A 48,666-nucleotide genomic window follows, 5' to 3' on the forward strand; every position below is an offset into this window, starting at 1 on the left:
CGAGAAACCGGCAGCCGAGAGCGCGCCCGCGCCCGCCGCTGAAAAGCCGGCGGCGCCCGCCAAGAAGGAAGCGCCCCGGGAAGCCCGTGAACCGCGCGATACGCAGAAGGGCGGCGGCAAGTCGCGCTCAGGCGTCGTCCTGCGCACGCTCACCGCCGAAGAACAGCAGGCCCGCGAACGTGCGCTGGGCCAGGCGCGCATCCGCGAAGTCGAAGAGCGCAAGCAGGCCGAGATCGACGCCAAACGGCGTGCCGAGGAAGAAGCCGCGCGCGAAGTCGAGCGCAAGGAAGCCGAGGCCCGCGCGGCGGAAGAAGCCCTGCGCGCTGAAAAGGACCAGACGACGCGCAACAAGCGCGCCGCCGAAGAGGCAGCGCCCGCCGAGCCCGACGTGGCCAAGGCCGAAGCCGAAGCGGCCCGGCCTGCGACCAAAGTCAAGGCGAAGGAAAAGCCCGAGCAGGACGAGGAGACCGTCTCCAAGCGTCCCGGTGCGCCCGCGCCGACCAAGCGGCCGGCCGCGACGCGCACCGAGCCGCGCCGGCGTACCGGCAAGCTCTCCATCAACAAGGCGCTCAACGACGACGGCGAGCGGCAGAGGTCGATGGCCTCCATGCGCCGCCGCGCCGAGCGCGAGCGCAAGAAGGCCCAGGGCGGACCGCGCGAGGCACCGCAGAAGGTTCTCCGCGAAGTCACCGTGCCTGAAACCATCACCATTCAGGAACTGGCGAACCGCATGGCCGAACGGGCCGTGGACGTCATCAAGATCCTGATGAAGCAGGGCATGATGGTGAAGATCAACGATGTGGTGGACGCCGATACCGCCCAGCTCATCGTGGAAGAAATGGGGCATACCGTTCGCCGCGTGGCCGAATCCGACGTCGAGGAAGGTCTTGTCACCGACGACGATCCCGAAGAGATGAAGAGGCCGCGTGCGCCGGTCGTGACCGTCATGGGTCACGTCGACCACGGCAAAACCTCGCTTCTGGATGCGCTGCGCAAGGAAGCTGTGGCGGCCGGCGAGGCCGGCGGCATCACGCAGCATATCGGCGCCTATCAGGTCGAGATGGAATCGGGCAAGAAGATCACCTTCCTCGATACGCCCGGCCATGCCGCCTTTACCTCCATGCGCGCCCGTGGCGCCAAGGCGACGGATATCGTCGTGCTGGTGGTGGCGGCCGATGACGGTGTCATGCCGCAGACCATCGAAGCGATCGACCATGCCAAGGCGGCCAACGTGCCGATGATCGTCGCCATCAACAAGATGGACAAGCCGGAAGCCGATCCGAGCCGCGTGAAGAACGAGCTGCTGCAGCATGAAGTCATCACCGAGGATTTTGGCGGTGATGTGCTGGCGGTCGAAATTTCCGCAAAGAGCGGCCTCGGCCTCGACACGCTGGAAGAGACGATCCTTCTTCAGGCTGAACTGCTCGACCTCAAGGCCAATCCCGACCGCGTCGCGGAAGGCGTGATCGTGGAAGCCAAGCTCGACAAGGGCCGCGGCCCCGTGGGCACCGTGCTCATCCAGCGCGGTACGCTGCGTGTCGGCGATGTGATCGTGGCGGGCCGTGAATGGGGCCGCGTCCGCGCCCTCATCAACGACCGTGGCGAGAATGTCGATGAAGCCGGTCCCTCAGAGCCCGTCGAGGTGCTGGGGCTTGGCGGCGCGCCGGAAGCGGGCGACGTGCTTTCCGTCGTCGAAAACGAAGGCCGCGCACGCGAGATCACCGATTACCGCCAGCGCGTCGAGAAGGACAAGCGGGTCGCCGGTGCGCGCACCTCGCTCGACCAGATGCTTTCCCAGCTCAAGGAGCAGGATCTCAAGGAGGTTCCGATCCTTGTGAAGGCCGACGTGCAGGGCTCTGCCGAAGCCATCGTTCAGGCGGTGGAGAAGCTCGGCAATGACGAAGTGCGTTGCCGCGTGATCCATGTGGGCGTCGGCGGCGTGACTGAATCCGACGTGACGCTGGCGACCGCCTCGCGTGCGCCGATCATCGGCTTCAATGTCCGCGCCAATGCGCAGGCCCGCGAAGCCGCCCGTCAGGCAGACGTGGAAATCCGCTACTACTCGGTGATCTACGACCTGGTGGACGACATCAAGGCCGCCATGACCGGCATGCTGACGCCGGAACTGCGCGAAACCTTCCTCGGCAATGCCGAGATCCTGGAAGTGTTCCACATCTCCAAGGTTGGCAAGGTCGCCGGTTGCCGTGTCACGGAAGGCGTGGTGCGCCGCGGCTCCCATGTCCGCCTCATCCGCGACGATGTGGTGGTTCACGAAGGCAAGCTGTCCACCCTCAAGCGCTTCAAGGACGAAGTGAAGGAAGTGCAGAGCGGTCAGGAATGCGGCATGGCCTTCGAGAACTATCAGGACATGCGCTCCGGCGATGTCATCGAGTGCTTCGATGTCGAGGAGATCAAGCGCACGCTTGATTGAGCTCGAACAGCGGGGGTCGTCCTCCGCATTTTTCCAGAACATCCTGGCCCTCGCCGCGTGAAGCGGCGGGGGCTCAGCTTTACGCTCCCGGCAGGCTTCGAAAAGCGATGCGCAGACACCAAACCAACAAAGGCGGGGCGAAAGGCCCCAGCCAGCGCCAGTTGAGAGCGGGCGAACTCGTGCGCCGCGCGCTGGCCGATATTGTCTTGCGCGGCAATATCCAGGATCCGGACCTTGCCGGCGTTAGCTTCACCATCACCGAGGTGCGCGTGAGCCCCGACCTGCGTCAGGCTACCTGCTATGTGGCGCCGTTGGGCGCGCAGGATCCGGCACCGCTGGTAAAGGCGCTGACCCGTGTGCGGGGTTATCTGCGCGGCCAGCTTTCGAAGGAAGTCACCTTCAAGTTCACGCCCGATCTGACCTTTCAGCCCGATACCTCTTTCGATCAGGCCGACGCCGTCGACAAGCTGCTTCATTCGCCGGAAGTCGCGCGCGACCTGTCGCATGACGATGAAGCGCAGGGCGGCGGGGAGTAGAACCCGATGGGCAGGCGCAAGAAGGGCGATCCCGTCACCGGCTGGGTCATCGTGGACAAGCCGTCAGGCCCCACATCGACCGATGTGGTGAACCGGGTCCGCCGTCATTTCAATGCGCGCAAGGCAGGCCATGCCGGCACGCTCGACCCCTTGGCAACCGGGTTGCTGCCTGTCGCGATGGGCGAGGCGACCAAAACCATCCCCTTCATCATGGATGCCGACAAGGGCTACCTCATCACTATCCGTTTCGGTATCGAAACGAACAGCGCCGATGCGGAAGGCGATGTGGTGGCGCAAAGCGATGAGCGGCCCTCCGACGAGGAAATTCGCGACGCGCTCGAGGCCTTCCGGGGCGAAATCGAGCAGGTGCCGCCGATTTTTTCGGCCATCAAGGTGAACGGCGAGCGCGCCTATGACCTGGCCCGCGCGGGCGAGGAGGTCGAGCTTAAATCGCGCCGGGTGACGATCCATGAAATCCGCCTTGTCTCGCGCCCCGATCCCGACCATGCGGTGGTCGAAATCCTTTGCAGCAAGGGCACTTATGCCCGATCGCTGGCCCGCGACCTGGCCCGTCATCTGGGCACGGTGGGGCATGTGGCGGCGCTCCGGCGGACCCGTCACGGGCCCTTTTCGGAGGAAGACGGAATTCCTCTGGATAAATTGCTGGCTTTGAGCCATTATCCCGCCGCTTCCGAAGCCTTGCGGACGCATCTGCTCCCGCTTGAGACCGCGCTGGACGACATCCCGGCGGTGGCCCTGAGCGACGACGATGCAAGCCGCCTGAGACACGGGCAGGAAGTTTTGTTGCGCGGACGCGACGCACCCATCCTATCGGGTTCGGTTCTGGCAACCCATCGGGGCAACCCGGTGGCGCTGACCGAATTTGACAGGGGAAGTCTTCGCCCCGTGCGCGTTTTCAATTTTGAATGAGGTACCCCGATGTCGATTACGCAAGAGCGCAAGGCTCAGCTGATCAAGGAATTTGGCTCCAAGGACGGCGACACCGGTTCGCCCGAAGTCCAGGTGGCCATTCTCACCGAACGGATCGTCAATCTCACCGACCACTTCAAGACCCATGCGAAGGACAACCATTCGCGCCGCGGTCTTCTGAAGATGGTGAGCCAGCGCCGCTCGCTTCTCGACTACGTCAAGAAGCACGACCAGAAGCGCTATGAAGATCTGATCGCCCGTTTGGGTATCCGCCGTTAAGGCGGTCCCGCAAGGTCCGCGAAGATGCATTGCCGCCCGCCGCTTCCTCGCGAAGCGCCGGGCGGTGGCGTGTCGGCAAGGCCATTGACAGAAGAGACATTCGTCCGATTACGGATGGTATGTTTGCGGAAGGACCTCATTCACCCCCGTCTCTGGGTCTGAGGTTCCTCGAAAAGTGAAGGCGCGGAAAAGGCCGCGCGTTCCGCAGATGGACCCATCCAATTTTGTCCGGCCGCCTGAGAGCGGCAAATATGCGTTCGCCCGGTCATTGGGATGTCTGGTGGTAGGTACGAAAGACGGGACCGGCGACGCGGAACAGGAAACCGAAATGTTTAATATTACCCGCGAAGAAATCGAATGGGGCGGGCGTACGCTCACCCTGGAAACCGGCAAGATTGCCCGTCAGGCCGACGGCGCCGTGCTTGCGACTTACGGCGAGACCTCGGTGCTGGCCACCGTTGTCGGCGAACGCTCTCCGAAGCCGGGACTGGATTTCTTCCCGCTGACCGTGAACTACCAGGAAAAGACCTACGCCGCCGGCAAGATCCCCGGTGGCTTCTTCAAGCGCGAAGGCCGCCCTTCCGAAAAGGAAACGCTGGTTTGCCGCCTGATCGACCGTCCGATCCGTCCGCTCTTCGCCCCCGGCTTCAAGAACGAGACGCAGGTTATCGCGACCGTTCTTTCCCATGACATGGAAAACGATCCCGATATCGTGGCCATGATCGCCGTCTCCGCGGCGCTGACCATTTCCGGTCTGCCCTTCCTCGGCCCGATCGGTGGCGCGCGCGTCGGTTACATCGACGGCGAATACAAGCTGAACCCGCTGATCGACGAAATGCCGGAAAGCCAGCTTGATCTCGTCGTGGCCGGCACGGGCGATGCCGTGCTGATGGTGGAATCGGAAGCCAAGGAACTTTCCGAAGACGTCATGCTCGGCGCCGTCATGTTCGGCCATCGTGAGTTCCAGCCGGTGATCGATGGGATCATCCGCATGGCCGAGAAATGCGCGAAAGAGCCGCGCCCGGTCGAGAAGGCCGATACCTCCGACATCGAAGCGAAGGTTCGCGCCCTGGTCGAAGCCGATCTGCGCGCCGCCTATCAGATCAAGGAAAAGGCCGCCCGTCAGGAAGCCGTCGCCCAGGCCAAGGACAAGGCCAAGGCCGAGTTCTGCAATCCTGAAAAAGAAGACGCCATTGCGGACACTGTGCTGAGCGGCGTCTTCAAGACCATCGAGAAGGACATCGTCCGCAACTCGATCCTCGACACCAAGAACCGCATCGACGGCCGCGACCTTGAAACGGTCCGTCCCATCGTGTCGGAAGCGGGCATCCTGCCGCGCACCCATGGCTCGGCGCTCTTCACCCGTGGTGAGACGCAGGCTCTTGTGGTGGCCACGCTGGGTACCGGCGAAGACGAGCAGTTCGTCGATGCGCTGGAAGGGACCTACAAGGAAAACTTCCTGCTTCATTACAACTTCCCGCCCTTCTCCGTGGGCGAGACCGGCCGCGTCGGTTTCACCGGCCGTCGTGAAGTTGGTCACGGCAAGCTTGCCTGGCGTGCGCTGCGCGCCGTGCTGCCGCCCAAGGATCAGTTCCCCTACACGCTGCGCCTTGTCTCGGAAATCACCGAGTCGAACGGCTCGTCCTCCATGGCGACCGTTTGCGGGTCCTCGCTGGCCATGATGGATGCGGGCGTGCCGCTGACGCGCGCCGTTGCGGGTATCGCCATGGGCCTCATCAAGGAAGGCGACCGCTTCGCGGTGCTCTCCGACATTCTCGGCGATGAGGATCACCTCGGCGATATGGACTTCAAGGTGGCCGGCACGGAGCAGGGTGTGACCTCGCTCCAGATGGACATCAAGATCACCGGCATCACCGAGGAAATCATGCAGATCGCGCTTGGCCAGGCCAAGGGCGGGCGTCTGCACATCCTCGATGAAATGGGCAAGGCTCTCGACACGGCGCGCCCCGAAATGGGCGAATATGCGCCGCGCATCGAGATGATCACGGTGCCGACCGACAAGATCCGCGACGTGATCGGCACGGGCGGCAAGGTCGTCCGCGAGATCGTGGAAAAGACCGGCGCCAAGGTCGACATCTCCGACGACGGCACCATCAAGGTCGCGTCCTCCGACGCCGCCTCGATCAAGGCCGCGCTGGACTGGATCAAGGGCATTGTGGCCGAACCGGAAGTCGGCGAGATCTATGAGGGTACGGTTGTGAAGGTCGTCGATTTCGGCGCCTTCGTGAACTTCTTCGGCCCCCGCGACGGTCTCGTGCACATTTCGCAGCTCGCGCCGAACCGCGTCGAATCCGTTGCCGACATCGTCAAGGAAGGCGACAAGGTGAAGGTGAAGCTTCTGGGTTTCGACGATCGCGGCAAGGTCCGTCTTTCCATGAAGGCGGTGGACCAGGAGACCGGCGAGCCGGTCGAAGGCTTCGAGGACGAGCAGCCCCGCGACAAGGGCCCGCGCAAGCGCCGCAACCGGGACGACTAAGTCTCGTTTCGCTGGTTCACGCCAGCGTCACCTTGCAGCATGATAAGGGGCTCCGCGCCGACCGCGCGGGGCCCCTTTTCCTGTCCGGAGCTTCCCATGCTGCGCATCCTCGGTCTTGGTATCCTGTTTCTGGCCGTCGCCTTTCCGGCCGCTGCCGAAAAACTCGCAAAAACCAAGGACGGTCCGCCACCGCCCTTCGCGGTGGAGGAGCTGCAGGCCCGCGAGGCGCAGCGCCAACCGGCGGATTTCGACCTCTGGAAGAAACATGTCACCGCCTTCGACAAGGACCGGCTGTCGCGTATGGCCGAAGCCATCGGCCAGGGGCTCGACGAGGCGAAGGCCAATGCCGATCCGAAGGACCTCGCTCATGTGAAGGCGATCCTCGGCGCGGACACGCTGACCCTGACGCCCGATACGCTGGTCAAGGCATATCGCTGCCGCACCATCAAGGTCGGCGGTCCCATCGGCTCGGCGATTATCTATGGCTGGTTCAAATGCAACATCGCGAAGATGCCCGATGGGCGGCTCTTCTTCGAAAAGACCACCGGGTCGCAGCGCATGACCGGCTATCTCTATCCGATGAGCGATACGAAATGGGTGCTGCTCGCCGCCCCGAACAAGGATCATTCGGGCCCTGCCCGGGATTATTCCGGTCCCAAGGGCGGCATTACCGATCCGCAGATGCAGGACCGGGTCGGCGTGGTGGAATGGCTGCAGAACGGGCGCTACCGGATTGTCTTTCCTTACCCGGTTCTGGAATCCACCTTCGACATCGTCGAGATGGAATGCGCCTGTTCGATGGGCGAGTAGGGCGCGCGGCCGGGGCTCACTTGCTGGTGAGCTTGGCCGCGTCCTTTTCACCCTTGGTCGGCGCGCCGCCGTTTTCCTGCTCGGCGGCCTCGCGCAGATCGTCGGTGCGCGGCATGCCGATCACATTGTAGCCGGCATCCACATAGTGGATTTCGCCCGTAACGCGGGCGGCAAGGTCGCTCAGCAGGTAAAGACCGGCGCCGCCCACATGATCGAGCTCGATGGACTCCTTGAGCGCAGCATGCTGCTTGTTCCACTTGAACACGAAGCGCGCATCGCCGACCGCGGAGCCAGCCAGCGTGCGCATGGGGCCTGCGGAAATCGCATTGATGCGGATGCCGTCGCGGCCGAGATCGGCGGCGAGATAGCGCACGCTCGCTTCAAGCGCGGCCTTGGCGACGCCCATGACGTTGTAATTGGGCATGACACGCTGTGCGCCGTCATAGGTGAGCGTGACCATCGCACCGCCATCCGTCATCAGCTCGCTTGCGCGATGTGCGACGGCGGTGAAGGAGTAGCAGGAAATGTCCATCGTCCGCAGGAAGTTCTCCCGCGTCGTGTTCACGTAACGGCCCTTGAGTTCGTTCTTGTCGGAATGGGCGACGGCATGGACGACGAAGTCGAGCGAGCCCCATTCCTTCTTCAGCGTGGCGAATACCTCGTCCATCGACGCATCGTCCGTCACGTCGCAGGACAGCACGATATTGGAGCCCACGGACTCCGCCAGCGGCTTCACACGCCGGCCGAAACTGTCGCCCTGATAGGTGAAGGCCAGTTCCGCCCCATGCATGGCAAGCGTGCGGGCTATGCCCCAGGCGATCGAATGATCGTTTGCGACGCCCATGATGAGGCCGCGACGGCCCTTCATGAGTTCGCCGGAGAGCTGCAACGTCTCGTCCGTCTTGTGTCCCTTGTTTGGCATGGTTCCCCGACCCGATGATTACTGGCCCGACCGAAAGGCGCGGTCCATCCCCCTACTCAAACTTTCTACTGCCGCGTCTCAAGTGTCATAGCGCTGGAAGACGAGCACGGCATTGGTGCCGCCGAAGCCGAAGCTGTTCGACATGGCGACATTGATGTCTGCGTTGTCGATCCGGGAGCGGACGATGTTCGCATCCGCCAGCTCGGGATCGATTTCCTCGATATTCGCGCTCTCCGCGATGAAACCGTTCTTCATCATGAGCAGCGTGTAGATCGCCTCATGCACACCCGCCGCACCCTGTGCGTGACCGGTTAGAGACTTGGTGGCACTGATGGGCGGCATGTCATTGCCGAAGACTTCCTGGATCGCTTTCACTTCCGGAATATCGCCCACCGGCGTCGAGGTCGCGTGCGGATTGATGTAGTCGACCTTCTCGTTGACGTTCTGGAGCGCGAGATTCATGCAGCGCACGGCTCCTTCGCCCGAGGGTGCCACCATGTCGGCGCCATCGGCTGTTGCGCCATAGCCGACGATTTCGGCGTAAATCTTGGCGCCGCGCGCCTTGGCATGTTCCAGCTCTTCCAGAACCAGAATGCCGCCGCCGCCGGTAATGACGAAACCGTCCCGGTTCTTGTCATAGGCGCGGCTCGCCTTTTCCGGTGTCGCATTATATTTCGACGACATGGCGCCCATCGCGTCGAACAGCACCGACAGCGTCCAGTCGAGTTCTTCGCCGCCGCCGGCGAACATCACGTCCTGCTTGCCCCACTGGATCATTTCCGCCGCATTGCCGATGCAATTGGCGCTGGTGGAGCAGGCGGAGCTGATCGAATAGTTCACGCCCTTGGTCTTGTACCAGGTGGAAAGATTGGCCGAGCAGGTGGAGGACATCGCCTTGGGAACGGCAAACGGGCCGACGCGCTTGGGCCCCTTGCCTTCCGCGCGGGTCGTATCGGCGGCCTGCACGATGGCCCTGGTCGATGGGCCGCCCGACCCGACGATGAGGCCGGTGCGGGGATTGCTGACATCGCTCTCTTCGAGGCCGGCATCCTGGATCGCCTGCTCCATGGCCGCGCAGGCATAGGCCGCGCCGTCGCCCATGAAGCGGCGCGCGCGCCGGTCCACGATCTCGTCGGGGTTCACCTTCAGGCTGCCATGCACCTGGCTTTTGAAGCCGAGGCGCTCATAGTCCTCCGCTTTCACGATGCCGGAGCGCGCATCCCTGAGGCTCGACAGGACTTCCTGCGAGTTGTTCCCGATACTGCTGATGATACCCATGCCCGTGACGACGACCCGTCTCATGGCAGCCTCTCTTTCTTGAGGATCACATTCTGTTCAGCAATCGCCGCCCGTCAGGCAGGCTGCTCGTCCGCGCCGAACAATCCCACTTTCATGTCGCTGATCGTGAAGGCGACCTCGCCATCGGCCTTGATGATGCCGTCGGCCACGCCAAGCACCAGCTTGCGGTTGATGACGCGCTTCAGGTTGATCGTGTATTCGATCTTTTTGATGGCAGGCGTCACCATGGCGGAGAACTTCACCTCGCCCACGCCCAGCGCACGGCCCTTGCCCTTGCCGCCGACCCAGCCGAGAAAGAAGCCGAGGAGCTGCCACATGCCGTCGAGTCCGAGGCAGCCCGGCATCACCGGGTCGCCTTCGAAATGGCAATCGAAGAACCAGAGATCCGGCTTGATGTCGAACTCGGCAACGATCTGCCCTTTGCCGTGTTCACCGCCTTCATCGCTGATGTGAGAGATGCGGTCGACCATCAGCATGGGCGGCAGCGGCAATTGCGGATTGCCCGGGCCGAACATGCGGCCGTGACTGCATTCCAGGAGGTCTTCGTAACTGTAAGCCGACTTCTGCTCCGCCATTCCCATCTGCTCGAAACTGGCCGCTTGCCTGATCGTGACGTGCCTGCCGCATGGGCTGGAGTACCGTCAGGCCGGACCGGATTGCTGACTGGGCACCGCTTGCTAAACGGCCCCGCTCCCTGTCTTTTTTGCTTCGTAACATACCCCGCCACCAGCGCAAAGACATGCTTGCACCGGGGGCGCCGCGATTCGGCGCCGCACTTGACAAAAGCATGACGCGACCACATTTTCTTGTAACGATTACAAACTGCATGTGAGTGCGAGAGAGAATATGGCGCATTTGACCCCTGACACCCAGGAGAGGCCCTACGCGCAGACCCTGTCGAGGCTGCGGGCGTCCGGATTGCGCCCCACGCGCCAGCGGCTCGCTCTCGGCCGCCTGCTCTTCGATGGCGGCGATCGTCACGTCACGGCCGAAGCACTCCATGAGGAGTCCCAGAAAGCCGGTGTGAGCGTCTCCCTGGCCACGGTCTACAACACATTGCACCAGTTCACCGAAGCCGGCCTGCTGCGAGAGGTTGTGGTCGACTCCTCGCGTACCTATTTCGATACCAATGTCGACGACCATCATCACTTCTTCTTCGAGGATGATGGTCGCCTGATGGACATCTCCGGCGAGGAGATCGGGATCGAGCGCCTGCCGTCCGCGCCGGAAGGCACCGATATCTCCCGGGTCGATGTGATCGTGCGCCTTCAGGGCTCTTCGCAAGGCTCATCCGGCGATCGCTAAGCGATCTTGTCAATTAAGAACTAATCGCAAAAACAGCCGCTTATAACGCTCTTTAGATACTGTCTAAATTATTGACGGGGTCTCGGGAGCGTTCTAGATTCGCCTGCGCATCCCCCCGAACGCCGCAAGCCTGGCCCGCCGCCGGGCCGCGAGACAATCGGCAACCGAAGGGGATGGGGCCGTTATTCGGCACAACTGGTTCAGGGCGCCGGAGCCTGCTTCTTTGCCCCTCCGGCCGTCAAACAGGTGAGGAAAGACCATGGCATCGCTTGCTGGTTCCAAGACAATGGACAATCTGAAAGAGGCTTTCTCGGGTGAAAGCCAGGCCAACCGCCGCTATCTCTATTTCGCCCAGAAGGCCGACGTCGAAGGTTACAACGATGTGGCCGCTGTGTTCCGCTCCACGGCGGAAGGCGAGACGGGCCACGCGCATGGCCATCTCGAATTCCTCGAGGAAGTCGGCGACCCGGCCACGGGCGAGCCGATCGGCAACACCGACGCTAACCTCAAGGCCGCCATCGCCGGCGAAACCCACGAATACACCGACATGTATCCGGGTATGGCCCGCACGGCCCGCGACGAGGGCTTCGACGAGATCGCCGACTGGTTCGAAACGTTGGCCAAGGCCGAAAAGAGCCATGCCGGCCGTTTCCAGAAGGCGCTTGACGGTCTGGACGACTGACAGGATGCAGGGGGTGAGGCGGCGGCAATGCCGCCTCCCCTCTTTTTGTCTGTCCGCCGCACAGGAGACGAGTAGCGGCGGCGATCGCATGTCGCAAAAATAGGGGCAGGACATGACCGAAGGCAGCACCGCCGCGCCGACCCGCCATCCGCTGGATTGGCACAATCCCGATTTCTACGATCTCGACAAACTTGACGAAGAGCTGCGCCGGGTTTTCGACATCTGTCACGGCTGCCGGCGCTGCTTCAATCTCTGCGACAGTTTCCCCCGTCTTTTCGACCTGATCGATGAATCGCCCACCGGCGAACTCGACGAGGTGAAGTCGGAGGATTTCGGTCCCGTGGTCGAAGCCTGCACGCTTTGCGACATGTGTTTCATGACGAAGTGCCCTTATGTGCCTCCGCATGAATTCAATCTCGATTTCCCCCATCTGATGCTGCGGTACCGCGCGGCGGAGGCGAAGCGCGAAGGCTTTCCCTTCACGCAGAAACAGCTCGCCCAGACCGACCGCAACGGCAAGCTGGCCGCGCCCGTATCCGGGCTCGCCAATTGGGGCTCCTCGACATCGAACAAGCTGACGCGCCCGGCGCTTGAAGCGGTCGCCGGTATCGACCGCCGCGCCGAGCTGCCGAAATTCTACGGCAAGACCTTCACGATGCGCGCGAAGGCGCAGGACGCATCGGGCGAGGCCATGCCGAAGGATGCGCCCGCCAAGGGCCGTAAGGCCGCGATCTTCGCGACCTGTTTCGTGAACTACAACAACCCGCAAGTCGGCGAGGCCGCCCGCAAGGTGCTCGCGCATAACGGCGTGGAAACCGAAGTGGCCTACCCCGGCTGCTGCGGCATGCCCTTCCTTGAGCAGGGCGATATCGCCAAGGTCGCCGAGCAGGCCCGCAAGGTCGCAAAGGACATGGGCGAGTGGATCGACAAGGGCTATGACATCATCACGCTGACCGCCTCATGCGGCCTGATGTTCAAGCTGGAATGGCCGCTTATCCTGCCCGACGACCCGGATGTGAAGAGGCTCGCCGCCGCCACCCGCGACATCGACGAATATGTTGTCGACATCGCGAAAAACGAAGGGCTCGCATCGGGGCTCAACCCTGTCGATGGCGGTGTCAGCGCGCATCTTGCCTGTCATGCGCGCGCCCAGAACATGGGCGCGAAATCGGTTGAAATGCTGAAGCTCATTCCTGACATCAAGGTGGATGTGGTGGAGCGTTGCTCCGGCCACGGAGGGACCTTCGGCGTCATGAAGGAAACCTTCGAAACCGCGATGAAGGTCGGCAAGACGGCGGCGCGCAACGTCAACAAGACCGGCAACAAATATGTGACCTCGGACTGCCCGCTGGCGGGCAAGCATCTCGTTCAGGAAATCGGCGAGATGGACGATGCGACGCCGCCCTCCGCGCAGCATCCGATCGAGATCATGGCGCGGGCCTGGGGACTTCTCTGAAGTCCGGGTGGCCGCGCGCAAGGCAAAAGAGCAGGACAGGAAAATGACCGCACAGAAACGGGAAATCACGCGCGACGATATTCTGCCGCTGGAGACATATGCCGCCCAGCGCAAGGAGCGCCGCGCCAAAAGTGCCGAGATGAAGCGGACGCGTCGTCTGGGTGTCGGCCCCTTCTGCACTTTCTATTTCGAAAATTACGACACGATGTTTCAGCAGATCCACGAGATGCTTTACATCGAAAAGGGCGGCGAGGAGCAGATCGCCGACGAGCTGGCGGCCTATAATCCGCTGATCCCCAATGGCCGCGAATTCGTCGCGACGATCATGTTCGAGATCAACGATGCCGTGCAGCGCGACAAGGAATTGCGGCGTCTGGCCCATGTCGAGGATTTCATTTTCATCGATATTGGCGGCGAGCGCGCCAAGGCCGTACCGGAGCAGGATGTCGAACGCACAACGGCGGACGGCAAGACCTCCTCGGTGCATTTCGTGCACTTCCCGCTTACCGACGAGCAGGCCGAAAAATTCAAGGATCCGTCCGTGGACGTCTCGCTCGTGATCTCGCACGAGAATTACGGTCACATAGCGATGATGCCGAAGGATGTGCGTGAGGCGCTGGTCGACGATCTCGCCTGACGGGACCTTCCCGAAAGGGCCTCAGTCGAAATCCTCGTCGGGATAGACACCCCACAGGCGTGTCCTCGGCACATAGCCCTCATAGCCCTGGGTCTCGACGCGGCACCATGCGCCGGCGCAGCTTTTGAGGCTCGCCAGCACATCTGTGTCGGCATAGGCCACAATGGCGGCACCCGGGATCGGCTCGTCAAGGATCGGCACCGGCGCGCCGTCCTTTTCTGCGAGGAAAAGCGCGGTTCGCCGCCCGTCCAGCATGGAATGCCAGATCCAGCCGACATCGCCGTCCACATCGCGGACTTTGCGCCAGCGGCTGGTCTCGGCGATGATTTCCAGCGGCATGCGCCGGCGCACGAACACCCAGTCCACCGGATAGTCGGTTCCCGGGCCGCGCCGCAGATTGGCGCGATCCGATTTCAGGCTGACGAAACGCGGCACAGGCAGTCCCGTGGCCGAGCCGGGCTCATGCGTCACCGGCACCGGCTCCTGCGCCGGGATAAACGTCTCCTTTGCGCCGCCCTCATTCGCTGAGGCGGCGGTCATGGCGGCGAAGAGCATCGCAAGGCTGATGGCGCCCGCCGCGGCAAGGCGCGAGGCGGGCAGGCGAGAAAGGGGTCCGGTAATTTTACTGTTCCGCATCTGGTTTCGGAGGCCCGAACCGGTATTTGGCAAGCTGGCCTGCCTCAGGTCAAGCGGCGTCGGCCCGGATGACGTTGAGTTAAGGGGAGAACGCGCTTGGTACGGGACCGGCCCCTCTGGTAAACAGAAATTCCCGCTTCCCTTGTGATCGCAGGCACCGCGTCATGGTGCCTTCCGCCGGAGCACCGCTCGAATGACCGTCAAGAAACCCCTCGTCATCGTTACCCGCAAACTGCCCGACCAGATCGAGCAGCGCATGTCGGAATTGTTCGATGTCAGGTTGAATGAAGACGATCACCCCATGTCCCAGCAGGAACTGGCCGACGCAATCGCCGAAGCGGAGGTTCTGGTGCCCACCGTGACGGACCGGATCGACGGACGCCTGCTCGCGCATGCGGGCGAAAAGCTCCGCCTCATCGCGCAGTTCGGGACAGGCGTCGACAATGTCGATGTGGAAAGCGCCCGCCGTCGCGGGATTACGGTAACGAACACACCCGGCGTATTGACCGACGACACGGCCGACATGGCTATGGCGCTCATTCTCGCCGTGCCGCGCCGCCTGTCGGAGGGCGCGCGCTATCTGAGGGACAATGACGGCAAATGGCCGGGCTGGTCGCCGTCATGGATGCTGGGCCGGCGTATCACCGGCAAGCGGCTGGGTATTATCGGCATGGGCCGGATCGGACAGGCGGTTGCGCAGCGGGCCAAGGCTTTCGGCCTTGAAATCCACTATCACAATCGCAAGCCTGCCAATCAGGTCATCGAGAAGGAACTCGGCGCCACCTATTGGGAAGACCTCGACGCGATGCTCGCCAAGGTCGACATCGTGACGCTGCATTGCCCGCATACGCCGCAGACCTTCCACATGATCGACACGCGCCGCTTCAAACTGATGAAGCCCGAGGCCTATATCGTGAATACGGCGCGCGGCGAGATCATCGACGAAAACGCGCTGGTGCGCGCGCTGGAAGGCGGCGAGATCGCGGGCGCGGGGCTGGATGTCTTCGAACATGAGCCCGCCGTGAACCCGCGCCTTCTCGGCCTCGGCAATGTGGTGCTGCTGCCGCATATGAGTTCGTCCACCATCGAGGGCCGGATGGAGATGGGTGGCAAGGTCATCGTCAACATCAAGACCTTCATGGACGGTCACAGGCCGCCCGACCGGGTCATTCCCGCCATTATGTAGAATGGCGGCGGATGAACCGGTCCAGACGCAAAAGAGATCGCGTGATCCCGGCGATTATGTGATCGTCGGATTCTCGCCCGTCAGCGGGTTTGCCGGGTCCCATTTCAGCTTCACCGTGCGGAAGCGCGTATCCAGCGCATCATAGATGAGCAGCTTGCCGGCAAGGCTTGTCCCCGCGCCCGTAATCTCCTTGATGACTTCAAGCGCCTGGAGCGACCCCATGACGCCGGTGAGCGCGCCCATCACGCCCGCCTCCTCGCAGGTCGGGACCGAGCCGGGCTCGGGCGTCTCGCCGATAAAGTCGCGGTAGTTGGGCATCGGTTTGCCGTCGGCGTCGTTCTCATACGCCTTGAAGGTCGCGATTTGTCCTTCGAACTGGCCGACCGCGGCGGAAACGAGCGGCACCTTCGCGAAGTAGCAGGCATCGTTCACGACGAAGCGCGTTTCGAAATTGTCGCAGCCATCGGCGACGATGTCGTATTGCGAAACGATGTCGCGCGCATTTTCTGCCGTCAGCCGCTCCGTATGCTGATGGACCGTCACATCGGGGTTGAGGCGGGCGATGGCCGCCGCCGCGCTATCGGTTTTGGGACGGTTCACATCTTCCGTGCCATGGATGATCTGGCGCTGGAGGTTGGACAGCGACACCTCGTCATTGTCGATCACGCCCAGCGTGCCGACACCCGCCGCGGCGAGATACATCAGGCAGGGTGAGCCGAGGCCGCCCGCGCCGATCACCAGCACTTTCGCGTTCAGAAGTTTTTGCTGTCCCGGCCCGCCGATTTCCTTCAGCACGATGTGTCGTGCATAGCGGTCCAGTTGTTCGTCCGTCAGTGCCATTCATGCGCCTCCACCCCTTAAGGGCCATGCTCCGGGGTTTCTGTCAAATGGAGGCGGCTGTCTATTCAGGCAAGGGCAACAGCACGGCGCTTTGGCAGGACCGCCCGATCCGCCCATAAACATCGAAGATTTCCGACTCTGTGAAACCGCGCCCGTCGCCCCACCAGTCGCCGCGCTGGGCGACGCCGATCCATTCGCCTTGCGGCGCGCGCGACAGATGGAAGGAGAGGTCGGCATTGGGCCATCCGGCAGCATTGGGCCGCGTGCCGCTATCGGTCACGGTGAAGAGCGTGGAAACATCCGCCACAGCCATGGCGTTGGAAAAGGGCGTGGGCGAGGCATGGAAGGGCCGGTGGAGGCGGAACCACTTCGCCCGCGTCCCGTCTTCATGGCGCGTGTCGCGAATGTCCACCAGGTCGAGGAAACCCTGCTGCGTGTTCTTGGCGAAGAATTCCGGCATTTCCCAGGCGGGATAGCTCTCCGGCTCGAATGCCGTTTTATCGGGCGCGCCGGGCAGGCCGTCGATCTCTACGGGCTGCTGGAAACAGGCGACAGCCTTGGTTTGCAGCTTGCCGTTGGCGTGGAGTTCATTCTCGAAAACGGCAACCCGGCCGCCTTCGCGCACCGGCGTCATGCGGCTTTCGATTTCGGTGAGCGGCAAGGGACGCAGCAGATAGACATGCGCGGAGACGAGCGCACCCAGACCGCGTTCCCCCGCCATGACCTCCATTTCGCCGACGGCAAGGGCGCTTGCCGCGCCGCCATGCATACCGCCGAACGGCCCCTGCGCCTCCTGGCGGGGGTGCCAGTGATTGCCGTCATGGGAAAAGACCGGCGCGAAATCCGTCACGGGAGCATTCATGAAACAGCGTCCTTTTTACTGGCCGGTGATGGCCTCTTCCACGTCGCGAAGCCTGTCCTTGCCGAAATAGATATCGCCATCGACGAAGAAGGTAGGAATACCGAAAGCGCCGCGCGCCACGCTATCCTCCGTATTCGCAACGAGCTTTGCCTTTACCGCCGGGTCCTGAATGCGCTCTAGGATATGTGCGCCGTCGATCCCGGCGTCGTTCAGCACCGCGCAGATGATGTCCGGGTCGTCCATCTTCTTCGATTGCTCCCACATCGCGCTCATCACCGTATCGACATAGCGCGGAAGGTCGCCATCCATCTCCGCGGCAATGGCGCCGCGCATGATCTGCAGCGTGTTGACGGGGAAATGTTCGTTCATGCGGAACCTGTCGATCCCGTGCTTCTCGATGAAGCGGCGCATTTCCAGCGCCTGATACTCGCCTTTGTTCCGGATGCCCTGATTGGCGATCATCGGCGACACATTGTTGGTGGCCTTGAAGATGCCGCCCAGCAGCACCGGTACATAGCTGAATGCGACACCGGTGCGCGCTTCGATTTCCGGCACGATCTTGTGTGCGAGATAGGCGTTCGGGCTGCCGAAGTCGAAATGAAACTCGACATTCTTCGTCATGATGTGTCCTTCGGAGGTCAGAATTTTTCCATCCAGGGCCTGAGATCGAGCTCATGCGTCCAGGCATCGCGCGGCTGGTTGTGGAGATACCAATAGGCCTCGGCGATATGATCGGGGTTGAGGATGCCGTCTTCCTCCTTCAGCGCGTAGCGCGCTGGAAAGTTCTCGGCGATCCATTGCGTGTCGATGGCGCCGTCGATGATCGAATGCGCTACGTGAATGCCTTTCGGTCCCAGTTCGCGCGCCATGCTCTGGGCGAGCGCGCGCAGCGCGAACTTGGCGCCCGAAAAGGCGGAGAAGCCCGCGCCGCCGCGAAGGCTCGCTGTTGCGCCGGTAAAGATGATCGTGCCGTGTCCGTGCGGGATCATTGCCTTTGCCGCCTCGCGGCCTGCGAGGAAGCCGGCGAAACTCGCCATCTCCCATACCTTGCGATAGACCCGCGCCGTCGTTTCGGTGATCGGGAAAAAAACATTGGCGCCGATATTGAAGATCACGACCTCAAGGGGCGCGACCTCGCGCTCGACATGGGCGAAGAGGTCGATTGTTTCTTCCTCCGAACGCGCATCGCAGGCGTAAGGGTGTACCTCGCCGCCCGCCTGTTCGATCTCCTGCACCAGCGGCTGCAGCTTGTCGATGGAGCGGCGCGTGATGCAGGTGGCATAGCCTTCGCGCGCAAACCGTTTGGCAATGGCCCCGCCCGTGTCATCGCCCGCGCCGATGACCAGCGCGGCCTTTCTTTCGCTCATCGCCGTCTCCCTTCCGAGGTATCAGTTCTCTTTTCGAACTAATAGTTAGATTGAGTTCCGAAAAGGAACCTGTCAAGCTGCAATCCATGAGATGGGAAGAACTCGACCGGCAGCCCTGTTCGCTTGCCCGCACCCTGTCGGTGCTGGGCGACCGCTGGACACTGCTCGTGATCCGCGACTGCTTCATGGGCGTGCGCCGCTTCGAACAATTCGAGGCGCGGCTGGGCATTGCGCGCCATGTGTTGGCCGACCGGCTGAAAAAGCTGACGGAAGCAGGCGTGCTCGCAAAGGTGCCTTATCAGGACCGGCCCCGGCGCGAGGAGTACCGCCTGACGGAGAAGGGCCTCGCCCTCCATCCGGCGCTGATCGCGCTTCTGGATTGGGGCGACCGTTACATGGCCGGTCCGGAAGGCCCGCCCGTGCAGCGCCGCCACCGTACATGCGGCCACGTTACCCATGGCGTCTCGGTCTGTTCGGAATGCGGCGAACCGCTCGACCCGCGCGAGATGAGCGTCGAGCCCGGCCCCGGCGCGCCGGACGACCTGCCCCTGCCGGAACGGTCGGGGAAAACCCGCTGATACGAACCCGCTGACACGAAAAAGCCCCCGGCGAGTGCCGGGGGCTTTCGACTTTCAAGGAATGCCGGCTCAGAGCCCGTCGAACAGCGGCGTGGAGAGATAGCGTTCCGCGAAGGAAGGGATGATGACCACGATGGTCTTGCCCTTCATCTCCGGGCGCATGGCCACTTCCAGCGCCGCGGCAATGGCCGCGCCCGAGGAAATCCCGCAGGGAATGCCCTCTTCCTTCGCCACGCGCCGTGCATGGTCGAAGGCGTTCTCATTGCCGATGGTGATGACTTCGTCGATCAGGGCGCTGTCCAGATTGCCCGGCGCGAAGCCCGCGCCGATGCCCTGGATCTTGTGCGGGCCGGGCTGGCCGCCGGACAGCACGGGGCTGTCTTCCGGCTCTACGGCGATCATTTTCAGCTCGGGCTTGCGTGCCTTCAGCACCGACCCGACGCCGGTGAAGGTGCCGCCCGTGCCGACGCCTGAGATCACCGCATCCACCTTGCCGTCGGTGTCGTTCCAGATTTCCTCCGCCGTCGTCTTGCGATGGATTTCCGGATTGGCCGGATTGTCGAACTGCTGCGGCATTACCGAATTGGGGTTCTGCGCCATCAGCTCCTCGGCGCGCGCAATGGCGCCCTTCATGCCTTTTTCCGGGGGCGTCAGCTCAAGCTGCGCGCCCAGCAGCGCCAGCATCTTGCGCCGTTCGATCGACATGCTTTCCGGCATGCAGAGAATGAGCTGATAGCCTTTCGCGGCGCAGACAAAGGCAAGCGCGATGCCCGTATTGCCGGAGGTCGGCTCGATGATGACGGTCTTGTCGTTGATCTTGCCCGCCTTCTCCAGCGCCTCGATCATGGCGACGCCGATACGGTCCTTCACGCTGGCCAGCGGATTGAAGAACTCCAGCTTCAGCAGGATGTCGGCCTGCGCGCCGGCCTCCTTCGCCATCTTGTTCAGGCGCACCAGCGGCGTATTGCCGATCGTTTCGGTGATGTCGTTATAGATGCGTCCGCGTCCTGGCTTGTTTTCTGCGCTCATTGGAGCCTCCCGGGCTACAGCAATTCCAGGAAAAGTGGGAACCGGTTTTCCGTCCGGAATTGCGCTGAATAGATTTTCTAACCGGTTAGATGGTGAAATCGGCGCTGGGCGTCTCGGCGCCCACGCCGGTGGCCTCCGCCTTGCGGCACAGATCCTCGATGGTAACGGCGTCGAGCTTTTCCATGACTTCCGCCTGCACTTCCTCCCAAAGCGGCGCGATCACGCGCTGGCTGAGGGCAGACGGGCTTTCCGTCGCCGGTTCGTCGGACGCTTCCATCGCGCCGACGACGCGAACGACTTCGCCCGCCGTGATGCGCCGCCTCTCCCGCGCCAGCGTATATCCGCCGCGCGGCCCCCGCACGCCTTTCAGGATATTGGCATGCACGAGCTGCTGCATGACCTGCTCCAGATAGCGCTGGGGAATACCCTGTCTCTGGGTGATTTCCTTCGACTGAACGGGGTCGGGCCGCGCATTGATGGCGACATCCACCACGGCTTCCAGCGCCAGCCATGTCTTTTTCGACAGTCTCAGCATAGTCACTCGCCCTCCCTCATTTCATGATCCCTCACGTCGTGCCCCGCTCACTTCGTGCCGGTGGAGCCGAAGCCTCCGGCGCCGCGCTCCGTTTCGTCCAGCGTCTCGACCGGGCGGAGCCGCGCGCGCGTCACGGGCGCAATCACCATCTGGGCGATACGCATGCCGCGGTCGATCGTCACCGGCTCTTCCCCGAGATTGACGAGGATGACCTTCACTTCGCCCCGATAGTCGCAATCGACCGTGCCCGGCGTGTTGAGAACGGTGACGCCCTGCTTGGCGGCAAGGCCGGAGCGCGGGCGTATCTGCGCCTCGAACCCTTCGGGCAGCGCAATGGCAAGGCCTGTCGGCACCATCATCCGCTTGCCGGGCTCCAGCACCGCATGACCTGCTTCGGGCAGGGCGGCGAGAAGATCCATGCCGGCCGCGCCTGTCGTTTCATAGCGCGGCAGAGGCAGGCCTTCGGCATGGTCGAGCTGGCATACCTTCACGTCGATCTCGGGATTCATGTGGCGGACTTCCCTTTTTTGAAATGATCGGCGATACGGTGCGCGAGGCGTCCTGCGACTTCGCGCTTGCTGGCACGGGGCCAGTCTTCCGCGCCCTGTGCGCTGATGATGTGAACCAGATTGTCGTCTCCGCCCATGATGCCGGTGGCGGGCGACACGTCGTTTGCAACGATCCAGTCGCAGCCCTTGCGCTTGAGCTTGTCGGTTGCGTGCGCGATGACCTTTTCGGTCTCCGCCGCAAAGCCGACGACGAGGCGCGGCCGCTTCTTGCCCTTGAGCGAGGAGAGCGTCGCCAGAATGTCCGGGTTCTGTTTCAGCTTCAGATGCAGCCCGTCTTCACCGTTCTTCTTCATCTTCTGGTCGGCGCTGGCTTCGACGCGCCAGTCGGCGACGGCGGCGGCACAGATGGCGATGTCGGCGGGCAGCGCCGCTTCGCAGGCGGCCAGCATCTCATTGGCCGTTTCCACATGGTGCACGCTCACCCCGGCCGGATCGGGTGTTGTCGACGGACCGGCAACAAGAACCGTTTCCGCGCCCAGCGCCGCGAGCGCGGCGGCAATGGCGTGCCCCTGCTTGCCGGAGGAGCGATTGGCGATATAGCGCACCGGGTCGATGGGTTCATGCGTCGGACCGGACGTGACAAGCGCCTTGAGACCCTTGAGCGGCTGGCCGGCGGCAAATGCGGCTTCGCCGAAATGCGCTTCCACGGCCGCGACGATTTCCATTGGCTCCGCCATGCGGCCCGGGCCGAACTCGCCGCAGGCCATGTCGCCCTCATTGGGCCCCACGAAGGAAATGCCGTCGCGCTTCAGCGTGGTGATATTGCGCTGGGTGGCGGCATGCTCCCACATGCGCACATTCATGGCAGGGGCGATCAGCACCGGCTTGTCGGTCGCCAGAAGCGCCGTGGTGGCAAGATCGTTCGCCAGGCCCCCGGCCATGCGCGCCATGAGGTCGGCGGTGGCGGGCGCGACGACCAGCAGGTCGGCGTCGCGGGAAAGCTCGATATGCCCCATCTCCGCCTCGTCGGTGAGGTCGAAGAGATCGGTAAATACCTTTTCGCCCGTCAGGCTGGAGACGGAAAGCGGCGTGACGAATTCACGCGCCGCGCCGGTCATGATGGCGCGCACACCCGCCCCGCGCTCGCGCAGGCGGCGGATCAGCTCCAGGCATTTATAGGCCGCGATGCCTCCGCCGATGATCAGCAGAATGCGTTTGGCCTCGAGAGAACTCTTGTCCACGGTGAAACCCCGTATGGCCTGAGGGTGCTTTCGTCCCGAGAGAGGGACATATCACACTTCCATTGATGGTAATATAGGGTTCCACTGCCGCTATTTGTAGATCGAAATTATTGTTGGAAAGCGGCGTGTTTTTTCAGCCGCTAGAAAATCGCGACCGCCAGAAGGGCGATCAGCGCCCCGGCGATGAGCCAGAGGGCGGGATGGATACGGGACTCGCTCTTGAGGGAGCCGGGGTGAACCTTCACGCCCTGATCGTCCACATTGTCGGCCAGCAGCCTCGTGGCCCGCTCCGCGCGTTCCAGTATGTCCGGCAGATTGGCGAGGACGCGGCCCATCTGCACCGCGCCGGCGGCGGCTTCCTCCAGCCGGTGTTCGGGCGTCGCCTGATCGGTGATCCATTCCTTCACCACAGGCTCGGCGCTCTCCCAGATATTGTGATCGGGGTCGAAATGCCGGGCGACGCCTTCCACCACCACCATGGTCTTTTGCAGCAGGATGAGTTCCGGCCGCGTCCGCATGTCGAATTGTTCGGTGACCTGGAAGAGCTGGGAGAGCAGGCGGCTCATCGAGAGTTCGCCGAGAGACTTGCCCCAGATCGGCTCGCCGATGGAGCGCAGCGCCTGCGCAAAGGCGTGGCGGCTCTTCGTGCGCGGCACATAGCCCGCCTCGAAATGCACGTCTGCGATACGCGGATAATCGCGCAGCAGGAAGCCCATCAGGATGTCGGCGAGGTAACGCCGTTCATGCGGTCCGATCCGGCCCATGATCCCGAAATCGACCGCCACCAATACGCCGTCCGCATCGACGAACAGGTTTCCCTGATGCATGTCGGCATGGAAGAAGCCGTCGCGCAGCGCATGGGTCAGGAAGGATTGGATGACCTGGCGCCCCAGCGCCTTCATGTCATGGCCCGCGTCCACCAGCGCGTCGCGGTCCGATGCCGGAATGCCGTCCACCCATTCGATGGTGAGCACGCGCCGGGCGGTGCGTTCCCAGTCGACGTCGGGGACGCGGAAGCCGACATCATTTGCCGTGTTCTGCGCCATCTCCGAAATCGCCGCCGCTTCGAGCCGGAAATCCATTTCCAGCCGCACGCTGTCGGCCAGCGTCTGCACCACCTCGACGGGGCGGAGCCGCCGCGCGGGCTTGTAGAAACGTTCGATTGTTTCGGCGGCCCAGAAGAAGCTGTCGAGATCGTCGGCAAAGCGCGCTTCCACATTGGGACGCAGCACTTTCACCGCCACGTCGAGCCCCCGATCGGGCGCCGTTTCCTCGGCGGATACGTCCAACGCCTCGACGACCTCCTCCGCCCCGGCCTCATGTGCGGCTTCGATGGGTTCGGCGATGTCTGCCGGGGTCTCCTCCGCGCCGCCTTGCTGGGTTTCGGGCTCGGGCATGGTGCGCGCGTGATGCACCTGCGCGATGGAGGCGGCGGCGATGGCCTCGGAGAAGCTCTCGTAAAGTTCGTCAACCGGCTTGCCGAGATCTTCCGCGATGATCCGGCGCGCCTCTTCGGCGGGGAAGGGCGGAAGCTTGTCCTGCAGGCTGGTGAGGTCGGCGGCGAGATCCGCGCCGATCACATCGGGCCGCGTGGCAAGGAACTGCCCGAGCTTGATATAGGAGGGACCGAGATTGGCGAGCGCCACGGCGAGCCGCTCGCCCACGCTGCCTTCGATATGTTCGGGTTCTTCTTCCCAGGGCAGGCGGATTTTCGCCAGAGGCAGCAGCATCAGCAAAAGCTTCGGCATTTCGCGGCGAAGCTCGAGCGGAAACAGCGCGTCATGGCGCCCGAGTTCGCGCGCGGCCCTGGCGAGCCTGATGCTGTTGCTTATGGCGCGAAACATGGCGCGCGCCTTTCTCTAGAGCCGCCAGCCGGAATGGATCGCGGCGATCCCGCCGGTCAGGGTCCGGTAGCTGGCGCGCGCGAGACCGGCTTCTTCGATCATGCGCTTGAAGGTCTCCTGATCGGGAAAGCGGCGGATGCTTTCGACGAGATACTGATAAGGGTCGCCGTCGCCGGTCACCCATTTGCCGATCCTCGGAATCGCCGCGAAGGAGTAGCTGTCATAGACCTTGTCGAGCAGCGGCACCGGTACCTGCGAAAACTCGAGGCAGAGAAAGCGTCCGCCCGGCTTCAGCACACGGCGCGCATCGGCCAGCGCCTTGTCGATATGGGTGACGTTGCGAATGCCGAAAGCGATCGTATAGGCATCGAAGCTGTTGTCGGGAAATGGCAGTTTCTCGGCGTCGCCGCAGGCGAATTCGCATTTGTCGGCAAACGCCTTCGCCTCCGCGCGGTCCTGCCCCACCATCAGCATGTGTTCGTTGATGTCGCAAACCGTGACCGCGCATCCCTCGCCGCCGCGTTCCAGGAAGCGGAAGGCGATGTCGCCGGTGCCACCCGCCACGTCGATGAGGTGGAAGGGCCGGGCGGTCCGCGGCGGGTTCAGCATGTCGATCATGACCTGCTTCCAGGCGCGATGAAGCCCGCCCGACATGAGGTCGTTCATCAGGTCGTAGCGGCTCGCCACCTGCTCGAACACATTGTGAACGAGCCCGGCCTTGTCGTCCTCGGCGACGGTCTTGAATCCGAAATGTGTGGTCTTGCTGTCGGTCATACTCGCATCTGCACTTGCCCGCCTGGGCGATGGGTTGCGCGCACCATGGCTATGGCCGCGGACCATAGCGGAGCCGGGCGGAAACCGCTACTTTCCTGCGCTTCACGTTAACGGAACGCGTATGCCGGAACTGCCTGAAGTCGAAACCGTCCGCCGGGGCCTTGCCCCTGCCATGGAAGGCCGCGTCATCGCCCGTCTCACCCAGAGGCGCCCCGATCTGCGCTTTGCCTTGCCCGAGGGGTTCGCCGCGCGGCTGACGGGACGCCATGTCTCGCATCTGACGCGCCGGGCGAAATACATTCTCGTTCATCTCGCGCCCCGCAAAGACGATCCCGCCGAAGTGCTGCTCATGCATCTGGGCATGTCGGGACGTTTCACCATTCTCCCGCCCGGTTCGGATGCCGCTTCGCCGGGCGTCTTTCACCACCCTGCGCCCGCCGAGCGAACGGAAGGGGCGAGCTTCGGCCCGCATGACCACATCGTTTTCGATATGGAAGACGGTACCCGCATTGTCTATTCCGACCATCGCCGTTTCGGCTACATGGATCTGATCGCGGAAGACGCACTGGAGGAAAGCCCGCATCTTGCCGCATTGGGGCCGGAGCCGCTGGGCAACGAATTTTCCGCAAAAACCCTGTCGGAAAAACTGAAAGGCAAGCGCACGCCCATCAAATCTGCGCTGCTCGATCAGCGCGTCGTGGCGGGTCTGGGCAATATATATGTCTGCGAGGCGCTCTTCCGTGCCGGTATCTCGCCGCGTCGCCTCGCCATGAATGTGGCCGGCCCCCAACGTAGCGAGAAGCTGGTGCGCACCATTCGCGATGTCCTCACCGAGGCGATTGCCGCAGGGGGATCCACGCTTCGCGACTATGCCCATACCGATGGCGAACTCGGTTATTTCCAGCACAGTTTTTCGGTCTATGACCGGGAAGGTGAAGTCTGTTCAAATCCGGGTTGCGGGGCTACGGTGAAGCGCATCGTCCAGTCCGGGCGATCCACTTTTTTCTGTCCGCGTTGCCAGAAATGACACGCAAGATAATGACACTTCGCCGGATGACCCGCCGCCTCACACATATCCTTGCTGCCCTGCTCGTCTCGATGCTTCTGGCTGCGCCCGGGAGTGCGTGGGCGGATGACGACGGCTTTCTGAGTGCAGTGGACGATATGCCGCTTATGCCGGGCCTGGCGGAAACGGGCGATGGCGGCATCGCCTTCGACAAGCCCACGGGCCGCATCGTGCGCGCCGTGGCAACGGGGGATGTGTCGGAGAAGGATGTGCGCAGCTTCTACATCGGAACGCTGCCGCAGCTTGGCTGGGTGCGTGAAAAGAAGCTCGAACTGATCGGCGATCTCTTGGTCTTCCGCCGCGAACGGGAGCGGCTGGAAATCCAGATCGTGCCCGAAAGCGCCGCACACACCGAAGTCCGGTTCTCCATCGAACCCGATTGATCTTTGCAATACCCCATACGCTGAGGAGAAACTCACATGGCCTATCAGACCATTCTGGTCGAAAAGAAAGGTGCTGTCGGCGTCGTCACGCTGAACCGCCCCGAAGCGCTCAACGCGCTCAACCGGCAGCTGATGGACGAGATGACGGCCGCGCTCGACGCCTATGAGGCCGACGAGCATATCCATTGCATCGTGATCACCGGATCCGAAAAGGCCTTCGCCGCAGGTGCCGACATCAAGGAGATGCAGCCCAAATCCTACATGGATGTCTTCAAGGAAGATTTCATCACCGCCAACTGGGAACGCCCCACGCGCTGCCGCAAGCCGGTCATCGCGGCGGTGGCGGGCTATGCGCTGGGCGGCGGCTGCGAACTCGCCATGATGTGCGACTTCATCATCTGCGCCGACAATGCGAAATTCGGGCAGCCCGAGATCAAGCTCGGCGTGATGCCCGGCGCCGGCGGTACGCAGCGCCTCACCCGTTTCGTGGGAAAGTCCAAGGCGATGGAAATGTGCCTCACCGGCCGCCTGATGGATGCCGAGGAGGCGGAACGCTCAGGGCTCGTAAGCCGCGTCGTGCCGCTCGACAAGCTGCTGGACGAGGCGATGAAAGTGGCCGATACGGTGGCCTCCATGTCGCTCCCCATTGCGATGATGACCAAGGAATCCGTCAATCGCTCCTATGAGACGACGCTTTCTGAGGGTGTGCGTTTCGAGCGCCGCCTCTTCCACTCCATGTTCGCCACCGACGACCAGACCGAAGGCATGGCGGCCTTTGTGGAAAAACGCGAGCCGCATTTCCGCAACAGCTGAGCGGGCGGTGCGACTTTTCGGCGGAAAATGGGCTTTTTTGCCCCATTTTCCCCGGTTGACGAGGGCCGGGCAGGCGCGTATAACCCCGGCTTCCTGAGACGGGTTCCGCTTTTTCGGGCGGCGTCCGCTTGATCGTATAAATGCGCCGGGTTGCGCGCCGGAAACGGCTGATCCCCGGCATGTCCGAAGGTTCTGGAAACATGGCGAATACCGCTTCCGCCAAAAAGGCGATCCGCGTGATCGAGGCGCGTACGGCCGTTAACAAGGCCCGTCGCAGCCGTGTGCGCGGCTTCATCCGCAAGGTTGAAGAAGCGATTGCGAGTGGCGACCGGCAGGCGGCGCAGAGCGCGCTGCAGGCGGCTCAGCCCGAGATCATGCGCGCTGCGCAGAAGGGCGTGATCCACAAGAACACGGCCTCCCGCAAGGTGTCGCGGTTCGCGCATCGGGTGAAGGCGCTCGGCTGAGACCGGTCGTCGCGCCCTGCCGGTTGAGCATCCGGCAGCGCATGCGCGCAAATACTGAATAAGCACTTCCGGTACGCCGGACCGCGGCCTGCGAGACATCGTTTCGCAGGCCGTTTTGTGTCATGGACTCGTGTGCGTATTGTCACACTCTTCGTGTCGCAGATGCGGCAACGCGAAAACGACCGAAATGGTCCCGATTCAAGAAATGCTTGTGCCACAGGGGTTTGTCGCAACGGTATGTGTTTGTTGCGCTCCGCAACCACTGCATGTTGGTGTCAAGAAGCGGTCGTGGCAGACGAAAGTTTTTTGACGAATCGGATTCTTTGGCTTGCCTCTCCGGGGGCCTCTCGGTATGTTTAATGACCTCGGAGGGCCCACATGAATACTGAATTTCGAGCGGGTTTTATAATAAAAAATCCTGGTTTTCAGTATTCGCGGACTCGGTCACGAGATAAATTATAGTATCCAGGCAGATAGCAGATCCCTGCGGGGCGCGGTTTTCAGGACAGCGCCGTCGGGAAGCTTGTATCCGGAACGTCTCCTTGAACCTCCGGCGGGGACCGGCGGTTGAGGAATACGCAGAAGGGTGAGGCGCGGGCTTTCCGGTTTCCGGGATCCTGTCGGCTCTGGAGCGGGGTGATGGCGCGACGTGCCTGAAGGGGATTCGATGTCGGAAGCGGGCGGCGGGAAAGAGGCGGTCCAGCCTGAGATTTTGCCTGATACAGATGCGGGATATGCCGGCGATGTGACGCCGGCGGAAGCCTGGCGGGTATTGACGGAAAATCCGAAGGCACTGCTGATCGATGTGCGGACCAGGGCCGAATGGGCCTTTGTAGGCCTGACCGATCTTGCGCATCTCGGCAAACAGCCGGTTCTGATCGAATGGGTCTCCCAGCCGGATATGACGCGCAACCCGGAATTCGAGAGCCATGCCGCCGAAGCCATTTCGGAGGCGGGCGGCGATGTGCCGGTTTTCTTCCTGTGCCGCTCGGGCGCGCGCAGCAAGGCGGCGGCCATCGCGATGACGGAGCGGGGCTTTGGCCTTTGCTACAACGTCGACAGCGGTTTTGAGGGCGATCTCGATGACGATCGCCACCGGGGACGGCGGAACGGCTGGAAGGTCGCCGGTCTGCCCTGGATGCAGAGTTAGCACACCGCGGAAGGGGGTCGGTGCCGCCCGGCATCGGATCTGCGGAGTGTTTGGGGGCCGGGCCTTTTCGGACCGGTTTTAAAAAGATGGGGCGCCCGGTCGGGGGCTCCGGCGGTTGAGGCAGACATCGTGGCGAATGAAGCGGAAAACAGCCGGCAGTTCAAAGAAGCCGGTGGGCCTCGTGGGGACGGTGGCAAGGCGGAAGGCGGTGAAAAGGGGATGCGGCCAATGGATACGAATATGGGAACGATGGAGTCCGGTCCGGTTGTCCGCAATGTGACGGAGGCAAGCGAGCCCGCCGCGGCGGCGAATATGGACAGCGCCGCGCTTGCCCAGCAATGGCATCGCATTCGCGCGCGTCTGAAAGCCGAAGTCGGATCCGCGACATTCGATAGCTGGTTCAAACAGCTCGAACTGGTCGGCGTGAATAATGGTCGGGTGCTGCTGTCGGTGCCGAGCCGTTTTCAGCGCGACTGGATCGTTTCCAATCATGCCGACCGTCTGGCGAAGCTCTGGACGCAGGAAAATGTCGCACTCGGCCGTGTCGAAATTCTGACGGCGGGCAGCGTCGTTCCGGAAGCGGTGGCGCGCGCGCCCGAACCCGAAGCCGGCAATCATGCAGAAACAGTGCGCAACGAAGAAGTGCCTGCCGTGCAGGCATCCCCGGCGCCGGCTGCTCCCGCGGCGCCCACCGCCTCGCCCGGAAAACTGCAATTCGAGGTACCTGCGGGCTTTGAAGATGCAGGCGTCGGCGCGCCGCTCGATCCGCGTTTCACCTTTGACGCCTTTGTTGTCGGCAAGTCGAACGAGCTGGCGCATGCCGCCGCGCGCCGCGTGGCCGAGGCGAGCGATGTGAGCTTCAACCCGCTCTTCCTTTATGGCGGCGTGGGACTGGGCAAAACGCATCTGATGCATGCGATCGCCTGGGAAATCCGCAACAAGCAGCCCGAGCGCAAGGTGCTGTATCTCTCCGCCGAAAAATTCATGTACCAGTTTGTGCGGGCGCTGCGTTTCAAGGACACCATGGCCTTCAAGCAGCAGTTCCGTTCGGTGGACGTGCTGATGATCGACGACGTGCAGTTCATCTCCGGCAAGGATTCCACGCAGGAAGAGTTCTTCCATACCTTCAATGCGCTGATCGACCACAACCGCCAGGTGATCATTTCCGCCGACCGCTCTCCTTCCGATCTGGAGGGGATCGAGGAGCGCATCCGCTCGCGGCTTGGCTGGGGGCTGGCGGCGGACATCCATCCGACCGATTACGAGCTGCGCCTCGGCATCCTGCAGGCCAAGGCCGAGGAGATGATCCAGCGCAACGGCCCGATCGAGATCCCGCAAAACGTGCTGGAGTTTCTCGCCAACCGGATCGTGTCCAATGTGCGCGAGCTGGAAGGTGCGCTGAAGCGCGTGGTCGCCTATGCCTCGCTGGTGGGTCGCCCCATCACGCTGGATATGGCGCAGGACGTGCTGCGCGACCTGTTGCGCTCCAACGACCGCAAGGTGACCATCGAGGAGATCCAGCGCCGCGTGGCGGAGTATTTTAATGTCCGCCTGTCGGACCTTCTCTCTGCCCGCAGGGCCCGCGCCGTCGCCCGGCCGCGCCAGATCGCCATGTATCTCTCCAAGCAGCTCACCACCCGCTCCCTGCCTGAAATCGGGCGTAAATTCGGGGGCCGCGACCACACCACCGTCATTCACGCAGTGCGCAAGGTGGAGGAACTCCGGCAGGTCGATTCCGGTCTTGAGGAGGATGTGGACCTGCTTCGGCGCATGCTGGAGGGCGGTCACAGCCCGAACTGATCGCAGGCCTCGAAAAGGCCAGCGCTTTCAGGCAGTTATAAAGCGCCTTCGGAGCCTCCGAAGGCGCTGAAATGCGTGCATCCCGTCAATCATCTGATATAATTGCGTTGCGAATTTCCGCGGAGTTCCGGCCATGGTCGGAAATGCCGGTTTCGGGGCGCGACAGGGGGCATTTCCACGCCTTCCAGCCTTGCCCGGCAGGGTCCTCCGGTTTCCCGTTCGCATGAGTTTCGGCAGGGGCCGCGGCGCAGCTGTGCCAGCGGCCCTTGGAGTCGATGAACGGCCCGGGCTGGGGGCGGCGAACCCGTCCCGCAACGGGCCGAATGAAAACGGAGCGTCCGGCGCGACCGCATTTAGCGCGCCAGGCCATGGCCCGGGCAAGGGGCCGACAGAGGGGTCCGAAGAGACAGAATGAAAATCACAATTGAACGCGGCGCACTCCTCAAATCTCTCAATCACGTGCAGTCGGTGGTGGAGAGGCGCAACACCATTCCGATCCTTTCCAACGTCCTCATCAAGGCGGAAGACGGCCAGCTTTCCCTGACCGCGACCGATCTCGATATCGAGGTGGTGGAGGCGACCGACACCGATGTCGCACAGGCCGGCGCAACGACCGCGCCCGCTCATACACTTTACGACATCGTGCGCAAATTGCCCGAAGGCGCGCAGGTCGAACTCGCCACCCAGGACGAAGGCCGGTTGCAGCTCACCGCGGGCCGCTCGCGCTTTGCACTTCAGGCGCTGCCGCAGGAAGATTTCCCGACCATGACGGCGGGCTCCCTGCCGCATCGTTTCGAGCTGCCTGCCGAGCATATGCGCCGTCTGATCGACAAGACGCGCTTTGCGATCTCGACCGAAGAGACGCGCTATTATCTGAACGGCATCTATCTGCATGCGGTCGAGGACGGCAAGGCGCCCTCGCTGCGCGCCGTCGCAACCGATGGTCACCGTCTCGCCCAGGTCGACCACGACCTGCCGGATGGCGCCTCGGGCATGCCGGGTGTCATCGTGCCGCGCAAGACGGTGCTGGAACTGCAGAAGCTTCTGGAAGGCGATACGGGTAACGTCTCCATCGGCGTGTCGGAAACCAAGATCCGCTTCGAGTTCGGTGGCGTGGTGCTGACCTCCAAGCTTATCGACGGCACCTTCCCCGATTACGGCCGCGTGATCCCGGCCGACAACGACAAGATGATGGAAGTGGACGGCAAGAGTTTCGCCGAAGCGGTAGACCGCGTCTCCACCATCTCCACGGAAAAGTCGCGTGCGGTGAAGCTCAATCTGGAAGAGGGTCGTCTCACCCTTTCCGTCACCAATCCCGACAGCGGCAGCGCCACGGAAGAGATTTCCGTTTCCTACAGCGCCTCCCCGATCGAGATCGGTTTCAATGCGCGTTACCTGCTGGACATTACCGGCCAGCTCGACGGCGAACAGGCGGTCTTCGCCTTCGCCGATTCCGGATCGCCCACCCTGGTGAAGGACACCGAGGATGCGATGGCGATCTATGTGCTCATGCCCATGCGCGTGTAAGGCCATTTGCGCGCAGGGCCTGGCGCTGTCCAGGGGCAGATTGCGGGAGTAGTGATTGCACCGATCAGGCAGGATGCTTGCCATGTCTTCGACGGACCCGGCCCCGGCCGGGCCTGACGGGACGGTGCGTCCTGCGCCGGAAAGGCTGAGCCTGGCGCGTCTGATCGTGACCGACTTTCGCTCCTATGCGCGCGCCGAACTCGATCTCGATGCGAGCCCTGTCGCGCTCACCGGCGAAAACGGAGCGGGCAAGACGAACCTGCTGGAAGCCGTGTCGCTGCTGTCGCCCGGACGGGGATTGCGCGGTGCGGCCTATGCCGATCTCGCCCGCGCCGACGGCGCAGGCGGCTGGGCGGTCTCCGCGACGCTGCGTTTGCCCGATGGCGACGAGTTGCGCATCGGTACCGGTCAGGAGGCAGGTGCGGAAAAGTCCAACCGCTCGCGCATCGTGCGCATCGGCGGGGTGAATGCCGGGCCATCCGCGCTGGCCGAATATGTGCGCATGGTCTGGCTGACGCCTGCCATGGACAGGCTCTTCGTCGAGGGCGCGAGCGAACGGCGAAAGTTTTTCGACCGGCTGGTCATGGGCTTCGACCCCTCCCACGGCACGCGCGCCAACGCCTATGAGCGCGCGCTGCGCGAACGGAACAGGCTGCTGGCCGACGAGATGTTCGACGATGCCTGGCTGACCGGCCTGGAAGAACAGATGGCCGAACACGGCGTTGCCATTGCCGCGGCCCGCGCCGAGATGCTGGCGCGCCTGCGCGGCGCGCTCGACGCGGCCAGCGAAGACGCTTTCCCCCGCGCGGAAATCGCGCTGGAGGGGGCGCTGGAAGATCAGGTGACGCGCGATCCGGCGGTCGATGTCGAAGACCGTTTCCGGGCGCTGCTGAAAGAGATGCGGAGCCGAGACGCCGGCGCGGGCCGCGCGCTGGACGGACCGCATCGCACCGATCTTCTGGTGCGTCACGCGGCCAAGGATCGCGAGGCGCGGCTTTGCTCCACAGGCGAGCAGAAGGCGCTGCTTATCGGCATGGTGCTCGCCAATGCGCGCCTTCTGGCGGCGCGGGGGCACCAGCCGCTGCTGTTACTTGACGAGGTTGCCGCCCATCTCGACGAGGTGCGACGCGCAGCCCTTTTTGATGAAATTGTTGGCCTGGGTCTCCAGGCTTTCATGACGGGCACCGACCCGTCCCTGTTCGAAGCGTTTGGATCGCGCGCGCAGCATATGCGTGTCGCGGGCGGGCGTATCCACGCTTGAAAGCGCAACGGACCGAAAGACAGAAAGACGAAATCATGAGCGACGTCGAACCGACAAGGCCCGAACGTAACGAAGAAGAATATGGCGCCGATGCCATCAAGGTCCTGAAGGGGCTCGATGCGGTGCGCAAGCGCCCGGGCATGTATATCGGCGACACGGATGACGGCTCGGGCCTGCATCACATGGTCTACGAGGTCGTGGACAACTCGATTGACGAAGCGCTGGCGGGCTGGTGCGACGCGGTGAAGGTGAAGCTCAACGCCGACGGATCCGTCTCGGTTTCGGATAATGGCCGCGGCATTCCCGTGGAGATGCACAAGGGCGAAGGCGTGTCCGCCGCCGAGGTCATCATGACCCAGCTCCATGCGGGCGGTAAGTTCGATCAGAATTCCTACAAGGTGTCCGGCGGTCTGCATGGCGTGGGTGTGTCGGTGGTGAACGCGCTTTCCGACTGGCTGCGTCTGCGTGTCTGGCGCAACGGCAAAGAACATCTCATCACCTTCAAGGACGGCGTGGCCGATGCGCCGCTCGCCGTCACGGGCGATGCCCCGAAGGGAGCGGATGGCGAACCGGTCACGGGCACCGAGATCACCTTCCATCCCTCTTCGGAAACCTTCACGAAAACCGAATTCGATTTCCCGACGCTGGAACATCGTCTGCGCGAACTCGCCTTCCTCAATTCCGGCGTGCGCATCGAGCTGACCGACAACCGCCATGTCGAGGAAAAGAAGATCGACCTCTATTACGAAGGCGGTCTCAAGGCATTCGTGGAATTTCTGGACCGTACCAAATCGCCGCTCGTGCCGGCGCCGATCACCGTGCTGACCGAACGCGAAGGCATCACCGTGGAAGCCGCGCTCTGGTGGAACGACAGCTATCACGAGAATGTTCTGTGTTTCACGAACAACATTCCGCAGCGCGACGGCGGCACGCATCTGGCGGGCTTCCGTGGCGCGCTCACACGCGTGGTGAATGCCTATGCGAGCGAAAGCGGTATCGCCAAGCGCGAAAAGGTCACGATCAGCGGCGACGATGCGCGTGAAGGCCTGACCTGCGTCCTCTCGGTGAAGGTGCCCGATCCGAAATTCTCGTCCCAGACGAAAGACAAGCTCGTCTCCTCGGAAGTGCGCCCAGTGGTGGAAAGCGCGCTGAATGAAGCGCTGTCGACCTGGTTCGAAGAACATCCGAACGAAGCCAAGCAGATTGTCTCCAAGGTTGCCGAAGCCGCAGCGGCGCGCGAGGCCGCCCGCAAGGCCCGCGAACTGACGCGGCGCAAGGGCGCGCTGGATGTGTCGAGCCTGCCCGGCAAGCTCGCCGATTGTCAGGAGCGCGATCCGTCCAAGGCCGAACTCTTCATCGTCGAGGGTGACTCGGCCGGCGGCTCCGCCAAGCAGGCGCGCGACCGCGCCAACCAGGCTGTGCTTCCCTTGCGCGGCAAGATCCTGAATGTGGAGCGGGCCCGCTTCGACAAGATGTTGTCCTCCAATGAAATCGGCACGCTCATCACCGCGCTAGGCACGGGCATCGGGCGCGACGACTTCAATATCGAGAAGCTGCGCTACCACAAGATCATCATCATGACGGACGCCGACGTGGACGGCGCGCATATTCGCACGCTGCTCCTCACCTTCTTCTACCGTCAGATGCCCGAGGTCATCGAGCGCGGCCACCTCTATATCGCGCAGCCGCCGCTCTACAAGGTCCGGCGCGGCACCTCGGAAACCTATCTCAAGAACGAGAAGGCGCTGGTCGACTTCCTGGTCCAGCAGGGCCTGACCGACATGGTGCTGACGCTTGCCAATGGCGACCAGCGCGCCGGACCGGATTTGCGCGAAATCGTGGAAAAGGCGCGTTCCATACGCACCATTCTTGATGGCCTGCCGACGAAATACAGCCACGATGTCGTGGAGCAGGCGGCGATTGCCGGTGCGCTCAATCCGGAAGCGATGCAAAGCCCTGAACAGGCGCAGGAGGCTGCCGCCTATGTCGCTCGCCGCCTCGACATGTTGTCCGAGGAGACTGAACGCGGCTGGACCGGCGAGCCGAGGCCCGATGGCGGCCTCAAGTTTGCGCGTGAAGTACGCGGCGTCCGCGAGGAAGTGATGATCGACGGTCCGCTTATCTCAAGCGGTGAGGCGGGCCGACTTGCAAGTTTCACGGACCACCTGCAGGAAGTCTACAGCAAGGCGGCCACGCTACGGATGAAGGATGGCGATCGCGACATTCGGTCTCCCTCGCAGCTCATCAAGGCGGTTATGGAGGCCGGGTCCAAGGGCAATACGGTGTCGCGCTACAAGGGTCTTGGCGAGATGAACCCGGAACAGCTCTGGGAAACCACGCTCGACAAGGAAGTGCGCTCGCTTTTGCAGGTAAAAATCCGCGAACTCGACGAGGCCGACGATCTTTTCGTGAAGCTGATGGGCGATGTGGTGGAACCGCGCCGCGACTTCATCCGCGAAAACGCGCTTTCTGTCGCCAATCTCGACGTGTGAGCCGTCTTTGGGGCGTCGCCACGTGGACTCCAATCGTTAACAAGTCGTTAACCATCCTTCCCTAGTTTAAGAACGCGCGTTATCTTCTTGATTCACAAGCGTTCGGGCGGCAGGGCGGATGTTTTCACGCAGGAAGAGCCGGCAAGGCAAACGGCGTCCGCCGCGCGGGCAATGGGACGATGATGGCCCGCGCTTCGCACTGCCCGGCCTGAAGCCTGTCCGCATGGGAATCGGCGTGAACGATAACGACACCGCTCTCGACGACGATGACGATGCCGCATGGGATGCTTTCTGGCGCGAGGAAGGCCGAGCGGCCAGGCCGCGTAAGCGGAAGGCGAGCGGCGCAAAAAAAAGCGCCGGCACGAAAAAAACCTCCGAGAAATCGGGGCGCAAAAGTCCGGCGGGTAAAAAGCCGGCCCGAAAGCCCGCTTCCCGATCGTCTTCGTCCCGTTCTCCCGCGAAAAAGAAACCGGCGCGCAGTCGTACCAAGGCCGCTTCCGCACATGCCGCCACGCAAGGCCGCGCTGCTCGCGGTCGCGCGGCCTCGTCCGGACGTAGCTCCGCGGCGGGCCGGCGCGGAGGTGGCGGGCGCGGCGGTGGACGGAGCGGCGGAAACGGCAGGAGCTTCGTCGGCGCGCTTGCCTATTACATGGCCATCGCCGGCATCTGGGTCGGCATTCTTTTCGGCGGGGCGCTGCTCTATTTCGCGATGACGCTGCCCGATACGTCGGGCCTTTACGGTGTCGCCCGTCCGCCCTCGTTGCAGATCGTCGCTGAAAACGGCGATGTGTTGAGCCATCGCGGCGGATTGGGCGGATCCTATATCGCGCTGAGCGACATGCCGCCCTATCTGCCCGAAGCGGTGATCGCCACGGAGGACCAGCGTTTCTACTGGCACTTCGGTATCGACCCCATCGGACTGGTCCGAGCCCTCGTCATCAATCTGCGCGCGGGCCATGTGGTGCAGGGCGGCTCGACCATTACCCAGCAGCTCGCCAAGAATATCTTCCTCACGCCCGACCGCACCATCAGCCGCAAGCTGCAGGAAATGATCCTCTCCGTCTGGCTGGAAATGCGTTTCACCAAGGAAGAGATACTGACGATGTATCTCAACCGAGTTTACCTCGGCGGCGGGGCCTATGGCGTGGGCGCGGCGTCCGAACGCTATTTCCAGAAGCCGGTGCGCGCGCTCAATCTGCCGGAAGCGGCCATGCTGGCGGGCTTGCTGAAAGCGCCCTCGCGCTATTCGCCGACCAATGATATCGGCCTTGCGCGCGAGCGTGCCGCAATCGTCCTGCATAACATGGTGGGCGCGGGCTACATCACGCAGGAAGAAGCGCGGCTTGCCGAAACCAACCCTGCCAGATTGCAGGGATACACCACGGCGAGTTCCATCAACTATTTCGTCGATTGGGCGGCGCAGAGCCTGTCGGACTATACAGGCCGTCCCGAGACCGATGCGACGGTGCACACCACCATCGATCCCGCCATGCAGCGCGCGGCGGATGCCGCTATCGCCAAGGTCTTCGCAACGGATGCGCCGGGTGCGAGCGTGTCTCAGGTGGCGTTTGTCGCCATGACGCCCCAAGGTGCCGTCCGCGCCATGGTGGGCGGGCGAAATTATGCGTTGAGCCAGTTCAATCGTGCCGTGCAGGCCGAGCGCCAGCCCGGTTCAGCCTTCAAACCCTTTGTCTATCTGACCGCCATGCAGCAGGGTTTCGTGCCCGACAGCGAGTTTACCGACAAGCCGGTGACGTATGGCGGCTGGTCGCCCTCCAACTATGAAAACCGTTTCGATGGACGCATGACACTGCGCACGGCGCTCGCGAAATCCGTCAACACCATTGCGGTGCAGGTCGCTCAGCAATGCGGCATTCGCAATGTGATCGCAACGGCGCGCCGTCTCGGTATCCAGAGCGATTTGCCGTCCAATCTCTCGCTTGCGCTGGGCTCGGGCAGCGTCAATCTGCTGGAACTCACCTCCGCCTATGCCAGCTTCGCCAATGGCGGCTTCGGTGTCATTCCGCACGGCATCGAGGAAGTCGATACTGATACTGGTGATCGGCTTTACCGCCGCCAGGGCTCCGGCATGGGCCGCGTCATGGACGACAGAACGCTCGGCTCGATGAACAACATGATGCAGGCCGTCATGATTTATGGCACGGGCCATCGAAACGCGGCGATCGACGGTGTTCCGGCAGGCGGCAAGACCGGCACCAGCCAGGACAGCCGGGACGCATGGTTCGTCGGCTATACGAGCAATCTGGTTGTCGGCGTCTGGGTCGGCAACGACAATGGCTCTCCCATGAAGCATGTCACGGGCGGGACCATCCCGGCGAAGATCTGGCACGACTTCATGGTCCGTACACAAAATATCTCGAAGGCGGGACCGCTCCCCGGCACATGGGCTCCGCCCGCTGCGGCGCCTGCGCCGGCACAGCCGGAAGACAAGCCACACAAATGGGAAGAACCCGGCTTCTTCGAACGGCTGTTCGGCAGCAGCGACGAGAAGGAAGAGCCCTGGTTTTCGCAATCGGCCAATGGCGGCGCGCAACGCGAAAGCCGACTGAAATCGGGCCATCCGGGTAGCTGGCGATAAGAGATCAGGCCCGGCCGCGTCGCGGTATCCATGCGATCGACGCCGCGCCCAGACCCATCAGCGCGATCATGGCCGCCATGGGCCATCCCGTTTCGCCAAGCGTATGGCCGACGATAACGCCGGCAATCGCGCTCGCGGTCGATTGCAGGAAGCCGAACAAGGCCGAGGCCGTGCCGGCGATCTCCGGAAAGGGCGTCAGCGCGCCGGCAATGGCTTGCGGCATCGTCAGCCCGACCGATACGCCGTAAACCATCATCGCGCCGACAAGCAGATACCCCGTCCCGTCGATTGCGAGCGCAGCGACGGCAAGCGCGCCGCCCGTACCGGCGGCCGCCGCCCCAAGTTTCAGCGTTCGCTCGAGCCCGACTTCTTTCGACAGCTTCCCGGCAAGCAGCGTGCCCCCGATATATCCGCCGACGATCAGCGCGAAAGACGCGCCGAACCCGATAGGTGAAAAGCCATAGACTTTCTGCAGCACGAAGGACGCGCCGGAAATGTAGGAAAACATGCCGGCCATGCCGAGGCAGGCGATGATGAGATAGCGCAGATAGACCGGGTTGGAGAGCAAACGCCGGTAATGGCCAAGGATCGCGACGGGTGCAACGCTCTGCCGGAAAGCGGGCGGCAGCGTTTCGGCAAGCCCGACAAGCGTGATGAGAGCAAGGACAGCGCCCGCCGCGCCCAGAAAGATGAAGATGGAGTGCCAGCCAAGCGCTGCCTGCACGACGCCCCCTAGCATGGGCGCAAGGGCGAGCGCCGCGCCCATCGCCGCGCTCATCCGCGCCAGCATCTGCGCGGCGTCTTCGTTCGAATAGAGGTCGCGCACCACCGCGCGGGCCAGCACCACCGATGCCCCGCCCCCCATCGCCTGAGCCAGCCGGAGCGCGATGAGTTGATCGATGTCGGCGGCGAACGCGGCGCCGAGGCTCGCCACGATATAGAGAGCGAAGCCGCCAAGCAGAACGGGCTTTCGCCCGAACCGGTCGGCAAGCGGTCCATAGACGAGTTGCGAACAGGCCATGCCGATCAGAAAGGCGGAAAGCGTGAGTTGCGTTTCGCCGGTCGTCGCCCCGAAATCCCGCTCGATGGAGGGGAGCGAGGGAAGGTACATGTCGGTGGAAAGCGGGCCGACGGCGATCAACGCGGCGAGATAGGCGGTGAAGCTGTGCGCGCCCGGCTTTAGACGCATCGGCTCAGTTGCCGTCGCCGAATTCGCCGGCGAACACGCCGAGCGGTTCGGCGCCATAGCGGTGAAGGCCCGGTCCGCTCGTTTCAAGCCAGCGCTTGGAGGTTTCGTAATTGGGGATCGCCTGGCGGACGAGTGCCCAGAAACGCGCACCGTGATTCATGTGCCGTATATGTGCGACTTCATGCGCGGCGACATAATCGAGGACATGCGGCGGGGCCATGATGAGCCGCCAGGAAAAGGAAAGCGCCCGGCTGGGTGCGCATGAGCCCCAGCGCGTGGTGGTGTCGCGCACCGTAATGCGCGACGGCCGCACGTCGAACTGTTCCGCATGATAAAGCGCACGTTCGTTCAGCTCTGCGCGCGCCTGCGCCTTCAACCAGTCGCCCACGCGTCGCTGCAGGAAGGACGTGGCACCCGTTGCGCGGATTTCGGGCAGGCCGCCTGTCTCTTCCGCATCGACGCGCCAGACCGGTCCGTAACGCCGCCGCATGACCGGATCGGACACATGGCGGATCAGATGATCCTCGCCCTTGAAGGGAACGACCGCCCCGTCGACGAACGGGACGGGAGGCGGAACCTGACCGAGACGTTCGGCAATCCAGTCGCGCTGTTCGCGCGCGAAAGAAAGCGCCTGCGCGAGACTTCTTTTCGACGGTGCGGTCACCTGCACGGAACCGGCGGCAAGATCCACCCGCACGATGATGCGCCGCGCGCGCGGATTATGCCTGATCGCTACAGGCACATTGCGCCCGTTGATCTGCATGTAGTCGATATGAAGCGGAGCCGATTTCACCTGATACTACGTCCCGGCGTGTCGCTGGTTTACTCTGCGATTTGATGAGGATGCGGAAGCGGCGTTATACGCGTCCGGCGCCACGAATCAAGCAGAGCGAATCATGAATAGAATGCCACGTTTTCATCTTGCTTTCCCAGTCGATGATCTTGCCGCGGCACGTGCATTTTACGGAGGCGTTCTCGGATGTCCGGAAGGGCGCTCCGATACGCAATGGATCGACTTCGATTTGCATGGTCATCAGATCGTGGCGCATCTCGCGCCGCGCAGCGCGGCGGAACGACGCGACGCCGCGCATTGCAACGCCGTCGATGGCGACGACGTGCCCGTGCCGCATTTCGGTCTCATCCTGTCATGGGAGGAGTGGCATGCTTTGGCGGAGCGGTTGAAACGGGCCGGTATCGGCTTTGTGATCGAGCCGCATATCCGCTTTGAAGGAAAGCCCGGTGAGCAAGCCACCATGTTCTTCCACGACCCCGCCGGGAATGCACTGGAATTCAAGGCATTCCGCGACGAGGCGCAGATTTTCGCAACCGTATGATCGCTCGGCGCGCATAAGCGCGCCGCTTATTTCCGTTCGGCGTGGAGGCTGGTGAAGGCGCGCACACGAGGCGCGATCTCATTGCGCCAGCGCGATCCGTTGAAAACGCCGTAATGGCCGACGCCGGGTTGTTCCCAATGCGCTTTCATGGCGTCGGGAAGTTTCTTGGTCAGCTTGTGTGCAGCCTTGGTCTGGCCGACACCGGAAATATCGTCCTTCTCGCCTTCCACCGTCATCAGCGCCGTCTTGGTGATGGCTTCGGGGCGGACCTTGCGCCCGCGATGCATGAACTCGCCCTTGGGCAGCGCATGCTGAACGAAGACGGCATCGACGGTCTGAAGATAGAACTCCGCGGTCATGTCCATGACCGAGAGATATTCGTCGTAGAACTCGCGATGCTTTTCCGCGCTCTCGCCGTCGCCATCGACCATATGCTCGAAGAAATCCCAATGGGCGCTGACATGGCGGTCGAGATTCATGGCCATGAAGCCGGAGAGCTGCACGAAGCCGGGATAGACGAGGCGCATGGCGCCGGGGTGCGGAAAAGGCACCGACATCACGACATTGCGCTCATACCATTCTGTGCCGCGCTCCGTCGCAAGGCGGTTCACCTCCGTCGGGCTTTCACGCGTGTCGATGGGACCGCCCATCAACGTCATGGACAGAGGCACATGCGGATCGTCGTCGTCATGCATCACAGCCACGGCCGCGAAGACCGGCACCGCCGGCTGGCAAACGGCCAGCGCATGAACGTCCGGGCCGAGCACATGAAAGATGTCGATCAGGTAGTCGATGTAGTCGTCGAGGTCGAACCGGCCCTTGGACAAGGGCACCATGCGCGCATCCACCCAGTCGGTCACATAGACCTCGTAGTGGGGCAGCATGGTCTCGATGGTTCCGCGCAGGAGCGTCGCATAGTGACCCGACAGCGGCGCGACAATCAGCATCTTGGGCTGGATCGTGTTCTTCATCGCCTTTCGATCACGCTCGAAATGAACGAGCTTGCAGAACGGCTTTTCCCAGACCACGTGCTCGCGTACCGGCACGTTCTTGCCGTCGATAACGGTTTCATGCAGCCCGAAAGGCGGTTTGCCGTAGCGCCGCGTCGTACTTTCGAAGACGTCGATAGCGGCGGCCATCGTCTTGTTCATCTGCGTTTCGGCGAAGGGGTTCAGCGGATGCCTCAGCGCCCAGAGCCCCATTTCGGCCGCGGCCCGGTAGGGCGCGATGGTGGCGTGGTTCAATTCGTAGATGTGGTACAGCAAGTTTTCACCTCTCCGACGTTTCCGCCATTTCGGCCCTCGGCGGGCCCTGTTCTTCATGCTGCAGTGCAATATATCCCTAAAATAGGCGTCTGTGGCGCTATGTCCAAGCGCAATTTTTCCACGGCATGAGCCCAGAGACCAATTTTGCAGGCCTTTTGGGGGCAAAGTGCCGGAATATTCCCGAAACCGGGCACGGGCGGGAAGGGCTCCCGCCCGGCTCTATGGTTAACGGGCGGCGGCCCGGTTGGCCGCGCTCACCAGCGCTTTCAGCGAGGCGGTGATGATGTTGGGGTCGAGCCCCACGCCGAACAGATCGCCCGGGTGATCCGGGTCGCCGACCTCGATAAAGGCGGCGGCCTGCGCGTCCGAGCCGGATCCGAGCGAATGCTCGTCATACTGGCGCACCTGCAGGTTCACCGAGAGGGCATTCAGGGCGGCGTCGATCGGACCGTTTCCGAGCCCGGTCAGTTCCTCTTCCCTGCCATGCCGTTTCACGCGCATCTTCACGCCTTGCTTGCCGCCCTCGTCGAAGAGCGTGTGGCCGACATATTCGAACGGCTCTTTCGCATTCAGATATTCTTCCTCGAAGATGCGCCAGATATCGGCGGCGCGGACTTCCTGGCCGGTGAGGTCGGTATATTTCTGCACGGCGGAACTGAATTCCACCTGCAGCCGCCGCGGCATGGAGAGCCCGTATTCGGTCTCCAGCAGATACGAGATGCCGCCCTTGCCGGACTGACTGTTCACCCGAATGATCGAGTCATAAGTGCGGCCCACATCGCGCGGATCGATCGGCAGATAGGGCACATCCCAGACCTGCTCCTCTTTCTTGCGCGCGCCGAGGCCCTTTTTGATCGCGTCCTGATGGGATCCGGAAAAGGCGGTGAACACCAGATCGCCCACATAAGGGTGGCGCGGATGGATCGGCAATTGCGTGCAATATTCCGCTGTGCGGGCGATCTCGTTGATCTGCGAAAAGTCGAGACCGGGATGCACGCCCTGGCTGTAGAGATTGAGCGCCAGCGTGACGAGGTCGACATTGCCCGTGCGCTCGCCATTGCCGAAGAGGCAGCCTTCCACGCGGTCCGCACCCGCCATCACGGCGAGTTCGGCAGCGGCCACCGCCGTGCCGCGGTCATTATGCGGATGGACCGAGAGGACGATGCCGTCGCGCCGCTCCAGGTTCCTGTGCATCCATTCGATCTGATCGGCATAGACATTGGGCGAGGCCATCTCCACCGTCGCCGGCAGGTTCACGATCACCTTGTTGTTGGATGATGCGTTCCAGATTTCCGTCACCGCGTCGACGACCTCTTTGGCGAAGTCGAGTTCGGTGCCCGAAAAGACTTCCGGGCTGTACTGGAACGTCCAGTTCGTTTCGGGCTGGCCGGCGGCGAGTTCCTTGATCTGATGCGCCGCTTCCGTCGCAATGGCTTTCACGCCCTGCTTGCCCTGGTTGAACACCACATCGCGGAAATTCGGCGCGGTCGCATTATAGACATGCACGATGGCATTCTTTGCGCCGCGCAGGGATTCCATGGTGCGGGCGATGAGCTCGGGGCGGGCCTGCGTCAGCACCTCCACGCGCACATCGTCCGGAACCTTTCCCTGCTCGATCAGCTCACGGATGAAGTTGAAATCCGTGTCGCTGGCCGACGGGAATCCCGCCTCGATCTCCTTGAAGCCGATCTTTACCAGCAGTTCGAACATGGCGCGTTTGCGCTCTGCGTTCATCGGTTCGAAAAGCGCCTGATTGCCGTCCCGGAGGTCCGTGCTCATCCAGATGGGCGGTGTGGAGATCGTCTTGCTGGGCCATTGGCGATCGGACAATTCGACCGGCTTGAACGGCCTGTATTTTCGACTTGGGTCTTGCAACATGGTTCTTCTCGAGATTCAGCGGCCATTTCGCCGCGCATCCATCATGCAATGAAAAGCTTGCAAGAGGATTGCGCCGCGCTGGCGGCGATAAACGAACGGATGGACTGGATATGTCGGAAGGGGATGTTTTCTGCGCTCAAGCGCAGAGCAGCGCACGCGCAAGAAGGCCCGTCCGCAGAAGCGGAAGGTCCTGGCCGAGAACAGCGATGTGGCGCGGTGCGTTCATGAGGCGAACATAGGCAGCGCGCAGCATCCGGTCAAGACGATGAATCAAATCATGCGTTGGCGGATGATCCTGCAAATAGGGTAGCAGGACTGACCTGTTTGGCTGGACCCCGCTTCAGTCCATCTTCGCTTTCATTGCCTTGGCCATCTCTTCCGGCGTGGCGCGGGTGCCGACGAAGAAGGTGAGGAATTTGTTGTCCGGGCTCATGAAGTAGATATAGGGCGTGTGTTCCATCGTATAGCCGCCTTCCGCACTGGGGTCCTTCACCTTGTCATATTGCGCGCGATAGGCCTTTGCGGCGGCTGCAATCTGTTCGGGCGTACCGGTCAGCCCGACGAGCCGGGGATCGAATTGCTGGATGTAGAGTTTTATCTGCTCCGGAGTGTCGCGTTCCGGGTCGATGGTGATGAATATCGGCTGCACCTTCTTGGCGTCATCGCCCAGCGCATCCATCGCAGCGGCCATCTTGGCAAGATCGGTGGGGCAGACATCGGGGCAATAGGTGAAGCCGAAATAGATCAGCAGGTATTTCCCGCCGAAGCTCTCCTGGGTAACGGTTTGCCCGTCCTGGTTCACGAGGGTGAAAGGCCCGCCGATCTGCGGGGTGCCGGTGGAGACCACGGGCTGGCCGTTGCCGCCGGTGGATACTTGTCCGCCCGAGAGGTGACCAGTGAGCCAGTAGCCGATGCCTGCGATGACGATGAGGGCGCCCAGCGTCAAAATCCATCCCGTACGGCTCATCTCGATCCTCCTGTGAAAACCGGCTTGAAGTCTGGCCCTGCCGGATACCGGTGCCCTCGCGCTTGCGGACAAGCGGCGTGAATTGGGTATAATGCGAAAATAGTTTCGCATACCAGTCTCAGGGCGGCGATTAAATCCGCGCCCGGGACGGGTCGCTCACCGATGCAGCAGCTGACAGTCATGACGAACATCAAGCGTATTTCCGTTTCCGCCGCAATGCGCGTTTTTCGCGCACTCACCTCCGTCGCTCTCTGCGCTGGGCTGGCGGTCGCCGTTCTGCTTCCGGCAGCGCCTGCCGCCCATGCAGCTCCGCCCGGCGCCCCCAGTGCGATCATCAAGGATAACGATATGATCGAAGCCGCCCGAGGCGGCGACCTGGAGGAGCTTCAGCGTCAATTGAATATCGGCGCGTCGCCCAATGAGAGCGGCCGCGACCGTATTCCCGCCATTGTGGTCGCCGCGCAATACGGCCAGGCCAAGGCGGTCCGCATCCTGCTGGATGCCGGGGCCGATCCCGATCGCCGCGCGCCTGACGGGGACACGGCTCTGTCCACCGTGGCGCGGAGCGGACGGGCCGATATCGCACAGATGTTGCTGCAGAAGGGCGCCGATCCCGACCGCTATGGTCCCGACCGCGATGCGCCTTTGCTGATTGCGACGCGGGCCCATCATACCGATGTCGTGGTGGCGCTGATCCAGCATGGTGCCTACCTCGAAGAATCCGATGTCACCGGGCGCACGGCGCTGGATCTCGCCCGCGAGAACCATTTTTCCGACATTGTCGCCCTGCTGGAAGAGGCAGAATCCTGATCGCTACCTCGGCGCCGAATGGGAAGGGGCGGCACTAGGGGTGAAATAGAGCTTTGGGCTCCCTATTTTAGAACTGTTATGAGTTCCACCAGAAAAACCTTCCGCCCCACCGGTTTTGCTCGCCGCCGCGCCGCGCGCGCGCAGGAGGAAGAGCGTGCCGGAACGGCAGGCTCCCCGCCTGAGCGACCCTGGCACCACCTGCCGGACGGCACGTTTCGCAATCCCCCGGGATGCGAGAACCGGGGCGGAAAGCAGCGGCTCAAGCATGTCGGGCCCTATTTCCTCGAAATGATGAAGCTCGGCACGAAGAAGGTCGACGTACCGGAAGGGCATGTCGTGCCGCGGGGTGAAGCGGTCCGCGCGCTGGCCGAGCATGCGGAGAGCGATCATGACTTCCTGACCTGGGTCGGCCATGCCTGCTTCCTCATCCGCATGGGCGGCTACACCATTCTGACCGACCCCTACCTCACCACCTATGCGGGTCCGAAAGGCGTGGGGCCAAGGCGGTTCGTGAAGGCGGGTGTTCCCGTCTCCGCCCTGCCGCCCATCGATCTTCTGGTCATCAGCCACAACCACTACGACCATCTGGATGAACGCGCACTGGCCCAGCTGCCGGGCAAGGACCGCATGACCGTGCTGGTGCCGCTGCGTCTGGGCGATTTCTTCCGCGAGCGCGGTTTCGCCAATGTCGTGGAGCTGGACTGGCATGAGTGCCACGAACTCGATGGTCTGGCCGTGACCGCGCTGCCCGTGGTGCATTGGTCGCGCCGCAGCGGCTGGGATACCAATCGCACGCTCTGGGCGGGATTTGCTTTCAAGACAGCAGGCCATCACCTGTTTTTCGGCGGCGACAGCGCCTATGGCCCGATTTTCGAGGAGCTGGGCGAAAAATACGGGCCCTTCGACACGGCGCTGCTCGGGATCGGTGCCTATGCCCCGCGGGAAATGATGCATGCCTCCCACGCCACGCCGGAAGAAGCCGTGCGCATGGGTCGGGAGCTGAAAGCCTCCCGCCTTGTCGGCATGCATTGGGGTACGGTGCTCCTCACCATCGAGCCTCCCTTCGAGCCCCCGGCCCGCTTCATGCTGGCCGGCACCAATGGCGGCTATGAGCGCGACGATCTCTGGATCATGCGCATCGGGGAAACACGCCTTCTGGCCGGCGATTGGCCCTCCAACCGCTGATCCTCCCGTCCTGGATAATCGGCCCTCTGGACCTGCCGCCTTCCCTGCGGCAGAAAGATCGTCAACGGAACGATTTGAAGGCCCGGATGACAGCTTGTCCGGGCCCCTATGGAGGACTTTATGGCGGACCGCAGCAGCATGAACTGGCTTCGCCGGACCTTTCTTTCCGGTGGCTTGCCCGATGCCGGAGACAGCGCGCGGATCCGCCTGCAAACGCTGGTTGTGTTGCGCTGGATGGCGGTTGCCGGGCAGCTTGTCGCCGTGCTGACCGTTAATCTGGTGCTGGGTTTCCCGCTGCCGCTCGGCCTTTGTCTGGCGGTGATCGCCGCTTCGGCATGGCTGAACGTCTTCCTCACCCTGCGCTATCGTAGCGTGATGCGTCTGCCGGACTGGCAGGCGGCGGTCTATTTCGCCATCGATCTGATGCAGCTTGCCGTGCTGCTTTTCCTTACCGGCGGATTGCAGAACCCCTTCGTGCTTCTTTTCATGGCACCGGTCACCATTTCGGCGACCACGCTGTCACTACGGTCCACGATAGCGCTCCTCCTGCTGGCGCTTGTCTATGTGACGGCACTGGCCACGGTGCATATGCCGCTGCCCTGGGTGAACGGCGAAACACTCGAGCTTCCCCGCCTCTACATCATCGGCATATGGACATCGCTCACTATCGGGCTGGCCTTCATGGCGGCCTATGCCTGGCGGGTCGCGCAGGAATCCCGGCATATGTCCGCCGCGCTGGCGGCAACGCAGGCGGTGCTGTCCCGCGCGCAGCGCCTTTCCGCGCTGGATGGGCTTGCCGCAGCGGCGGCGCATGAACTCGGCACGCCGCTGGGTACCATCTCGCTCGTCTCGCGCGAACTGGAACGTGGCGGACAGAGCGACACGGAAATGAAGGAAGACCTTCGCCTCATCGCCAGCCAGGCCGAACGCTGCCGGGAAATCCTGTCGCGCCTTTCGCGCCAGCCCAGTGCGGACGACATGATCTATTCGCGCCTGCCGCTTCATGCCCTGCTGGAGGAAGTCGTGCGGCCGCATAGCGACATGGATGTGGGCTTCCGGCTCGATGTGGAAAGCGACGAGGCCGATGGCGAGGAGCCCGATCTCTGGCGACGGCCGGAGGTCCTGTACGGATTGGGCAATTTCGTCGAGAACGCAGCCGATTTCGCCGAGAACGAGGTTGCCGTGACCGCGCGCTACTCGCGGGAAGAAATCGCGGTGGAAATTGTGGATGACGGCCCCGGTTTCGGTCCGGACGTGCTGGAGCGGCTGGGCGAGCCCTATGTCACGACACGGCCCCG

The 48,666-nt window shown here is 62.9% G+C and carries 45 protein-coding genes; 26 read left to right on the top strand and 19 right to left on the bottom strand.

Going from position 1 to position 48,666, the window contains the following annotated elements; all coding sequences use genetic code 11:
• The 6 genes from infB to CMI59_RS12380 form a co-directional block, all read left to right on the top strand.
• The coding region (gene infB / locus CMI59_RS12355; protein ID WP_293328559.1) for a translation initiation factor IF-2 at window positions 1-2,431 on the top strand (2,431 nt) is incomplete at its 5' end.
• A gap of 107 nt (window positions 2,432-2,538) precedes the next feature.
• Window positions 2,539-2,967, top strand: coding sequence for a 30S ribosome-binding factor RbfA (gene rbfA / locus CMI59_RS12360; protein WP_293328560.1), 429 nt, complete (start codon window positions 2,539-2,541; stop codon window positions 2,965-2,967).
• Between the two features lie 6 nt (window positions 2,968-2,973).
• The gene (truB, locus tag CMI59_RS12365; RefSeq protein ID WP_293328561.1) at window positions 2,974-3,897 is read left to right on the top strand and encodes a tRNA pseudouridine(55) synthase TruB; all 924 of its coding nucleotides are present in this window, start codon (window positions 2,974-2,976) and stop codon (window positions 3,895-3,897) included.
• 9 nt (window positions 3,898-3,906) lie between these two features.
• Entirely contained in the window at window positions 3,907-4,176 is a 270-nt protein-coding gene (rpsO, locus tag CMI59_RS12370) for a 30S ribosomal protein S15 (protein WP_167094658.1), read from the top strand.
• 328 nt (window positions 4,177-4,504) lie between these two features.
• On the top strand, window positions 4,505-6,673 hold the full coding sequence (pnp, locus tag CMI59_RS12375; RefSeq protein ID WP_293328562.1) for a polyribonucleotide nucleotidyltransferase: 2,169 nt from the start codon (window positions 4,505-4,507) through the stop codon (window positions 6,671-6,673).
• Between the two features lie 96 nt (window positions 6,674-6,769).
• A complete protein-coding gene (locus CMI59_RS12380; RefSeq protein ID WP_293328563.1) occupies window positions 6,770-7,483 on the top strand; it encodes a DUF4893 domain-containing protein in 714 nt (237 codons plus the stop codon).
• A gap of 16 nt (window positions 7,484-7,499) precedes the next feature.
• On the opposite strand, the gene fabI is transcribed toward CMI59_RS12380, so the two are convergent.
• The 3 genes from fabI to fabA form a co-directional block, all read right to left on the bottom strand.
• Window positions 7,500-8,405, bottom strand: coding sequence for an enoyl-ACP reductase FabI (gene fabI / locus CMI59_RS12385; protein ID WP_293328564.1), 906 nt, complete (start codon window positions 8,403-8,405; stop codon window positions 7,500-7,502).
• 78 nt (window positions 8,406-8,483) lie between these two features.
• Window positions 8,484-9,707 (bottom strand): beta-ketoacyl-ACP synthase I, encoded by a 1,224-nt coding sequence (gene fabB, locus CMI59_RS12390; protein ID WP_293328565.1) that lies wholly within the window; start codon window positions 9,705-9,707, stop codon window positions 8,484-8,486.
• A 50-nt stretch (window positions 9,708-9,757) separates the two neighbouring features.
• Window positions 9,758-10,279, bottom strand: a complete 522-nt coding sequence (fabA, locus tag CMI59_RS12395; protein WP_293328566.1) for a 3-hydroxyacyl-[acyl-carrier-protein] dehydratase FabA — start codon at window positions 10,277-10,279, stop codon at window positions 9,758-9,760.
• Between the two features lie 271 nt (window positions 10,280-10,550).
• On the opposite strand from fabA, the gene irrA reads away from it, so the two are divergent.
• The 4 genes from irrA (at window position 10,551) to CMI59_RS12415 (ending at window position 13,784) form a co-directional block, all read left to right on the top strand.
• Window positions 10,551-11,009 carry an iron response transcriptional regulator IrrA gene (irrA, locus tag CMI59_RS12400; protein WP_293328567.1) on the top strand — a complete coding sequence of 153 codons (459 nt, stop codon included), beginning with the start codon at window positions 10,551-10,553 and terminating at the stop codon, window positions 11,007-11,009.
• Between the two features lie 259 nt (window positions 11,010-11,268).
• Window positions 11,269-11,691: a rubrerythrin family protein gene (locus CMI59_RS12405; RefSeq protein ID WP_293328568.1), complete on the top strand. Its 423-nt coding sequence runs from the start codon at window positions 11,269-11,271 to the stop codon at window positions 11,689-11,691.
• 112 nt (window positions 11,692-11,803) lie between these two features.
• A complete protein-coding gene (locus CMI59_RS12410; protein WP_293328569.1) occupies window positions 11,804-13,147 on the top strand; it encodes a heterodisulfide reductase-related iron-sulfur binding cluster in 1,344 nt (447 codons plus the stop codon).
• A gap of 43 nt (window positions 13,148-13,190) precedes the next feature.
• Complete coding sequence (locus CMI59_RS12415) at window positions 13,191-13,784, top strand: DUF3501 family protein (RefSeq protein WP_293328570.1); 594 nt, start codon at window positions 13,191-13,193, stop codon at window positions 13,782-13,784.
• A gap of 21 nt (window positions 13,785-13,805) precedes the next feature.
• Here the strand turns inward: CMI59_RS12415 and CMI59_RS12420 are convergent, their stop codons facing one another.
• A complete protein-coding gene (locus tag CMI59_RS12420; protein WP_293328571.1) occupies window positions 13,806-14,420 on the bottom strand; it encodes an SH3 domain-containing protein in 615 nt (204 codons plus the stop codon).
• 193 nt (window positions 14,421-14,613) lie between these two features.
• On the opposite strand from CMI59_RS12420, the gene CMI59_RS12425 reads away from it, so the two are divergent.
• Window positions 14,614-15,606, top strand: coding sequence for a D-glycerate dehydrogenase (locus tag CMI59_RS12425; protein WP_293328572.1), 993 nt, complete (start codon window positions 14,614-14,616; stop codon window positions 15,604-15,606).
• Between the two features lie 54 nt (window positions 15,607-15,660).
• Here the strand turns inward: CMI59_RS12425 and moeB are convergent, their stop codons facing one another.
• The 4 genes from moeB to CMI59_RS12445 all read right to left on the bottom strand — a co-directional run bounded on the left by moeB (window position 15,661) and on the right by CMI59_RS12445 (window position 18,675).
• A complete protein-coding gene (gene moeB, locus CMI59_RS12430; protein ID WP_293328573.1) occupies window positions 15,661-16,446 on the bottom strand; it encodes a molybdopterin-synthase adenylyltransferase MoeB in 786 nt (261 codons plus the stop codon).
• A gap of 61 nt (window positions 16,447-16,507) precedes the next feature.
• The gene (locus CMI59_RS12435; protein WP_293328574.1) at window positions 16,508-17,308 is read right to left on the bottom strand and encodes a thioesterase family protein; all 801 of its coding nucleotides are present in this window, start codon (window positions 17,306-17,308) and stop codon (window positions 16,508-16,510) included.
• Window positions 17,309-17,323: 15 nt separating this feature from the next.
• Window positions 17,324-17,929 (bottom strand): 2-hydroxychromene-2-carboxylate isomerase, encoded by a 606-nt coding sequence (locus CMI59_RS12440; protein ID WP_293328575.1) that lies wholly within the window; start codon window positions 17,927-17,929, stop codon window positions 17,324-17,326.
• Between the two features lie 17 nt (window positions 17,930-17,946).
• Window positions 17,947-18,675: an SDR family oxidoreductase gene (locus CMI59_RS12445; protein ID WP_293328576.1), complete on the bottom strand. Its 729-nt coding sequence runs from the start codon at window positions 18,673-18,675 to the stop codon at window positions 17,947-17,949.
• Between the two features lie 86 nt (window positions 18,676-18,761).
• Between CMI59_RS12445 and CMI59_RS12450 the strand changes: the two genes are divergently transcribed.
• Window positions 18,762-19,253 carry a helix-turn-helix domain-containing protein gene (locus CMI59_RS12450; protein ID WP_293328577.1) on the top strand — a complete coding sequence of 164 codons (492 nt, stop codon included), beginning with the start codon at window positions 18,762-18,764 and terminating at the stop codon, window positions 19,251-19,253.
• 69 nt (window positions 19,254-19,322) lie between these two features.
• Here CMI59_RS12450 and cysK read toward each other — a convergent pair whose 3' ends face one another.
• From cysK to ubiE, 6 genes are all read right to left on the bottom strand, one after another.
• Window positions 19,323-20,282 carry a cysteine synthase A gene (gene cysK / locus CMI59_RS12455; RefSeq protein WP_293328578.1) on the bottom strand — a complete coding sequence of 320 codons (960 nt, stop codon included), beginning with the start codon at window positions 20,280-20,282 and terminating at the stop codon, window positions 19,323-19,325.
• An 85-nt stretch (window positions 20,283-20,367) separates the two neighbouring features.
• Window positions 20,368-20,817: an Rrf2 family transcriptional regulator gene (locus CMI59_RS12460; protein ID WP_293328601.1), complete on the bottom strand. Its 450-nt coding sequence runs from the start codon at window positions 20,815-20,817 to the stop codon at window positions 20,368-20,370.
• A gap of 47 nt (window positions 20,818-20,864) precedes the next feature.
• Window positions 20,865-21,326, bottom strand: a complete 462-nt coding sequence (gene dut / locus CMI59_RS12465) for a dUTP diphosphatase (RefSeq protein WP_293328579.1) — start codon at window positions 21,324-21,326, stop codon at window positions 20,865-20,867.
• A complete protein-coding gene (gene coaBC / locus CMI59_RS12470; protein ID WP_293328580.1) occupies window positions 21,323-22,567 on the bottom strand; it encodes a bifunctional phosphopantothenoylcysteine decarboxylase/phosphopantothenate--cysteine ligase CoaBC in 1,245 nt (414 codons plus the stop codon). The genes dut and coaBC overlap by 4 nt, the downstream gene beginning before the upstream one ends.
• Window positions 22,568-22,707: 140 nt before the next feature.
• Window positions 22,708-24,411 (bottom strand): AarF/UbiB family protein, encoded by a 1,704-nt coding sequence (locus CMI59_RS12475; RefSeq protein WP_293328581.1) that lies wholly within the window; start codon window positions 24,409-24,411, stop codon window positions 22,708-22,710.
• 15 nt (window positions 24,412-24,426) lie between these two features.
• Window positions 24,427-25,185: a bifunctional demethylmenaquinone methyltransferase/2-methoxy-6-polyprenyl-1,4-benzoquinol methylase UbiE gene (gene ubiE / locus CMI59_RS12480; RefSeq protein ID WP_293328582.1), complete on the bottom strand. Its 759-nt coding sequence runs from the start codon at window positions 25,183-25,185 to the stop codon at window positions 24,427-24,429.
• Window positions 25,186-25,306: 121 nt separating this feature from the next.
• Between ubiE and mutM the strand changes: the two genes are divergently transcribed.
• The 10 genes from mutM (at window position 25,307) to CMI59_RS12530 (ending at window position 38,740) form a co-directional block, all read left to right on the top strand.
• Entirely contained in the window at window positions 25,307-26,212 is a 906-nt protein-coding gene (gene mutM / locus CMI59_RS12485; protein WP_293328583.1) for a bifunctional DNA-formamidopyrimidine glycosylase/DNA-(apurinic or apyrimidinic site) lyase, read from the top strand.
• Between the two features lie 11 nt (window positions 26,213-26,223).
• Window positions 26,224-26,634, top strand: coding sequence for a hypothetical protein (locus CMI59_RS12490; RefSeq protein ID WP_293328584.1), 411 nt, complete (start codon window positions 26,224-26,226; stop codon window positions 26,632-26,634).
• Window positions 26,635-26,670: 36 nt separating this feature from the next.
• Window positions 26,671-27,447 (top strand): enoyl-CoA hydratase, encoded by a 777-nt coding sequence (locus tag CMI59_RS12495; protein WP_293328585.1) that lies wholly within the window; start codon window positions 26,671-26,673, stop codon window positions 27,445-27,447.
• 200 nt (window positions 27,448-27,647) lie between these two features.
• Window positions 27,648-27,911, top strand: a complete 264-nt coding sequence (gene rpsT / locus CMI59_RS12500; RefSeq protein WP_293328586.1) for a 30S ribosomal protein S20 — start codon at window positions 27,648-27,650, stop codon at window positions 27,909-27,911.
• Window positions 27,912-28,578: 667 nt separating this feature from the next.
• Entirely contained in the window at window positions 28,579-29,061 is a 483-nt protein-coding gene (locus tag CMI59_RS12505; protein WP_293328587.1) for a rhodanese-like domain-containing protein, read from the top strand.
• 228 nt (window positions 29,062-29,289) lie between these two features.
• The gene (dnaA, locus tag CMI59_RS12510; RefSeq protein WP_293328588.1) at window positions 29,290-30,861 is read left to right on the top strand and encodes a chromosomal replication initiator protein DnaA; all 1,572 of its coding nucleotides are present in this window, start codon (window positions 29,290-29,292) and stop codon (window positions 30,859-30,861) included.
• Window positions 30,862-31,272: 411 nt separating this feature from the next.
• Entirely contained in the window at window positions 31,273-32,388 is a 1,116-nt protein-coding gene (dnaN, locus tag CMI59_RS12515; protein WP_293328589.1) for a DNA polymerase III subunit beta, read from the top strand.
• Window positions 32,389-32,470: 82 nt separating this feature from the next.
• A complete protein-coding gene (gene recF / locus CMI59_RS12520; RefSeq protein WP_293328590.1) occupies window positions 32,471-33,649 on the top strand; it encodes a DNA replication/repair protein RecF in 1,179 nt (392 codons plus the stop codon).
• A 35-nt stretch (window positions 33,650-33,684) separates the two neighbouring features.
• Complete coding sequence (gyrB, locus tag CMI59_RS12525) at window positions 33,685-36,141, top strand: DNA topoisomerase (ATP-hydrolyzing) subunit B (RefSeq protein WP_293328591.1); 2,457 nt, start codon at window positions 33,685-33,687, stop codon at window positions 36,139-36,141.
• 118 nt (window positions 36,142-36,259) lie between these two features.
• On the top strand, window positions 36,260-38,740 hold the full coding sequence (locus CMI59_RS12530) for a PBP1A family penicillin-binding protein (protein WP_293328592.1): 2,481 nt from the start codon (window positions 36,260-36,262) through the stop codon (window positions 38,738-38,740).
• Window positions 38,741-38,744: 4 nt separating this feature from the next.
• On the opposite strand, the gene CMI59_RS12535 is transcribed toward CMI59_RS12530, so the two are convergent.
• Together CMI59_RS12535 and CMI59_RS12540 are read right to left on the bottom strand one after the other, a co-directional pair.
• Entirely contained in the window at window positions 38,745-39,929 is a 1,185-nt protein-coding gene (locus CMI59_RS12535; protein WP_293328593.1) for a multidrug effflux MFS transporter, read from the bottom strand.
• A 4-nt stretch (window positions 39,930-39,933) separates the two neighbouring features.
• Window positions 39,934-40,722 carry a SprT family zinc-dependent metalloprotease gene (locus CMI59_RS12540; protein ID WP_293328594.1) on the bottom strand — a complete coding sequence of 263 codons (789 nt, stop codon included), beginning with the start codon at window positions 40,720-40,722 and terminating at the stop codon, window positions 39,934-39,936.
• Window positions 40,723-40,825: 103 nt separating this feature from the next.
• Here CMI59_RS12540 and CMI59_RS12545 point away from each other — a divergent pair, with 103 nt between their 5' ends.
• Window positions 40,826-41,263 (top strand): VOC family protein, encoded by a 438-nt coding sequence (locus CMI59_RS12545; protein ID WP_363102507.1) that lies wholly within the window; start codon window positions 40,826-40,828, stop codon window positions 41,261-41,263.
• Window positions 41,264-41,289: 26 nt separating this feature from the next.
• Here the strand turns inward: CMI59_RS12545 and phaZ are convergent, their stop codons facing one another.
• From phaZ to CMI59_RS12560, 3 genes are all read right to left on the bottom strand, one after another.
• Window positions 41,290-42,528, bottom strand: a complete 1,239-nt coding sequence (phaZ, locus tag CMI59_RS12550) for a polyhydroxyalkanoate depolymerase (protein ID WP_293328595.1) — start codon at window positions 42,526-42,528, stop codon at window positions 41,290-41,292.
• A gap of 225 nt (window positions 42,529-42,753) precedes the next feature.
• On the bottom strand, window positions 42,754-44,406 hold the full coding sequence (gene leuA / locus CMI59_RS12555; RefSeq protein ID WP_293328596.1) for a 2-isopropylmalate synthase: 1,653 nt from the start codon (window positions 44,404-44,406) through the stop codon (window positions 42,754-42,756).
• 340 nt (window positions 44,407-44,746) lie between these two features.
• Window positions 44,747-45,373, bottom strand: coding sequence for an SCO family protein (locus CMI59_RS12560; protein WP_293328597.1), 627 nt, complete (start codon window positions 45,371-45,373; stop codon window positions 44,747-44,749).
• A 162-nt stretch (window positions 45,374-45,535) separates the two neighbouring features.
• On the opposite strand from CMI59_RS12560, the gene CMI59_RS12565 reads away from it, so the two are divergent.
• The 3 genes from CMI59_RS12565 to CMI59_RS12575 all read left to right on the top strand — a co-directional run.
• Window positions 45,536-46,183 carry an ankyrin repeat domain-containing protein gene (locus CMI59_RS12565; protein ID WP_293328598.1) on the top strand — a complete coding sequence of 216 codons (648 nt, stop codon included), beginning with the start codon at window positions 45,536-45,538 and terminating at the stop codon, window positions 46,181-46,183.
• 78 nt (window positions 46,184-46,261) lie between these two features.
• A complete protein-coding gene (locus CMI59_RS12570; RefSeq protein WP_293328599.1) occupies window positions 46,262-47,368 on the top strand; it encodes an MBL fold metallo-hydrolase in 1,107 nt (368 codons plus the stop codon).
• A gap of 120 nt (window positions 47,369-47,488) precedes the next feature.
• On the top strand, window positions 47,489-48,666 hold a 1,178-nt coding region (locus CMI59_RS12575), incomplete at its 3' end, for an ActS/PrrB/RegB family redox-sensitive histidine kinase (protein ID WP_293328600.1).

Origin of the sequence: Parvibaculum sp., assembly GCF_002684405.1 — a bacterium.
GTDB lineage: Bacteria > Pseudomonadota > Alphaproteobacteria > Parvibaculales > Parvibaculaceae > Parvibaculum.

Bases quoted from the DNA above. Each gene is read 5' to 3' on its own strand.
- rbfA (WP_293328560.1), top strand. From the start codon at position 2,539: ATGCGCAGACACCAAACCAACAAAGGCGGGGCGAAAGGCCCCAGCCAG.
- truB (WP_293328561.1), top strand. From the start codon at position 2,974: ATGGGCAGGCGCAAGAAGGGCGATCCCGTCACCGGCTGGGTCATCGTG.
- rpsO (WP_167094658.1), top strand. From the start codon at position 3,907: ATGTCGATTACGCAAGAGCGCAAGGCTCAGCTGATCAAGGAATTTGGC.
- pnp (WP_293328562.1), top strand. From the start codon at position 4,505: ATGTTTAATATTACCCGCGAAGAAATCGAATGGGGCGGGCGTACGCTC.
- CMI59_RS12380 (WP_293328563.1), top strand. From the start codon at position 6,770: ATGCTGCGCATCCTCGGTCTTGGTATCCTGTTTCTGGCCGTCGCCTTT.
- fabI (WP_293328564.1), bottom strand. From the start codon at position 8,405: ATGCCAAACAAGGGACACAAGACGGACGAGACGTTGCAGCTCTCCGGC.
- fabB (WP_293328565.1), bottom strand. From the start codon at position 9,707: ATGAGACGGGTCGTCGTCACGGGCATGGGTATCATCAGCAGTATCGGG.
- fabA (WP_293328566.1), bottom strand. From the start codon at position 10,279: ATGGCGGAGCAGAAGTCGGCTTACAGTTACGAAGACCTCCTGGAATGC.
- irrA (WP_293328567.1), top strand. From the start codon at position 10,551: ATGGCGCATTTGACCCCTGACACCCAGGAGAGGCCCTACGCGCAGACC.
- CMI59_RS12405 (WP_293328568.1), top strand. From the start codon at position 11,269: ATGGCATCGCTTGCTGGTTCCAAGACAATGGACAATCTGAAAGAGGCT.
- CMI59_RS12410 (WP_293328569.1), top strand. From the start codon at position 11,804: ATGACCGAAGGCAGCACCGCCGCGCCGACCCGCCATCCGCTGGATTGG.
- CMI59_RS12415 (WP_293328570.1), top strand. From the start codon at position 13,191: ATGACCGCACAGAAACGGGAAATCACGCGCGACGATATTCTGCCGCTG.
- CMI59_RS12420 (WP_293328571.1), bottom strand. From the start codon at position 14,420: ATGCGGAACAGTAAAATTACCGGACCCCTTTCTCGCCTGCCCGCCTCG.
- CMI59_RS12425 (WP_293328572.1), top strand. From the start codon at position 14,614: ATGACCGTCAAGAAACCCCTCGTCATCGTTACCCGCAAACTGCCCGAC.
- moeB (WP_293328573.1), bottom strand. From the start codon at position 16,446: ATGGCACTGACGGACGAACAACTGGACCGCTATGCACGACACATCGTG.
- CMI59_RS12435 (WP_293328574.1), bottom strand. From the start codon at position 17,308: ATGAATGCTCCCGTGACGGATTTCGCGCCGGTCTTTTCCCATGACGGC.
- CMI59_RS12440 (WP_293328575.1), bottom strand. From the start codon at position 17,929: ATGACGAAGAATGTCGAGTTTCATTTCGACTTCGGCAGCCCGAACGCC.
- CMI59_RS12445 (WP_293328576.1), bottom strand. From the start codon at position 18,675: ATGAGCGAAAGAAAGGCCGCGCTGGTCATCGGCGCGGGCGATGACACG.
- CMI59_RS12450 (WP_293328577.1), top strand. From the start codon at position 18,762: ATGAGATGGGAAGAACTCGACCGGCAGCCCTGTTCGCTTGCCCGCACC.
- cysK (WP_293328578.1), bottom strand. From the start codon at position 20,282: ATGAGCGCAGAAAACAAGCCAGGACGCGGACGCATCTATAACGACATC.
- CMI59_RS12460 (WP_293328601.1), bottom strand. From the start codon at position 20,817: ATGCTGAGACTGTCGAAAAAGACATGGCTGGCGCTGGAAGCCGTGGTG.
- dut (WP_293328579.1), bottom strand. From the start codon at position 21,326: ATGAATCCCGAGATCGACGTGAAGGTATGCCAGCTCGACCATGCCGAA.
- CMI59_RS12475 (WP_293328581.1), bottom strand. From the start codon at position 24,411: ATGTTTCGCGCCATAAGCAACAGCATCAGGCTCGCCAGGGCCGCGCGC.
- ubiE (WP_293328582.1), bottom strand. From the start codon at position 25,185: ATGACCGACAGCAAGACCACACATTTCGGATTCAAGACCGTCGCCGAG.
- mutM (WP_293328583.1), top strand. From the start codon at position 25,307: ATGCCGGAACTGCCTGAAGTCGAAACCGTCCGCCGGGGCCTTGCCCCT.
- CMI59_RS12490 (WP_293328584.1), top strand. From the start codon at position 26,224: ATGACACTTCGCCGGATGACCCGCCGCCTCACACATATCCTTGCTGCC.
- CMI59_RS12495 (WP_293328585.1), top strand. From the start codon at position 26,671: ATGGCCTATCAGACCATTCTGGTCGAAAAGAAAGGTGCTGTCGGCGTC.
- rpsT (WP_293328586.1), top strand. From the start codon at position 27,648: ATGGCGAATACCGCTTCCGCCAAAAAGGCGATCCGCGTGATCGAGGCG.
- CMI59_RS12505 (WP_293328587.1), top strand. From the start codon at position 28,579: ATGTCGGAAGCGGGCGGCGGGAAAGAGGCGGTCCAGCCTGAGATTTTG.
- dnaA (WP_293328588.1), top strand. From the start codon at position 29,290: ATGGATACGAATATGGGAACGATGGAGTCCGGTCCGGTTGTCCGCAAT.
- dnaN (WP_293328589.1), top strand. From the start codon at position 31,273: ATGAAAATCACAATTGAACGCGGCGCACTCCTCAAATCTCTCAATCAC.
- recF (WP_293328590.1), top strand. From the start codon at position 32,471: ATGTCTTCGACGGACCCGGCCCCGGCCGGGCCTGACGGGACGGTGCGT.
- gyrB (WP_293328591.1), top strand. From the start codon at position 33,685: ATGAGCGACGTCGAACCGACAAGGCCCGAACGTAACGAAGAAGAATAT.
- CMI59_RS12530 (WP_293328592.1), top strand. From the start codon at position 36,260: ATGTTTTCACGCAGGAAGAGCCGGCAAGGCAAACGGCGTCCGCCGCGC.
- CMI59_RS12535 (WP_293328593.1), bottom strand. From the start codon at position 39,929: ATGCGTCTAAAGCCGGGCGCGCACAGCTTCACCGCCTATCTCGCCGCG.
- CMI59_RS12545 (WP_363102507.1), top strand. From the start codon at position 40,826: ATGAATAGAATGCCACGTTTTCATCTTGCTTTCCCAGTCGATGATCTT.
- leuA (WP_293328596.1), bottom strand. From the start codon at position 44,406: ATGTTGCAAGACCCAAGTCGAAAATACAGGCCGTTCAAGCCGGTCGAA.
- CMI59_RS12560 (WP_293328597.1), bottom strand. From the start codon at position 45,373: ATGAGCCGTACGGGATGGATTTTGACGCTGGGCGCCCTCATCGTCATC.
- CMI59_RS12565 (WP_293328598.1), top strand. From the start codon at position 45,536: ATGCAGCAGCTGACAGTCATGACGAACATCAAGCGTATTTCCGTTTCC.
- CMI59_RS12570 (WP_293328599.1), top strand. From the start codon at position 46,262: ATGAGTTCCACCAGAAAAACCTTCCGCCCCACCGGTTTTGCTCGCCGC.